At 46.0% G+C, this 57671-nt stretch carries 57 protein-coding genes and 2 pseudogenes; 38 read left to right on the forward strand and 21 right to left on the reverse strand.

Annotation, left to right across the window (positions count from 1 at the left end; all coding sequences use genetic code 11):
* Positions 1-193: 193 nt before the first annotated feature.
* Complete coding sequence (locus HUX64_RS15770; RefSeq protein ID WP_246247073.1) at positions 194-355, forward strand: hypothetical protein; 162 nt, start codon at positions 194-196, stop codon at positions 353-355.
* A gap of 185 nt (positions 356-540) precedes the next feature.
* On the opposite strand, the pseudogene HUX64_RS15775 reads toward HUX64_RS15770, so the two are convergent.
* Positions 541-1576 (reverse strand): annotated as a pseudogene (locus HUX64_RS15775) (IS481 family transposase).
* A 341-nt stretch (positions 1577-1917) separates the two neighbouring features.
* Entirely contained in the window at positions 1918-2220 is a 303-nt protein-coding gene (locus tag HUX64_RS15780; RefSeq protein ID WP_217426573.1) for an MAPEG family protein, read from the reverse strand.
* A gap of 264 nt (positions 2221-2484) precedes the next feature.
* Between HUX64_RS15780 and HUX64_RS15785 the strand changes: the two genes are divergently transcribed.
* Both HUX64_RS15785 and HUX64_RS15790 read left to right on the forward strand, forming a co-directional pair.
* Positions 2485-2829, forward strand: a complete 345-nt coding sequence (locus HUX64_RS15785) for a phage integrase N-terminal SAM-like domain-containing protein (protein WP_174627175.1) — start codon at positions 2485-2487, stop codon at positions 2827-2829.
* Positions 2826-3191, forward strand: a complete 366-nt coding sequence (locus HUX64_RS15790) for a tyrosine-type recombinase/integrase (RefSeq protein WP_174627176.1) — start codon at positions 2826-2828, stop codon at positions 3189-3191. Before HUX64_RS15785 ends, HUX64_RS15790 begins: the two co-directional genes overlap by 4 nt.
* Positions 3192-3351: 160 nt before the next feature.
* Here HUX64_RS15790 and HUX64_RS15800 read toward each other — a convergent pair whose 3' ends face one another.
* Entirely contained in the window at positions 3352-5061 is a 1710-nt protein-coding gene (locus HUX64_RS15800) for a proline--tRNA ligase (protein ID WP_174627177.1), read from the reverse strand.
* A 234-nt stretch (positions 5062-5295) separates the two neighbouring features.
* Between HUX64_RS15800 and dhaL the strand changes: the two genes are divergently transcribed.
* A complete protein-coding gene (gene dhaL / locus HUX64_RS15805; RefSeq protein ID WP_174627178.1) occupies positions 5296-5943 on the forward strand; it encodes a dihydroxyacetone kinase subunit DhaL in 648 nt (215 codons plus the stop codon).
* Here dhaL and dhaK read toward each other — a convergent pair.
* Positions 5926-6915, reverse strand: coding sequence for a dihydroxyacetone kinase subunit DhaK (gene dhaK / locus HUX64_RS15810; RefSeq protein WP_174627179.1), 990 nt, complete (start codon positions 6913-6915; stop codon positions 5926-5928). The genes dhaL and dhaK overlap by 18 nt on opposite strands.
* A 132-nt stretch (positions 6916-7047) precedes the next feature.
* Positions 7048-7902: an HAD-IIA family hydrolase gene (locus tag HUX64_RS15815; RefSeq protein WP_174627180.1), complete on the reverse strand. Its 855-nt coding sequence runs from the start codon at positions 7900-7902 to the stop codon at positions 7048-7050.
* 443 nt (positions 7903-8345) lie between these two features.
* Here HUX64_RS15815 and HUX64_RS15820 point away from each other — a divergent pair, with 443 nt between their 5' ends.
* Together HUX64_RS15820 and HUX64_RS15825 are read left to right on the forward strand one after the other, a co-directional pair.
* The gene (locus HUX64_RS15820) at positions 8346-9737 is read left to right on the forward strand and encodes an undecaprenyl-phosphate glucose phosphotransferase (protein ID WP_174627181.1); all 1392 of its coding nucleotides are present in this window, start codon (positions 8346-8348) and stop codon (positions 9735-9737) included.
* A 291-nt stretch (positions 9738-10028) separates the two neighbouring features.
* The gene (locus tag HUX64_RS15825) at positions 10029-10259 is read left to right on the forward strand and encodes a PA3496 family putative envelope integrity protein (protein ID WP_174627182.1); all 231 of its coding nucleotides are present in this window, start codon (positions 10029-10031) and stop codon (positions 10257-10259) included.
* 226 nt (positions 10260-10485) lie between these two features.
* Here HUX64_RS15825 and HUX64_RS15830 read toward each other — a convergent pair whose 3' ends face one another.
* Entirely contained in the window at positions 10486-11529 is a 1044-nt protein-coding gene (locus HUX64_RS15830) for an asparaginase (RefSeq protein ID WP_174627183.1), read from the reverse strand.
* Between the two features lie 74 nt (positions 11530-11603).
* On the opposite strand from HUX64_RS15830, the gene HUX64_RS15835 reads away from it, so the two are divergent.
* Positions 11604-12119, forward strand: a complete 516-nt coding sequence (locus HUX64_RS15835; RefSeq protein ID WP_174627184.1) for a dihydrofolate reductase — start codon at positions 11604-11606, stop codon at positions 12117-12119.
* Positions 12120-12151: 32 nt separating this feature from the next.
* Here HUX64_RS15835 and HUX64_RS15840 read toward each other — a convergent pair whose 3' ends face one another.
* Positions 12152-12388, reverse strand: a complete 237-nt coding sequence (locus HUX64_RS15840; RefSeq protein WP_174627185.1) for a DUF7230 family protein — start codon at positions 12386-12388, stop codon at positions 12152-12154.
* An 83-nt stretch (positions 12389-12471) separates the two neighbouring features.
* On the opposite strand from HUX64_RS15840, the gene mnmG reads away from it, so the two are divergent.
* The 19 genes from mnmG to mtnC all read left to right on the forward strand — a co-directional run bounded on the left by mnmG (position 12472) and on the right by mtnC (position 29338).
* Positions 12472-14343 carry a tRNA uridine-5-carboxymethylaminomethyl(34) synthesis enzyme MnmG gene (gene mnmG, locus HUX64_RS15845; protein ID WP_174627186.1) on the forward strand — a complete coding sequence of 624 codons (1872 nt, stop codon included), beginning with the start codon at positions 12472-12474 and terminating at the stop codon, positions 14341-14343.
* The gene (gene rsmG, locus HUX64_RS15850) at positions 14343-14990 is read left to right on the forward strand and encodes a 16S rRNA (guanine(527)-N(7))-methyltransferase RsmG (RefSeq protein WP_174627187.1); all 648 of its coding nucleotides are present in this window, start codon (positions 14343-14345) and stop codon (positions 14988-14990) included. Before mnmG ends, rsmG begins: the two co-directional genes overlap by 1 nt.
* Positions 14978-15748 (forward strand): ParA family protein, encoded by a 771-nt coding sequence (locus tag HUX64_RS15855; protein WP_174627188.1) that lies wholly within the window; start codon positions 14978-14980, stop codon positions 15746-15748. The genes rsmG and HUX64_RS15855 overlap by 13 nt, the downstream gene beginning before the upstream one ends.
* A 5-nt stretch (positions 15749-15753) precedes the next feature.
* Complete coding sequence (locus tag HUX64_RS15860; RefSeq protein ID WP_174627189.1) at positions 15754-15978, forward strand: hypothetical protein; 225 nt, start codon at positions 15754-15756, stop codon at positions 15976-15978.
* Between the two features lie 66 nt (positions 15979-16044).
* A complete protein-coding gene (locus tag HUX64_RS15865; protein WP_174627265.1) occupies positions 16045-16893 on the forward strand; it encodes a ParB/RepB/Spo0J family partition protein in 849 nt (282 codons plus the stop codon).
* A gap of 298 nt (positions 16894-17191) precedes the next feature.
* Entirely contained in the window at positions 17192-17515 is a 324-nt protein-coding gene (locus HUX64_RS15870; protein WP_343034414.1) for an ATP synthase subunit I, read from the forward strand.
* A gap of 28 nt (positions 17516-17543) precedes the next feature.
* Positions 17544-18320 carry a F0F1 ATP synthase subunit A gene (atpB, locus tag HUX64_RS15875; RefSeq protein ID WP_174627191.1) on the forward strand — a complete coding sequence of 259 codons (777 nt, stop codon included), beginning with the start codon at positions 17544-17546 and terminating at the stop codon, positions 18318-18320.
* Positions 18321-18362: 42 nt separating this feature from the next.
* Entirely contained in the window at positions 18363-18650 is a 288-nt protein-coding gene (gene atpE / locus HUX64_RS15880; protein ID WP_174627192.1) for a F0F1 ATP synthase subunit C, read from the forward strand.
* Positions 18651-18691: 41 nt separating this feature from the next.
* Entirely contained in the window at positions 18692-19162 is a 471-nt protein-coding gene (locus tag HUX64_RS15885; RefSeq protein ID WP_174627193.1) for a F0F1 ATP synthase subunit B, read from the forward strand.
* A gap of 23 nt (positions 19163-19185) precedes the next feature.
* The gene (locus HUX64_RS15890) at positions 19186-19719 is read left to right on the forward strand and encodes a F0F1 ATP synthase subunit delta (RefSeq protein ID WP_174627194.1); all 534 of its coding nucleotides are present in this window, start codon (positions 19186-19188) and stop codon (positions 19717-19719) included.
* A gap of 16 nt (positions 19720-19735) precedes the next feature.
* On the forward strand, positions 19736-21277 hold the full coding sequence (gene atpA / locus HUX64_RS15895; RefSeq protein WP_174627195.1) for a F0F1 ATP synthase subunit alpha: 1542 nt from the start codon (positions 19736-19738) through the stop codon (positions 21275-21277).
* 10 nt (positions 21278-21287) lie between these two features.
* The gene (gene atpG / locus HUX64_RS15900) at positions 21288-22151 is read left to right on the forward strand and encodes a F0F1 ATP synthase subunit gamma (protein WP_174627196.1); all 864 of its coding nucleotides are present in this window, start codon (positions 21288-21290) and stop codon (positions 22149-22151) included.
* 38 nt (positions 22152-22189) lie between these two features.
* A complete protein-coding gene (atpD, locus tag HUX64_RS15905; RefSeq protein ID WP_174627197.1) occupies positions 22190-23572 on the forward strand; it encodes a F0F1 ATP synthase subunit beta in 1383 nt (460 codons plus the stop codon).
* Between the two features lie 50 nt (positions 23573-23622).
* Positions 23623-24045, forward strand: a complete 423-nt coding sequence (locus HUX64_RS15910) for a F0F1 ATP synthase subunit epsilon (RefSeq protein ID WP_174627198.1) — start codon at positions 23623-23625, stop codon at positions 24043-24045.
* Positions 24046-24126: 81 nt separating this feature from the next.
* On the forward strand, positions 24127-25497 hold the full coding sequence (glmU, locus tag HUX64_RS15915; RefSeq protein WP_174627199.1) for a bifunctional UDP-N-acetylglucosamine diphosphorylase/glucosamine-1-phosphate N-acetyltransferase GlmU: 1371 nt from the start codon (positions 24127-24129) through the stop codon (positions 25495-25497).
* A 1-nt stretch (position 25498) separates the two neighbouring features.
* Positions 25499-27328 carry a glutamine--fructose-6-phosphate transaminase (isomerizing) gene (gene glmS, locus HUX64_RS15920; protein WP_174627200.1) on the forward strand — a complete coding sequence of 610 codons (1830 nt, stop codon included), beginning with the start codon at positions 25499-25501 and terminating at the stop codon, positions 27326-27328.
* A 155-nt stretch (positions 27329-27483) separates the two neighbouring features.
* On the forward strand, positions 27484-28104 hold the full coding sequence (locus HUX64_RS15925; RefSeq protein WP_174627201.1) for a methylthioribulose 1-phosphate dehydratase: 621 nt from the start codon (positions 27484-27486) through the stop codon (positions 28102-28104).
* The gene (locus HUX64_RS15930; protein WP_174627202.1) at positions 28101-28658 is read left to right on the forward strand and encodes a 1,2-dihydroxy-3-keto-5-methylthiopentene dioxygenase; all 558 of its coding nucleotides are present in this window, start codon (positions 28101-28103) and stop codon (positions 28656-28658) included. The genes HUX64_RS15925 and HUX64_RS15930 overlap by 4 nt, the downstream gene beginning before the upstream one ends.
* Complete coding sequence (mtnC, locus tag HUX64_RS15935; RefSeq protein WP_174627266.1) at positions 28658-29338, forward strand: acireductone synthase; 681 nt, start codon at positions 28658-28660, stop codon at positions 29336-29338. The genes HUX64_RS15930 and mtnC overlap by 1 nt, the downstream gene beginning before the upstream one ends.
* A gap of 576 nt (positions 29339-29914) precedes the next feature.
* Here the strand turns inward: mtnC and HUX64_RS15940 are convergent.
* On the reverse strand, positions 29915-30205 hold the full coding sequence (locus HUX64_RS15940) for a ComEA family DNA-binding protein (RefSeq protein ID WP_174627203.1): 291 nt from the start codon (positions 30203-30205) through the stop codon (positions 29915-29917).
* A gap of 240 nt (positions 30206-30445) precedes the next feature.
* On the opposite strand from HUX64_RS15940, the gene HUX64_RS15945 reads away from it, so the two are divergent.
* Both HUX64_RS15945 and polA read left to right on the forward strand, forming a co-directional pair.
* The gene (locus HUX64_RS15945) at positions 30446-32557 is read left to right on the forward strand and encodes a RelA/SpoT family protein (protein WP_174627204.1); all 2112 of its coding nucleotides are present in this window, start codon (positions 30446-30448) and stop codon (positions 32555-32557) included.
* 83 nt (positions 32558-32640) lie between these two features.
* The gene (gene polA / locus HUX64_RS15950) at positions 32641-35352 is read left to right on the forward strand and encodes a DNA polymerase I (RefSeq protein ID WP_174627205.1); all 2712 of its coding nucleotides are present in this window, start codon (positions 32641-32643) and stop codon (positions 35350-35352) included.
* 222 nt (positions 35353-35574) lie between these two features.
* Here polA and yihA read toward each other — a convergent pair whose 3' ends face one another.
* Positions 35575-36183 (reverse strand): ribosome biogenesis GTP-binding protein YihA/YsxC, encoded by a 609-nt coding sequence (gene yihA, locus HUX64_RS15955; RefSeq protein ID WP_174627206.1) that lies wholly within the window; start codon positions 36181-36183, stop codon positions 35575-35577.
* Positions 36184-36293: 110 nt separating this feature from the next.
* Here yihA and HUX64_RS15960 point away from each other — a divergent pair, with 110 nt between their 5' ends.
* Positions 36294-36980 (forward strand): c-type cytochrome, encoded by a 687-nt coding sequence (locus tag HUX64_RS15960; protein ID WP_174627207.1) that lies wholly within the window; start codon positions 36294-36296, stop codon positions 36978-36980.
* 95 nt (positions 36981-37075) lie between these two features.
* On the forward strand, positions 37076-37696 hold the full coding sequence (locus HUX64_RS15965; protein WP_174627208.1) for a thiol:disulfide interchange protein DsbA/DsbL: 621 nt from the start codon (positions 37076-37078) through the stop codon (positions 37694-37696).
* A 72-nt stretch (positions 37697-37768) separates the two neighbouring features.
* Here HUX64_RS15965 and HUX64_RS15970 read toward each other — a convergent pair whose 3' ends face one another.
* On the reverse strand, positions 37769-38332 hold the full coding sequence (locus tag HUX64_RS15970) for a DUF2058 domain-containing protein (protein WP_174627209.1): 564 nt from the start codon (positions 38330-38332) through the stop codon (positions 37769-37771).
* 560 nt (positions 38333-38892) lie between these two features.
* On the opposite strand from HUX64_RS15970, the gene HUX64_RS15975 reads away from it, so the two are divergent.
* From HUX64_RS15975 to HUX64_RS15990, 4 genes are all read left to right on the forward strand, one after another.
* Positions 38893-39306 (forward strand): class I SAM-dependent methyltransferase, encoded by a 414-nt coding sequence (locus tag HUX64_RS15975; RefSeq protein WP_174627210.1) that lies wholly within the window; start codon positions 38893-38895, stop codon positions 39304-39306.
* A gap of 5 nt (positions 39307-39311) precedes the next feature.
* On the forward strand, positions 39312-39743 hold the full coding sequence (locus tag HUX64_RS15980) for a class I SAM-dependent methyltransferase (RefSeq protein ID WP_174627211.1): 432 nt from the start codon (positions 39312-39314) through the stop codon (positions 39741-39743).
* Between the two features lie 74 nt (positions 39744-39817).
* Positions 39818-40135, forward strand: a complete 318-nt coding sequence (locus tag HUX64_RS15985; protein WP_174627212.1) for a BrnT family toxin — start codon at positions 39818-39820, stop codon at positions 40133-40135.
* On the forward strand, positions 40101-40358 hold the full coding sequence (locus tag HUX64_RS15990) for a CopG family antitoxin (RefSeq protein ID WP_174627213.1): 258 nt from the start codon (positions 40101-40103) through the stop codon (positions 40356-40358). The genes HUX64_RS15985 and HUX64_RS15990 overlap by 35 nt, the downstream gene beginning before the upstream one ends.
* A 353-nt stretch (positions 40359-40711) precedes the next feature.
* On the opposite strand, the gene HUX64_RS15995 is transcribed toward HUX64_RS15990, so the two are convergent.
* The gene (locus HUX64_RS15995; RefSeq protein ID WP_174627214.1) at positions 40712-41599 is read right to left on the reverse strand and encodes an IS982 family transposase; all 888 of its coding nucleotides are present in this window, start codon (positions 41597-41599) and stop codon (positions 40712-40714) included.
* A gap of 205 nt (positions 41600-41804) precedes the next feature.
* Here HUX64_RS15995 and HUX64_RS20170 point away from each other — a divergent pair, with 205 nt between their 5' ends.
* On the forward strand, positions 41805-41966 hold the full coding sequence (locus HUX64_RS20170) for a type IIL restriction-modification enzyme MmeI (RefSeq protein ID WP_343034416.1): 162 nt from the start codon (positions 41805-41807) through the stop codon (positions 41964-41966).
* A 59-nt stretch (positions 41967-42025) separates the two neighbouring features.
* Here the strand turns inward: HUX64_RS20170 and HUX64_RS16000 are convergent, their stop codons facing one another.
* Complete coding sequence (locus HUX64_RS16000; protein WP_174627215.1) at positions 42026-42649, reverse strand: restriction endonuclease; 624 nt, start codon at positions 42647-42649, stop codon at positions 42026-42028.
* Positions 42650-42762: 113 nt separating this feature from the next.
* On the opposite strand from HUX64_RS16000, the pseudogene HUX64_RS20525 reads away from it, so the two are divergent.
* A pseudogene (locus HUX64_RS20525) lies at positions 42763-43653 on the forward strand (IS982 family transposase).
* A gap of 75 nt (positions 43654-43728) precedes the next feature.
* Here HUX64_RS20525 and HUX64_RS16010 read toward each other — a convergent pair.
* The 3 genes from HUX64_RS16010 to HUX64_RS16020 are packed head-to-tail and all read right to left on the reverse strand — an operon-like array spanning position 43729 to position 46507.
* A complete protein-coding gene (locus HUX64_RS16010; RefSeq protein ID WP_174627216.1) occupies positions 43729-44403 on the reverse strand; it encodes an ATP-binding cassette domain-containing protein in 675 nt (224 codons plus the stop codon).
* Entirely contained in the window at positions 44403-45572 is a 1170-nt protein-coding gene (devC, locus tag HUX64_RS16015; RefSeq protein ID WP_217426574.1) for an ABC transporter permease DevC, read from the reverse strand. The genes HUX64_RS16010 and devC overlap by 1 nt, the downstream gene beginning before the upstream one ends.
* Positions 45569-46507 carry an efflux RND transporter periplasmic adaptor subunit gene (locus HUX64_RS16020; protein ID WP_174627217.1) on the reverse strand — a complete coding sequence of 313 codons (939 nt, stop codon included), beginning with the start codon at positions 46505-46507 and terminating at the stop codon, positions 45569-45571. The genes devC and HUX64_RS16020 overlap by 4 nt, the downstream gene beginning before the upstream one ends.
* Positions 46508-47249: 742 nt before the next feature.
* Here HUX64_RS16020 and HUX64_RS16025 point away from each other — a divergent pair.
* Both HUX64_RS16025 and HUX64_RS16030 read left to right on the forward strand, forming a co-directional pair.
* On the forward strand, positions 47250-48587 hold the full coding sequence (locus HUX64_RS16025) for a hemolysin family protein (RefSeq protein ID WP_174627218.1): 1338 nt from the start codon (positions 47250-47252) through the stop codon (positions 48585-48587).
* A gap of 480 nt (positions 48588-49067) precedes the next feature.
* On the forward strand, positions 49068-51737 hold the full coding sequence (locus tag HUX64_RS16030; protein WP_174627219.1) for an MMPL family transporter: 2670 nt from the start codon (positions 49068-49070) through the stop codon (positions 51735-51737).
* Positions 51738-51915: 178 nt separating this feature from the next.
* On the opposite strand, the gene HUX64_RS16035 is transcribed toward HUX64_RS16030, so the two are convergent.
* The 6 genes from HUX64_RS16035 to HUX64_RS16060 all read right to left on the reverse strand — a co-directional run bounded on the left by HUX64_RS16035 (position 51916) and on the right by HUX64_RS16060 (position 57524).
* Positions 51916-52326 carry an ExbD/TolR family protein gene (locus HUX64_RS16035; RefSeq protein ID WP_174627220.1) on the reverse strand — a complete coding sequence of 137 codons (411 nt, stop codon included), beginning with the start codon at positions 52324-52326 and terminating at the stop codon, positions 51916-51918.
* A 3-nt stretch (positions 52327-52329) separates the two neighbouring features.
* A complete protein-coding gene (locus HUX64_RS16040; RefSeq protein WP_174627221.1) occupies positions 52330-52989 on the reverse strand; it encodes a MotA/TolQ/ExbB proton channel family protein in 660 nt (219 codons plus the stop codon).
* A 14-nt stretch (positions 52990-53003) separates the two neighbouring features.
* Positions 53004-53837 (reverse strand): energy transducer TonB, encoded by an 834-nt coding sequence (locus HUX64_RS16045; RefSeq protein WP_174627222.1) that lies wholly within the window; start codon positions 53835-53837, stop codon positions 53004-53006.
* 340 nt (positions 53838-54177) lie between these two features.
* Positions 54178-55674 carry a GTPase family protein gene (locus HUX64_RS16050; RefSeq protein WP_174627223.1) on the reverse strand — a complete coding sequence of 499 codons (1497 nt, stop codon included), beginning with the start codon at positions 55672-55674 and terminating at the stop codon, positions 54178-54180.
* Between the two features lie 2 nt (positions 55675-55676).
* Positions 55677-56882, reverse strand: coding sequence for a GTPase family protein (locus HUX64_RS16055; protein WP_174627224.1), 1206 nt, complete (start codon positions 56880-56882; stop codon positions 55677-55679).
* Positions 56883-57332: 450 nt separating this feature from the next.
* A complete protein-coding gene (locus tag HUX64_RS16060; protein ID WP_174627225.1) occupies positions 57333-57524 on the reverse strand; it encodes a CsbD family protein in 192 nt (63 codons plus the stop codon).
* Positions 57525-57671: the final 147 nt, after the last annotated feature.

Genomic DNA, 57671 nt, shown 5'->3' on the forward strand with positions numbered 1-57671 from the left:
AGTTGAAGCTAATGTCCGCGAGCGCAATGTGAAGGCTACCCCCGTCAATTGGCGCTTTACCACCCAAGAGGCACGACGGAAGCTGGCTCGGCTTTATCCTTGTACTTCATCATGACTGACTACTAGTTACACGCATTTGCCCGAGGCGGTCTCATTTACGATTCATAATCATGCGAAATATTTGCTGAATAAAATGTGGGAAGCCGAAGATTTTGAAGAAAAAATGAAACACGAGATGCAGTTGATCCGCTTTATGACCACGGTACATGAAGATGCGCGGTTGAACCTGGAAGGGGCGACGCCTGGAAACTTGCCGGAAAGGACGCTGAACTTAATCAATGGGATCCATTACTGAAGTATCTCTCCACGAACTTACCCTACCTCAAATGAGTGAGTCAAGAGCAAGAGCAAGAGCAAAAGAATCAGGTCTAGCAATCAAGCATTTTTGAATTAGCTCTTATTAACGGCTCTACTAACTTGTAGTAGTTCAGACTTAGCCTGACAGCTGACTGGTTTTTAGAGGTGTCTGTCAGGTTAAATTCAGCCTGGAAATTTTTCCTTCCAGACGGTTTTGCCATCTTGTAATGTCGCCATAGGCATTCGCCCGCAACACATTTTACCCTGATGAGTTCGCTTATTATTGTAATAATCGAGCCAGTCGTCCAAATCTTTTTGCAGGGTGGCCAATTCGTTATACAGGTTCTTGCGTAAGGCCACGGGGTAAAACGCCTGCAGGATCGTTTTATGGAAGCGTTCACAAATACTGTGGGTTTGCGGTGATCGTACTTTAGTTTTACTGTGTTCACTATCATTAATCGCCAAATACAGCTGATAATCGTGGCTTTCTGCGCGTCCGCAATACTCGGTGCCACGATCCGTTAAAATCCGTAGCATCGGCAACTGTTCTTCAGTAAAGAACGGCAAGACTTTATCGTTCAATAGATCGGCGGCCGTCAGCGGCGTCTTGGTCGTATAAAGTTTGGCAAAGGCGACTTTCGAATAAGTGTCGACAAAGGTGTGCTGATACACCCGTCCGACGCCTTTAAACGTGCCGACCTAAAAAGTGTCGTGGGAACCCAGGTAACCTAAGATGCGCCGTATCGATTTCGCCGCTGAATTCATCGTCCTGGCGTTTCTTCTCCAGGGCGGCCGCTTGTGCCTCCGTCAGGATCAAGCCTTGCTCAGCCACCTTGGCCTCTAAGGCCTTCAAACGCTCTTTAAAATTGGCCAAGTCATGGCGTAACCAAATACTGCGCACGCCGCTGGGCGATACGATCACTCCCGCCTTACGCCATTCATTGCTGACCCGAAGCTGTCCATGCGCCGGCTAAGCCAACGCCTGATTGAGCACCGACTGTTCGGTCAGCTCATCGACCCGATTCTTCAAATTCGGTTGCCGGCGGCTTTTATCAAACAGGTTTTCAAGTCCACACGTTTCAACGGCAGCTTTATAGCGGTAAAAGATGTTACGCGACAAGCCCATCGTTTTACACGCCCGAGACCCATTGCCCAGTGCTTCAGCCAGATTCAACAAGCCGACTTTAGGTTTGATGATGCTTGCGTTATTCTCTAACAGGAGGGTTACCTCTTAATGGTCTGATAAAAATTCGACACTTCTATCTAAGCAGTAACCCTCTCTCTTTTCAAGAGCGGTGTCAGGTTAAGTCTAAACTTCTACACTAGCTAAGAGCTCTATTACTCATTTCAATCTCTTTAAGAAATTTATTCGCTTATGACACAAAAACCCAGCGTATGAATATTAGGGGTCATGAATATTAGGCATATATATTAGCGCGGTAGGATGCGGTTCGTTTTTCACCACCTCCTACCGCGCTCACGCACGCTCCAACGATTGTTGTGATGCCCCAACGCATGAATTAAGCCGAGCCGCGAAGCGGCTTCGGCTTGAATGAATTGTTAGGCTGCGGCTCGGGTAACTGTGCTCCAAATTGCCGCAGCCGAGAGAATAAATGTGGGAATTACGGTGAACGCGAATTCATAGCGGCATTTAGCTGGATCCGCGAGGTATAGATACCGGTGCAGCGCGGGCAGAAAACCTACTAACTGCTCAAGAGTATTCATGTGCACGCGAAAGGCGCGCTCAAAGAGTTCATGCCCGGAAGTCGCAGGGGCCTTGACTCTGTGCTGCCTCCGGGCGCGTCCAACCAGAATGCCGAAAAGGAAGAACTGGAGAACCGCCAGTATCGTAACGATATGCACCTAGTTCATTCGGGTTTCCTTGAAACTTTCACCGCAGCCAACTATCAACTTATCAGGCAAATCTGCCTGATAAGTTGATATTACCCGGGTATTCAGGCATTTTTGCTTTGATACTGCAGCTGACATATCCGCCTCGATAACTTGATACCAACTATAAAATCAGGCCGATTTGCCTGCGTAATTAAATTGCAATTCACTATAGCTGGTAGCAATCCAATGTCAAACACAAAACCGCCTGCTTTGTAGGAGGATGTTGATGGCATTATGCGCCTTAAGCATTATTCTATTCACACTGAGCGCACTTATTTCGACTGGATCAAGCAGTTTGTCAAATTCCACCGCACGAGTGAAAAGCCGCAAGTGTTCATTGACAGCGAAGCGAAAATCGAGGCGTTATTAACTTATCTGGCGAAGGTTCGTAAGGTCGCCGCAGCTACGCAAAATCAAGCGATGAAGACGTTGGTGTTTTTGTATAAGCAAGTGCTGGAAAAGCCGCTGGAAAAACGGATTGATGCGATTCGTGCAAGCAAAAACCGGTATATTCCGGTGGTGTTGCCGGTGGACGAGGCGGAACAGATATTGATGCGGCTGGAAGGCGTGGCGCGTTGATAGTTAAAATTCTCTACGGCAGTGGTTTACGAATTACCGAGGCGGTGCGGCTTGGAGTGCAGGATGTGGATTTTGATTATAAGCAGATTACTGTGCGTTCCGGCAAGGGCGACAAAGACAGGGTAACGACGTTTTCTGCAACGTTGATTACGCTGTTTAAAAAACATCTTGACAAGGTAAAGTTGATACACGAAAAAGATTTGGCGGGAGGATTCGGAGCGGTATATCTACCGTATGCGCTGGAGAAAAATACCCGGCCGCCGCTAAGGGATGGGGCTGGCAATAGGTATTTTCTGTGCGCTTGCTGTCGGTTGATCCATAGTGCGGTGTTACCAGGCGGCTGCATATCGATCAGTCGCTGATCACAAAGCGATTAAAGCTGGGGCAAAGCAGGTTGCTATCAGTAAGCGGGTTAGCGCACATACTTATCGCCATAGTTTTGCCACACATTTGCTGCAACGCGGCACTGATAGTTGCCCGACAAGGGAAGTGGATAGGGCTGAGTAGTTATGATTTATCTTTTCAAACCAGCTTCGCCTTCAGGAAGCTGATGACATCCGCAAACGGGATTTCCTCGTTTGCCCCAGCGGTTCTGGATTTGTATTCAACGGTGCCGGAATCCAGGCCGCGATCGCCGATAACCAGGCAGTGCGGAATACCGATCAGTTCCATATCGGAAAACATAAAGCCGGCGCGCACTTTGCGATCATCAAACAATACGTCAATCCCCGCAGCCAGCATTTCCTGATACAGCTTTTCCGAGGCCTCTTTCAGACGCTCGGATTTGTGCATGTTCATCGGGCAGAGCGCGACCTGGAAGGGCGCAAGATTAGTTGGCCATATGATGCCTCTGTCGTCATGGTTTTGCTCGATGGCTGCCGCGACCACACGGGAAATGCCGATGCCGTAGCAACCCATCAGCATGATTTGATTTTTACCGGCTTCATTGATAACGCCGGCTTTCATCGCTGCACTGTATTTGGTGCCCAACTGGAAAATATGACCGACTTCAATGCCACGGGCAATGGTAATTTTACCCAGGCCGTCCGGGCTGATATCGCCTTCAACTACCATGCGGATGTCTTCAATTTGTATTGGCAGAGGTACATCGCGTTCCCAGTTGACGCCCTGATAATGCTTGCCATCATGATTGGCGCCGCAGACAAAATCAGACATTAACGCCGCGCTGCGGTCAGCTATGATTTTAATGGTTAAGCCTATCGGCCCGATGGAGCCAGGCTTACAGCTACAGGCACGGCTTATTTCTTCATCATTGGCAAAGGCTAAGGGGGAGGCAATGCCGTCAATTTTTTCCGCTTTGATTTTATTAAGCTCATGATCGCCTCTTAATAACAAAGCGGCCAAAGTATCTTCTTCGCCTTTGACAATCAAGGTCTTAAGACATTGCGCCGGGGCGATATTCAAAAATTGGCAGACTTCTTCAATACTATGCTGATTTGGGGTATCAATTAACGTTAATTCAGCGGTTGCGGAACGGCGCAGTCCTTCAGGCGTAACGGCTTCGGCTTTTTCAATATTGGCTGCGTAATCGCTCACTGTTGAGAGAGCAATTGCATCTTCACCGGAATCGGCCAGGACATGAAATTCATGCGATACCGCTCCGCCGATTGAGCCGGAGTCGGCGATGACTGGGCGGAATTTCAGTCCCAAGTGATTAAAAATGTTGCTGTAAGCCTGATACATCACGTCATAGGTTTCCTGCAATGAGTCCTGATCCATATGAAAGGAATAGGCATCTTTCATAATAAATTCGCGCGATCGCATGATGCCGAAGCGGGGGCGGATTTCATCGCGGAATTTGGTTTGTATCTGATAATAAGTAACAGGCAATTGCTTATAACTTTTAATTTCATTACGCGCCAGATCGGTAATGATTTCTTCATGCGTCGGGCCCAGGCAGAAATCCCGGTCATGGCGATCTTTCAGGCGCGCCAGTTCCGGCCCGTACTGCTCCCATCGGCCGGTTTCCTGCCACAGTTCGGCAGGCTGCAGAGCCGGCATCAGGACTTCAAGCGCGCCGGCTTTTTCCATTTCTGCTCGGGTGATTTTTTCCACCTTGCGCAATACCCGCAGTCCTAAAGGCAGCCAAGTATACAGACCGGCTGCCAGTTTACGGATGAGCCCGGCGCGCACCATCAGTTGATGGCTGGCTATTTCAGCGTCGGCAGGGGTTTCTTTAACGGTATTGAGCGGAAATTGACTGGTGCGCATGAGGTTTTAAAGAGATGAGAAATAAAAAATTATATTTTACAGAGATACTGAGGATTTAGTCATCCGCTTATCATGATTAATTCTGGCTATCTCAAATCTGAAAAAAAATAAATAGCGCCGGAAATTGCCGATCTATCGGACTATCTGCCTTGGTAAAAATATCTATTTACTGGACATATAGGTAAAGGTCACGTTATCTTTAACATATAATTACTCAATAAATTCAGAACAGCCATGCAATTTACTCCTGCATTATTGCCGAGCCTGATTCAGGCAATAGCCGAAACAATCGAAAAAAATGCCGAAGAGGTAACCGCCCTGGATCAAGCCATCGGCGACGGCGATCATGTGATTAATCTGCAGCGCGGCATTCAAGCTCTCAGGCCGCAGAGCGCGGAATTAGGCCAGCTCGATTGGGCGGCGGCCTGGCAGAAAATCGGCATGACTTTAATGAGCACGATGGGCGGCGCATCGGGTTCGCTTTACGGCACCTTATTCATAACGATGAGCAAGGCCGGCCGTGAACGCGCTCTAAAGCTGCCAGCCTTTGCCGAGGTTTTCAGTCAGGGCGTAACAGCAGTCAAACAAAGGGGGAAGGCGGACGCAGGCGAAAAAACCATGCTCGATGTACTCATTCCGGTAGCCGAAAGCCTGAAGCAGGCCGCGGCAGATTCTGCGGCGCTGCCTGAAGCTCTGAAAAAAATCACTGAGGCTGCTATTGCAGGCATGGAATCCACTCGTGATATGGTAGCCACGAAAGGGCGGGCCTCTTTTCTGGGAGAGCGCAGTCGGGGCCATATCGATGCCGGCGCCAAAACGGCCCAATTAATAATTTGTACTATCGCGGATGTATTGGCGGGGCATTCAGCAACCCCATCGTAGCGCGGCGGTATGGACGGGAGCATCCCAAAGACGCATCAGCTCTTCATCGAGAAGGCTCAGGGTGATCGAGCAGCCGGCCATATCGAGTGAGGTGGTATAGTTGCCGATCAGTGAGCGGCAGATGCTGACGCCGCGCTGCTCCCAAAACCAGGAGGCGAGTTCATAAATCAGATGCAGCTCCATCAGGGGCGTTGCTCCCAATCCATTCACATGCAATAACGCAGGCTGGCCTTCTTGCGGCTTCAGTTCATCATTAATGGAAGTGGCCAATCGGTCTACAATCTCACTGGCGCTGATTAAATCTATAGTTTCACGGCCGTGTTCGCCATGGATGCCCACGCCCATTTCAATTTCATTATCGCCGAGATCGAACATAGGCTTGCCCAAGGCAGGTACCGTGCAACTATTAAGTGCTACGCCCATGGAGGCTGTAGCCTGGTTGACGCGATTGCCCAGGGCTTTGCAGGCTTCCAGACTGGCGCCGTTTTCCGCCGCCGCGCCGACGATTTTCTCTACAATCAGAGTGCCTGCTACACCGCGCCGCCCGGTGCTGTGGGTTTTCGGCAAGGACACATCATCGCTGACCAGTACTGTTGCCTTCGGACATTCCAGCATTTCCGCAGCGATTTCAAAATTCATCACATCACCCGCATAATTCTTGACGATAAATAATACGCCGCCGCCATTTTCAACCGCTTGCGCGGCAGCCAGCATTTGGTCAGGCGTAGGAGAAGTGAATATCTGGCCCGGACAGGCGGCATCCAGCATACCCGAACCCACAAAACCGGTATGTAAGGGCTCATGCCCTGAACCGCCGCCGGAAATCAGTGCGACCTTGCCTGACTGGGCAGGTTTTATGCGTTGGATAAAGTGCGGTTGGGGGTTGAACCGGATAATATCGGCATGAGCTTTGGAAAAGCCGCGCAAGCTTTCGTCAAGCAGAGTATCGATGCTATTGATGAATTTTTTCATGGTAGCGGCTCCCCTGGTTTTTTGAGTTTTTCAATGGTAGCGCGTGCTGTCCACAGGATCAATTCGCTTTTTCATCTGCCGGCAATGGCAATAAGAAATCAGGGCAGGGAAGAAAACAAAATAACTAGGTGTTTAATAAGGTTCCATCGATAAATGTTGACTTCTTAATGCGTGTGTTAGCGCGCGTATATCCGCCATGACCCAGGTCGGCTGAAAATCCGATGTTTCCAGATCTTCTTGCGTGGATATGCCGGTTAACACCATGAGGCTGCGAATGCCGGCGCGAATGGCGCCGAGAATGTCTGTTTCCAGCCGGTCGCCTATGGCTATAGTCTGGGCCGGGGCAACGCCCAATAGCGCGAGAGCCTGCTGGTACATGATTGGCTCCGGCTTGCCGATGATAATGGGCGCTACGCCTGTAGCCGCCTGCAATGCCGCCAGAATTGCACCGTTGCCATGCGTGACGCCATGCTCTGTCGGGAGGGTGACGTCGGCATTGGTGCCGATGAATTTAGCTCCTGCCCGGATATTTAGCGTAGCGGTCGCCAATTTATCCCAGCTCAGGGTTTCATCCTTGCCGCAGACAACAATGTCTGCGCCTTTATGCGAAGTATTACTGCCGCTGTTATTGACTTCATATAGCCCGGTCAAGGTAAACCCGCGATCTCTGAGCGGTTGCCGGGCTCCGTCTTCACCCAGAACGAAAACCCGGGTATCGCCCGGATCCGTGTGCTCAGCCAGATACAGTGCTGTCGCCATGCCGGAGGTTAGAATATCTTTTGGGGCTACTGTTACGCCCATTCGGGCAAGCTTGACCGTATATTGCTGCGGCGTCAGGCTGGCATTGTTGGTCGCCAGGATAAAGCGGATTTCAAGTTCATACAGGGTTTGGAAAAAGTCTGTCAACCCCGGCAGCGCCTGATTGCCCTGCCATAAAACGCCATCCATATCAATGATAAGCGCATGAATATTATTAAAAGGTTCCATATGAATTCTTCTTGAATAATCCTGAGTTTTTGAATGCACGTTCCTGAATACCAGGGCTTCAACTCTCCTGGCTCATTACCTGTAGCTGCATAACATATTTTGCAGTATCGGAAGAATAGCATCCTAGGCACATAAATAGATTAAGCGAGTATTGTATGATGATTAGTCCAGACGGCAACTCTTCTTTGTTGGGATTAAGTTAGCATTGCCCGAATTTAATAATATTAGCCAGTATGGGGTATTAAAATCATATGTTCCATTTTGAGGCATATCCATTTTTAACTGCTTGGAATTGGTGCGCATGGCGGCGGCATGAACAATTTATGGTCTTAAAAATTTAACAATTACTATAACTTATAACATCTTGAATAGCTTATTACTGATTGGCTCATAGTTTGCTCATTAACTGGCAGATAAGTAATTATTTTTAGCATTACGCGATTATGCAGATAAATGAGCTTCCCTTGATACGTTTTATTCGTTATGCCATAAGTCCTGTAGTCGTGGCAGGGCTGTTAGCGTTATTGGCACAGATTCATGGTATTGCTTTTGCTGGACCCTACCTGGTGTTGGCGGCCCTGGTGTTTTTGCTGGTATTGCAAATATTGGGTGATATAGATCTGGAGTCGAATTTTAAGCGATTTTGGATATATATTATCAGTCTGGTTTTTATTCGCTGGCTTATTGTATCAGGAATACTGGTTTTTATCGGCTATATGGCCGGACTGGCGGATACACTCGATCCGGATTTGTTAATGCAGTGGGTTAAACTAACACCCTTTGTGCTGGTGGCTGCGCATCTGTTTTTAAGATTTCTGCTTTGTCGGCTTTATTCGGGCCAGGCTTTGCGCACCGCGGTTATTGTCGGGGTAAACGAACTAAGCATCAAGCTGGCCAGACATTTGGAACAGCAACAGATGGCGGCGGTACACTGTCTTGGTTTTTTCGATGATCGTGGTTTGACGCGCTTGCAAAACGAACAACCCTTGTTAGGGAATCAGCACTTGTTGGGCAGTTTGAAAGACACCGCCCATTTTGTAAAGGACGGGCAAATTAATGTGATTTATATTGCCCTGCCCATGGCCGCACAATCGCGTATTCATGCCTTGCTGGAGGAGTTCGGTGATACCACAGCCTCTATTTATTATCTTCCCGACGTATTCATGTATGATCTGATTCAGGAACGAATGCTTAATATTCACGGGGTGCCGCTGGTCGCTTTATGCGAAAGCCCTTTTACCGGCATTAATGCTCTTATTAAACGGCTTTGCGACATAGTGCTGTCGACAGTCATTCTATTAACTTTAAGCCCGTTTCTGCTTGTGATTGGTACGGGCGTCAAACTGACTTCTCCAGGGCCTGTATTATTTCGGCAAAAACGTTATGGGCTGGATGGCGAAGAGATCGACGTGTATAAATTTCGCAGCATGACTGTCTGCGAAAACGGCGATCAAATAACCCAGGCTAAGCGAAATGATCCGCGTATCACCCCCTTTGGCAGATTATTACGCAAGACTTCTCTGGATGAACTGCCTCAGTTTATAAATGTATTGCAGGGCAGCATGAGCATTGTCGGGCCGCGGCCTCATGCCGTTGCGCATAATGAGCTGTACCGCAAACAGATAAAAGGCTACATGATTCGTCATAAGGTCAAACCGGGCGTTACCGGTTGGGCGCAAGTCAATGGCTGCCGGGGTGAAACTGAAACGCTGGAGAAAATGCAGGCGCGCATTGAATATGATCTGGATTATTTACGCAACTGGTCGTTAATTCTGGACATTTTAATTATTTTACGGACTGTAAATGTGGTCATTAAGGGGCAAAATGCCTATTGAAATTCTTCGGCTTTACTTTATTTAAACCGGAATTTTTTTCATTTCATGGAAAAAAGGGCTTTAATTTTCAGTTTATTTAATATAAATCGCTAATATCTTGAAACTGTTTGTCTTCAAGCTTTACCGGGTTTTATTCCCGCTTCTGAATAAGGCCGGTTAAAGTTTAGTCTTATGTTTGCCGTTGTTATCCAGTGCTATCCCGGGACCCAAACCTCAAGGTAAAGATATTATTTTTTGCTTTATTTGTGTATATGATAGGATTTGCAAAAAATTCTTTATGGTGAGTTTAAAATGGCTAAAACATCTACCAAGTCAGTTGCCAAAACCGGTGCACAAAATAAACCCGAAACAGAGCAGGATAATACTGATATTTTTGATGACAATGAATATGCCGCGCTGCCAGATGGTATGGAAAAACAGGCGGTAAAAAGAGATGCCCGAAGAAAGATAGAAATATATTGGGAAAAAAGGAGATTAAAAGAAGAATTCGACGATTTTGATGAATCTGAATTTGGCTTTTAATTTTTAATGAGTTAGCTAAAAATAAACTAATGAAGTTAAAGGGCACGGACCCTAACTAAGGGGGTCAATGTTTTTCACCAAGTTCTCTCTAATCAGAGCCGTAAGAGTATAAGGTAGGTACTGTAGCCAGTTATATCGAGACTTTAGGTAACCTACGCCTTTTATTACTAAAGGCTGGTTAGTCAAAACAGTCAATTCGCTGTATTGGATTTAATTGCTGTTTATTTTATATGTCAAATCGGGCTAGCTGCTGGCCAACATGCTCACCCGCAATATCCTGATTAATAAAATTCATTATTTCCTGTTCATCGCTGAAGTTCCCGTAAGCCAGCAGCAGTTTTACATACGCAGCTTCAATAGACATATTCCAGATCATCGATGCCCCTTCTTCAATCAAGGTTCTGGTGCTGTAGTAAGTGTTATTGGATTCGATTGCCGGAGCCAGATAAACCCTGATTCCTGCTTCCTTGCAGCATTTGATAAACTCTCGCAGCGAATAGTTTTCGCCCCATTGCACCGATGCGCAGGCTGTACCGGAATGATATAAATCATGTAGAACCGCTTCTGTGCGTTCCAGATTAAAGTGGTCATAATTTAACCCCGGATAAGGCCTGATCATTAAAATTCGATCAGAAAATCTGGCTTTTAACTGCGGAAGTTGAGTTTGTGGTTGTGCGGCAGGTGAATTAAATAAAGTAAACCGCTGATTTTCAAATTGCATGTAACTTTTACCCTGGACGCTAAAAAAATCGCCGCTTAGCTGCAGGGAAGAGGCCAGGCGCGCGCCTTTGTGCAATTGCGTCAACTGTCCCTGATTTTGATAGGGCACAAAAACGCCAGCCTGACCTTTTTGCAGAATAAACTCAACGGCGCAGATAAAATTTTCAAGCCCGTTCGCTTCCGGATCAGCCAAAGGATAATCGCTTGAAACCAACAGAATAGGTGTTTTTATGGCATGGAAATAAAAGCTTAAGGCGGCGGCAGTAAAGCTAAGCGTATCGGTGCCATGCGTAATAATGATGCCGTCATATTGGTCCGGCTTTGCTGTTTCAATGGCTGCAATAATGGCGTTCCAGGCCGCAGGCGCAAGATTTTCACTTAAGATTTGAATGGGCTGGATAATGCGGAAGGTAATTTGTTGATGATTTTCGTAGTGCTGTTGAAACTGCTGGATCAATTTGAACTGAGCTGTGTTGGTGGTGTTAATTATGCCTTCAGTTGCAGTAGAGCCAATGGTTCCACCGGTGAATACAACCAGAATATTTTTCATAGTAGAGCGCCGCCGGGAGATTAAAGTCGGTTAAGAATATCAAACTAAATAATTTATTAACAATACCCGTTAAAATGAAAATATCATTAATCGTCGCAATGTCCAGCAATCAGGTCATTGGCAACAAGGGCCAAATACCGTGGCGCGTGTCAGCTGACCTTAGAAAATTTAAAAAGATCACCATGGGTTTTCCCATTTTAATGGGCAGAAAAACCTATGAGTCCATAGGAAGACCTCTTCCGGGCCGCACAAATATTATTATCAGCAGGAACCTTTCATTTCGAGCGGAAGGGTGCCTGGTTTTTAATACGATAGAATCAGCTCTAAAAAAGGCTTGTCAAAAAGCTGAAAAAGTTTTCATTATCGGCGGCTCAGCCCTGTACGAAGCCCTGCTACCGCTTGCAGATACGCTTTATATAACGCAAGTCCACAAGGAATTTCAAGGCGATACATTTTTTCCCGAATTTGACAGGAAGGACTGGTCTGAAGTGGAGCGGTACGATATCCGGTATGATCCGGAGGCGGGATTCAGCTATAGTTTCTTGAAGTTTGAGAGAGTTGTATTAGCCAACGCAAGTGAATCAGGATAACTCTGGATGAGCAGCGAGAGGAATTATGTTGCTCAGTGCCTGCTTATATTAGGATTGAAATTCCATGCTCTCAAAGACGAAACAGGAGGTTTTTCCAATAGTTCTATCGTATGTATTGGAAAAACCTCCTGTTTCGCATGCTTTTCCTTGCGCCTGTATTTGGTTTTATCGAAAAAGATTTGCGCTTTATTAAACTGGTGCGCGTATTTTGCCACGGGATTTTGAATGGAAATAATTTCCATAACTTTCGGATTTCTACGTTTTTTCATTATTTGCCTCTTATAATGGCCCAGGGTTTGTATAACTTTATACAAGGCATTACTATAGCATTTTTTTAGAGTAGATAGCGCTGGTGAAATTCAAAAAAGATTTTGACGTCATTATTGTCGGCGGCGGACATGCGGGCACAGAAGCCGCGCTGGCGTCAGCCCGTTGCGGAGCGAAAACGCTGTTGCTGACGCAGAATATCGAAACCCTGGGTCAAATGAGCTGCAATCCCGCCATTGGCGGCATAGGCAAGGGGCATCTGGTTAAAGAAATTGATGCGTTAGGCGGCATCATGGCTCAGGCAATTGACCTTGCCGGCATTCAATTCCGCATGCTGAATGCCAGCAAGGGCCCGGCGGTCAGGGCGACCCGCGCCCAGGCTGACCGCAGGCTTTATAAACAGGCGATAAGAAGCGCGCTTGAAAATCAGCCGAATCTGGCTTTATTCCAGCAGACTGTGGCGGATTTAATTGTTGAAGGAAACAGGGTAACCGGCGTTAAAACTCAAATGGGCCTGGATTTCACGGCCAGAGCAGTGGTGCTGACTACCGGCACTTTTTTAGGCGGTAAGATTCATATCGGCCTGGAAAATTATAGCGGCGGTCGCGCCGGCGATCCGGCCTCCATTGGCTTGTCTCAGCGGTTAAGGGAATTGCCGTTCCGCATTGACCGTCTAAAAACCGGAACGCCGCCGCGTATTGATGGCCGAACCATTGATTTCAATAAGCTGGAAAAGCAGCATGGCGACGAGCCTGTACCGGTTTTTTCGTTTATAGGCAAACGCGAGCAGCATCCCAGACAAATACCTTGCCATATTACCCGCACCAACAGCAAGACTCACGAAATTATCCGTGCCGGCCTGGACAGATCGCCTCTGTATTCAGGCCTTATTGAAGGCATCGGGCCGCGTTACTGTCCTTCCATTGAAGATAAAGTTGTGCGTTTTGCGGATCGTGATAGCCACCAGATTTTTGTCGAACCTGAAGGTTTGGATACCCATGAAATCTATCCCAATGGTATTTCCACGAGCTTGCCTTTTGATGTGCAGTATGAGTTTGTACGTTCAATGTCTGGTTTTGAAAACGCCGAAATTATGCGCCCAGGTTATGCTATCGAATATGATTTTTTTGATCCCCGGGATTTAAAAGCAGCGCTGGAAACCAAGCATGTGCAGGGGCTGTTTTTTGCGGGGCAAATTAACGGCACAACCGGCTACGAAGAAGCCGCGGCCCAAGGCCTGATAGCAGGGCTTAATGCAGCGCGTTTGGTGCAGGGGCTGGAAAGCTGGTGCCCTGGACGTGATGAAGCTTATATTGGGGTCATGATAGATGACCTGATTACGCGGGGTACGCAAGAGCCGTATCGGATGTTTACCAGTCGCGCCGAATATAGATTGTTGTTGCGTGAAGATAATGCCGATTTGCGGTTAACGGAAAAAGGCCGCGAATTAGGTTTGGTTAATGATGGGCGCTGGCAGGCTTTTGAGACTAAACGTGCGGCCATATCCCTGTTGCAGGACGGTCTGAAGAAGAAATGGCTCAGGACCGAAACGGAAGAAGCCGCACGTGTTGAACACTACTGGGGCAAGCCTTTATTGAAGGAAGCCAGTTTAATGGAGTTGCTCCGCCGCCCTGAAGTCGATGTACAGACGCTGCTGTCGTTTTTAGCGGGAGGTGATAATATTCCAGGGCAGGTCGCTGAACAGGTTGAAATACAGGCCAAATATGCGGGCTATATCGTAAGACAGCAATCTGAAATCGATAAGGCATTGCGTTATGATCACTTGCGGCTGCCTGATGCCCTTGATTATAAAGGTGTGCCGGGTCTTTCCAATGAAGTAAGCGAAAAGCTTAAATGTCAGCGGCCTGAAACTTTGGGGCAGGCATCCCGGATTCCCGGCATGACTCCTGCCGCTTTGTCCTTGCTGCTCGTATACTTGAAAAAGAAAAGCGCCTGATGGAAACGTGTCGCAGGATCCTGATTTCAGGCCTGCAATCATTAAATCTGAATATTTCCAAGGATAAAGTAGAGCTGTTGCTTGCCTTTATTAAGCTGATTGAAAAATGGAATAAAGCCTATAATCTGACGGCAGTGAGGAATAGGGAGGAAATGGTGCGGCTGCATTTACTGGATAGCCTGGCTATTATTCCTTACCTTGAAGGCAAACGGGTGATAGATATTGGCACCGGCGCAGGTTTGCCTGGTATTCCGTTAGCAATATGTTTGCCTGAAACCAGGTTTGCCCTATTGGATAGTAATGCCAAGAAAACTCGCTTTGTGCAACAGGCCGTACTCGAACTCAAACTTAAAAATGTGGAAGTTTGCCCTAATCGCGTGGAAACATATCATCCTGAAAAAAGCTTTAATACAGTCATTGCGCGCGCTTTTGCAGCTTTGCCCAATATCGTGAAATCAGCTGCGCATGTGCTGTCCAGAGATGGCGTCTTGCTGGCCATGAAAGGACGCCGTCCCGATTCGGAACTGGAGCAGCTTGCCCTAAAAACCACAGTTATACCGATCAGAGTGCCTGGAATTGAAGCTGAAAGGTGTTTGATCCGAATCCAATTGCCAGCAAAAGCTGAGGTAAGTCAGTGGGAAAAGTGATTGCCATAACCAATCAAAAAGGCGGCGTAGGTAAAACTACCACCAGCGTAAATCTTGCGGCTTCACTGGCTGCCGCCAGGCGGCAAGTGCTGCTGATAGATCTTGATCCCCAGGGTAATGCCGCGATGGGGTGTGGCGTGGATAAGGAAGCTGTTGACTATTCCAGTTATCATTTGCTGCTGGAACAGGTTCCAGCAGCAAAAACCGTTATTAATGTGCCGGCTATCGGTTTTTCAGTAGTGCCGGGCAATTCAGATCTCACGGCGGCCGAAGTTAAGTTAATGCAGACCGAGCACAGGGAGCGGCGACTTGCAGATGCATTACTTTCCATAAAAGGCCAGTACGACTATATTCTGATCGATTGCCCGCCGTCTTTAAATATGCTGACTCTTAATGCAATGGTGGCAGCACATAGTATACTGGTGCCTATGCAATGCGAGTATTATGCTCTTGAAGGTTTATCGGCGCTGATGAGTACGCTTAAAAGTATTCAGAATACCGTTAACCCCGATTTATATCTGGAAGGTATTTTACGGACTATGTATGACAATAGAAGTCGCTTAACGACGGATGTCTCGGACCAGCTGGTTGAATATTTTGGCGATAAAGTCTTCAGAACCTGTATTCCCAGAAATATTCGTTTGGCTGAAGCGCCAAGTCATGGATTGCCGGTGCTGATCTATGATAAATCGTCGCGTGGAGCTGTGGCATATATTGCCTTGGCCGGTGAAATGATCAGAAAAGAGAAAAGCAAATAAAAATAATGGCATTCATAAAACGCGGATTAGGCAGAGGACTTGAAACTCTATTAGCTGATGTGGCTGGCTTAACTGGTCGACAGCAAGAATCTGCAGAACTTAAAAAGGTGGATGATCAACCGGCACAGGCATTAAATAAAATGGAAAATCATAATCTGTTGCAAGAAGCTGAAGCTTTAAGAAGCCTGATTGATGAGCTTGAAGCAATTATTCAAGCCCGCCTTCAGTAAATTATTGCAGGTTTTGGCTTATATCGTATTGGTCCGGCTATGGCCATAAAAGAAAAAAATGAAAGCATGACGTTAAAAAAACGCGGACTCGGCCGAGGTCTCGGTGCCTTATTAGGTGAGGTTTCAGCCCAGGAAGAAAAGCACCACCATTTGCAAACCCTGCCCATAGAATATATGCAGAGGGGCAAATATCAACCCAGAAAAGATATTAATCCGGAGAAATTGCAGGAGCTGGCTGATTCTATAAGGGCACAGGGCATAATCCAACCTGTAGTGGTGCGAAAAATTGGTCCTGAAAAATATGAGATAGTTGCCGGCGAACGCCGCTGGCGGGCAGCGTCTTTCGCAGGACTGCATGAAGTGCCGGTCATTATCAAGAGCATAGATGATCGCGCGGCAATGGCAATTGCGCTGATTGAAAATATTCAAAGGGAAGACCTGAATCCTCTGGAAGAAGCAGAAGCCTTAAGACGGCTGCTTGATGAATTTGAAATGACCCATCAGCAAATTGCAGATGCTGTCGGTAAGTCAAGAGTTACGGTTACCAATTTATTAAGATTGATGGATTTGCATCCCGAAGTAAAAAAATTATTGCTGAACGGGCAAATTGAAATGGGTCATGCCAGAGCGCTGCTATCGTTAAATGGGCCTAAACAATTGGCGGCAGCCAATAAAATAGTCAAGGATGGTTTAACTGTAAGGGCGACTGAACGCATGGTTAAAGAAAGCCAAACCGATCCGAAAACACCAAAAATAAAAGAAATTGATAAAGACACCTGGCGCTTGCAGGAAGATTTGACAGCAAAACTGGGTGCAAAAGTATTAATTGATCATAAACAAAACGGTAGCGGAAAACTGGTGATTGCATATTCCAGTCTCGAAGAGCTGGATGGAATTCTCGGGCAAATTAAATAGCTTGATCAGTTAAACAACGCTACAGAAATAGCCATAAACGTGTCGGCTGATCAAGTCGCCTTGCCGGTTTTGGACCTGGGCCTGAAGGTCAGGGAGCGTGGGCAACCGGCAAGGCATTGTTGCTTTGTTGGCCCGGAGCGTAGACTTCCTCCCGATTAGGGGTCTCATCCCCAGCGGCATGTTTCCTTATTGCTTGCAATCCTCCTTGATTTAACCACGGCTGCGCTATATAATTTGCAAGTTATGTTTTCCAGTATTTAGTATGACAGATAGAAAATTATCTACTGTCAGTAAAATCTTGAATTACCAAATTCTGATAACAATAATAATGACAATCGGCTTCGCAGTTGCAGGCGGGTGGCCTAAAGCCTTATCGTCAGCTTTAGGAGGCCTCGCAGCTTTTATACCTAATCTTTATTTTGCCTTCCGAATAACCAACACAAACGGGCTGAAGGCAAGAAAGATCCTAAGAACTTTTTACCTTGGCGAGTCAGGTAAGTTATTGTTAACAGCTGCGCTGTTTCTTATAATTTTTCAAATCCCGGCTATACAAATATTACCGCTGTTGGCGGGATATATAGCAGCGTTATCGGTTTTTTGGTTTGCATTAATAATGGGCTGAATTTTTATTTTTTACTGAGAGGGGAACAATGGCTACTGAAGCTCATGCTGCACAGGGTGCAACCGGTTATATTATTCACCACTTGACACCCTTAAGTACAGGGCATGGGTTCTGGACACTGCACCTTGATACTTTGTTTTTCTCGGCTGTTTTAGGCGCTTTGTTTATCTGGTTTTTTAAGATAGCGGCAGACAAGGCAACATCTGACGTACCAGGAATAGTGCAAAATTTCGTCGAAATGATGATTGAATTTGTCGATACCCAGGTCAAAGACAGTTTCCATGGTAAAAGCAAATTAATCGCGCCTCTGGCATTAACCATATTCTGCTGGGTGTTCCTTTTTAATTTCATGGATTTATTTCCGGTTGATATCTTGCCTTTAGTCGGTTCATTAATGGGTCTTGAGTATCTGCGCGTGGTTCCCAGCACTGATTTAAATGCAACCTTTGCAATGTCCATAGCGGTTTTTTGTTTAATCATTTTTTACAGTGTCAAAATAAAAGGTCCTTGGGGGTTTGCCAAGGAGTTGCTATTTCAGCCTTTTGGTCCTTGGCTGATACCCTTTAATCTGGTATTAAAATTAGTGGAAGAAATAGCGAGACCTATTTCACTGGCGCTGCGTTTATTCGGCAACCTGTATGCCGGAGAACTGATTTTTATTTTGATTGCCTTGCTGCCTAGTTATATACAGCCGGTGCTGAGTTTTCCCTGGGCAATCTTTCATATTTTAATTATCACCCTTCAAGCCTTCATTTTCATGGTCTTAACTGTCGTTTACCTGAGTATGGCTCACGAAGATCACTAATTACTTTTTTCTCTTATAATTTAACAATACGTTGGAGGTATTATGGAAATTGCATCATTAGTTGCTGATGTGCAAGGTATGACAGCTATCGCGGTTGGGTTGATACTGGGTATGGGAGCGCTTGGAACTGCTATAGGCTTCGGGCTTTTAGGGGGAAAGTTCTTGGAAGGCGCTGCGCGGCAGCCTGAAATGGTGCCCATGCTGCAAGTGAAAATGTTTATTGTCGCCGGTCTTTTGGACGCGGTAACAATGATCGGGGTTGGTTTGGCGCTGTTCTTTACTTTCGCTAACCCATTCTTATCCGCTATACAAGCGGCTGCGGCTGGTTAAATTAAAGTTGCCTGTATTTACAGCAACAAGGGGAACGCATCGTGAGTATCAATGCTACGCTGATTGGACAAATGATTACCTTTGCGCTTCTGGTATGGTTTACCATGAAGTACATATGGCCGCCGTTATTTGACTCTTTAGAAGCACGTAGAAAGAAAATTGCTGACGGTCTAGCTGCGGCTGAAAGAGGTCAGGAAGAAGTAAACCTGGCTGAGAAAAGAGCTAAAGGCGTTTTAAATGAAGCAAAAGACCAATCTGCAGAGATTGTAACCTCGGCACAAAAACGTGCGAATGAAATTATTGAAGAATCAAAAGACATTGCTAAAAAAGAAGGCGATCGTTTGATTGTCGCAGCAAAGGCGCAAATTGACCAGGAAGTTCTGCAAACTAAAGAAAGTTTGCGTCAAGAAGTGGCTGCTTTAGCATTAAGTGCGGCAGAGCAGATTCTGAATGCTGAAATCGATCAAGCCAGGCATCAGGACATCATAAGCAAAGTCTCCAATCAATTATAATCAGTGACAGGAAAAGCAGCATAATGAGCGAGTTGGCAACATTGGCAAGACCTTATGCGGCGGCGGTGTTTAAAAGAGCTAAAGAGAGTGGGTCTACTGTAAAGTGGTCCGAAAGTTTGGCGTTTATGTCGGCTGTCCTGAATGATAAAGGTATGTCTGCGGTAATTGATAACCCAAAAGTAAGCAACGACAGGTTATCAACGCTAATGCTTGACATATGCCAGGGAAGGCTTGATAAAGAGGGTGAAAATTTTCTGAAATTACTGGTTCAGAACAACCGCTTAACCCTAATACCTTATATAGACAAGATTTTCGAGGAATATAAAGCAGCAGATGAAGGTTATGTCGAAGTGGAAGTATTTACGGCTTTTGCCTTCTCTGAAGAGGAAAATCTTAAGTTGATTTCAGCACTTGAAAAAAAACTGGGCAAAAAAGTCCATATGAAAATAAGCGTGGACAAGTCATTAATTGGCGGCGTTCTGGTACGAGCAGGCGATAGGGTAATTGACGGGTCTATCAGAGGCCAGCTTCAACATATGCAAAAGATTCTACAGTGAGAGTGAGAAAAAGCACATGCAATTAAACCCGGCTGAAATAAGTGATCTCATTAGAAAGAAGATCGAAAACTTCGACCTCAGCGCTGAAGCGCATACAGAAGGCACCGTGGTCAGCGTAACTGACGGTATAGTCAGAGTCCATGGTCTTTCGGAAGCCATGCAGGGTGAAATGCTGGAATTCCCCGGCAATACCTTTGGGATGGCACTCAATCTTGAAAGAGACTCGGTTGGGGCTGTGGTATTGGGCTCCTATCAGCACATTTCTGAAGGCGATACTGTAAAGTGTACCGGAAAAATTCTCGAAGTGCCTGTGGGTGAAGCTTTACTGGGCCGCGTCGTTGATGCGCTGGGTAATCCTATTGACGGCAAAGGTGCTGTAGCTACTACGGAAAAATCGCCTATTGAAAAAATTGCCCCCGGCGTTATTGCCAGGCAATCGGTAGATCAGCCGGTTCAAATCGGACTCAAGTCTATTGATGCGATGATTCCGATCGGCAGGGGGCAACGCGAATTGATTATTGGCGACAGACAAACCGGTAAAACAGCTATTGCGGTTGATGCCATCATTAATCAAAAAGGTACAGGCATTAAATGTATCTATGTAGCGATTGGCCAAAAACGTTCATCCATTGCCAATGTGGTTCGGAAACTGGAAGAACATGGTGCCATGGATCATACTATTATTGTGACGGCATCCGCGTCTGAATCAGCCGCATTGCAATTTATTGCCCCTTACACAGGCTGTTCGATGGGTGAGTTTTTTAGAGATCGTGGTGAAGATGCACTGATTATTTATGATGATTTGACTAAACAGGCATGGGCTTATCGCCAGGTTTCATTATTGTTGCGCCGTCCGCCTGGCCGTGAAGCCTATCCAGGAGACGTGTTCTATCTGCATTCGCGCTTACTGGAAAGGGCATCGCGTATTAATGCCGCTGAGGTAGAAAAACTGACTGGTGGTAAAGTTAAAGGAAAAACAGGCTCGTTAACGGCATTACCTATTATTGAAACACAAGGTGGAGACGTCTCGGCATTCGTGCCGACAAATGTAATTTCCATTACTGACGGTCAAATTTTTCTGGAAAGCAGTTTATTTAACTCGGGTATTCGCCCGGCTGTGAACGCCGGTTTATCCGTTTCGCGCGTTGGGGGCGCGGCACAGACCAAGATTATCAAGAAGTTGGGCGGAGGAATACGCCTGGATTTGGCGCAATATCGTGAGCTGGCCGCGTTTGCACAGTTCGCCTCCGATCTGGATGAAAATACCCGCAAGCAGATTGAACGCGGTCAACGTGTCACTGAGCTGATGAAGCAGAATCAATATTCGCCGATGTCGGTTGCGCAAATGGCGGTTTCTCTGTTTGCTGCCAATGAAGGCTTTCTTGATGGCATAGAAGTTAACAAAGTACTGGCTTTTGAAGCAGCTTTACAGTTGTACATGAAATCAGAACATGCTGAATTAATGAATAACATTAATGCGACGGGCGATTTTAGTGATGAAATAAAGCAGGGTATGCTAACCGCTATCCAGACTTTTATTAAAACTCATAGCTGGTAAGGGACTATACATGGCTGTTGGTAAAGAAATCCGCACAAAAATCGGGAGTATCAAGAATACTCAAAAGATCACTCGGGCAATGGAAATGGTTGCTGCAAGTAAAATGCGCAAGACCAAAGACAGAATGCAGGCCACCCGTCCCTACTCTAAAAAAATCGGCCGGATTATCAGGCATTTGGCCCACGCAAATCCCGAGTATAAGCATCCTTTTCTTATTGTCCGGGAAGTTAAACGGGTGGGAATTATTATTGTAAGCTCTGATAGAGGTTTATGCGGCGGACTGAATTCAAATTTATTCAGAAAAACGCTGAGCCAATTAATGGACTGGGAAAAGGCAAATGTTGAGGTAGATGTTTGCACTATCGGTACCAAAGCCTCGGTTTTTTTTAGTAATCTGAGAGCGCATTTGATCGGCCAGGTTTCCAAACTCGGCGATACCCCGCATTTGCAGGACATTGTCGGCATTATCAAGATTATGCTCGATGCATATGGCGAAGGCAAGATTGATGAATTGTATCTGGTCAGCAACGAATTTGTGAATACCATGACTCAACGGCCTAACATTGAAAAGCTGATTCCTGTAGTGGCCGGCGAACTTGAAGAAAGGCTAAGCGGCCATTGGGACTATCTCTATGAACCTGATGCCAGGGAAGTTCTGGATCATCTATTGACTCGCTATATCGAATCCATAGTCTATCAGGGCGTTGTTGAAAACAATGCCAGCGAACAGGCAGCCCGAATGGTCGCCATGAAGAGTGCTTCAGATAATGCCGGAAATCTGATTGCCGAGTTGCAGCTGATTTACAATAAAGCCAGGCAGGCCGCTATCACCCAGGAAATTTCCGAAATTGTCGGTGGTGCTTCTGCTGTTTAAGCCCAAGCAAAACAAATTAATATTTTAGAGGTAAGTCAATGAGTTCGGGTAAAATCGTTCAGATTATTGGCGCGGTCGTAGACGTGGAATTTTCCCGCGAAAATCTGCCCAACGTATATGATGCATTAAATGTAGAAGGTAAAGGCCTGGTGCTGGAAGTACAACAGCAATTAGGAGACGGCGTAGCCAGAACTATTGCTATGGGTAGTACCGATGGCTTGAGCCGCGGCTTGAGTGTCAGTAATACCAAGGCACCTATTGCGGTACCGGTCGGCCAGGAGACACTGGGCCGTATCATGAATGTGCTGGGCCAGCCTATCGACGAAAAAGGTCCTATCGGTGAAAAAGTAACCTGGGGCATACACCGGGAAGCGCCCAGTTACGCCGAGCAGGCTGCTGCAAACGAATTGCTGGAAACAGGCATTAAGGTGATTGATCTGGTCTGTCCTTTCACCAAAGGCGGTAAGGTCGGCTTATTCGGCGGTGCTGGTGTTGGTAAAACCGTTAACATGATGGAGTTGATTCGCAATATTGCAATCGAGCACAGCGGTTATTCCGTATTTGCCGGGGTGGGTGAGCGCACCCGTGAAGGTAATGACTTTTATCACGAAATGACGGACTCCAATGTTATCGACAAAGTATCGCTGGTTTATGGGCAGATGAATGAACCGCCTGGAAACAGGCTGCGCGTTGCGTTGACCGGTTTGACCATGGCGGAATATTTCAGGGATGAAGGCCGTGACGTTTTATTTTTCGTCGATAATATTTATCGCTATACGCTCGCTGGTACCGAAGTTTCGGCGTTATTGGGCCGTATGCCTTCTGCAGTGGGATATCAGCCTACACTCGCAGAAGAAATGGGCGTATTGCAGGAACGTATTACCTCAACTAAAACAGGGTCAATTACGTCTATCCAGGCGGTGTATGTACCTGCCGATGACTTGACTGACCCATCGCCCGCCACAACATTTGCTCACCTCGATGCCACTGTCGTACTATCGCGCCAGATTGCCGAATTAGGCATCTATCCTGCCATCGATCCGCTGGATTCGACGAGCCGGCAGCTCGATCCCCTAGTGATTGGGCAGGAACATTATGACGTGGCGCGCAAGGTGCAAGGCATCTTGCAACGCTATAAGGAATTGCGCGATATTATTGCAATTCTGGGCATGGATGAATTATCTGAAGAAGATAAACTTACCGTAGCAAGAGCGCGTAAAATGCAGCGCTTCCTGTCCCAGCCTTTCTTTGTTGCTGAGGTATTTACCGGTTCTCCCGGCAAATATGTTTCACTGAAAGATACTATCGCCGGCTTCAAGGGCATCATCGATGGCGAGTATGATGCTATTCCCGAACAGGCTTTTTATATGGTCGGCACTATCGATGAGGTGCTTGAAAAAGCAAAAACAATAAAAGGCTAATACGTGTATTTCCTGCCTTAAGGCGGAGAACAGATTGAACAGGAAATCCAATGACTATGACCATACATGTAGACATCGTAAGTGCGGAACGCGAGATATTTTCGGGGCTCGCGGAAATGGTATTCGCTCCGGCTGAACTGGGCGAAGTGGGCATATCGCCTCGGCATGCTCCCTTAATAACCAGGCTTAGACCCGGCGAAGTCAGGGTAAAAGTAAAGGATAACGAAAATTATCCTTTCTATGTATCCGGAGGTATGCTGGAAGTACAGCCTCATCTGGTGACTATTCTGGCTGACACAGCGATCAGAGCCAAAGACATTGATGAAGCAGCGGCGCTGGAGGCCAAAACCAGAGCTGAAGAAGCTCTGGCGGATAAGTCAGGTAAAATTGATTATGCAACAGCTCAGGCGCAATTAGCTCAGGCTGTCATGCAATTAAGAACCCTTGAAAGACTTAGAAAACGCGGCGGATAAAACTGATGGGCTCAGGCCTTTTTAAAAAGCCCGGTAACGGATCGCTGCGTTATCGGGCTTTTTTGGTTAACGGAAATTGAAATGAAAATAACAACTATTATTCTTGCTGCGGGGAAAGGAACGCGTATGCGTTCAGAGAAGCCGAAAATTTTGCATAAAATTGCCAATAGATCACTGTTGCGGCATGTTTATGACATGAGCTGCAGATTGGAAAACAATAGTATCCATATTGTTTACGGCCATGGTGCGGAACTTGTAAGACTCGCATTAAGGGATCTAGAGGCCGGCTGGATTGAACAAAAACAGCAGTTAGGCACAGGACATGCCGTACTGCAGGCTAATGACCAGATAGCGGATACAGATACCGTATTAATACTTTATGGCGATGTGCCTTTATTGAAACTTTCAACAGTAAAACAATTAATATCGCATGTAAACGAAGAGTCTCTTGCCCTGCTTACCGTGAATCTTCAAAACCCCAAAGGTTATGGCAGAATAATCAGAAATGCGCTGGGTCATGTTATAAAAATTGTCGAAGAAAAAGACGCTTCCAATAGTGAAAGATTAATTAATGAAGTTAACACCGGTATTATGGCTGTTAAAGGCGACAAATTAAAAAAATGGCTGGGGCGGTTAAGTAATAGCAATGTCCAAGGTGAATATTATCTGACTGATATTATTGAAATGGCTGTTGCCGAGCAAGTCGCTATTGTAACGAGCCAGCCGGATACTGAAGATGAGGTGTTGGGAGTTAATGATCGGCTGCAATTAAGCTACCTGGAACGGGTATATCAGATGGAGCAGGCTAATTTATTGATGGAACAGGGGGTTACTCTCAAAGATCCGTTGCGTTTTGATCTCCGAGGCACAATAGAATCGTTAGGGCATGATATAGAAATTGATATTAATGTAATTCTGGAAGGGAAAAACAGTATCGGTAATAATGTTAAAATAGGTGCCAATACGCATATTAAAAATTCCATTATTGGCAATAATGTAGAAATTCTGGCCAACTGCATTATTGAGGATGCCGTCATAGGACAAGGCAGTAGAATTGGCCCTTATGCCAGATTGAGACCGGAAAGCATTTTAGCCGAAGATGTCCATATCGGGAATTTTGTAGAAATCAAGAAATCATCGATAGCTGAAGGCAGCAAAATAAATCATTTGAGCTATATTGGAGATACTACCGTAGGCAGTCATGTCAACATTGGCGCAGGTACCATCACCTGCAATTATGACGGAGTCAACAAATTTAGAACTATAATTGAAGATGGGGCCTTTATCGGCTCAGATACGCAGTTAGTGGCTCCGGTAACCATTGGAAAAAATGCCACGATAGGTGCCGGATCAACAATAACCAGAGACAGCCCTGAAAATCAGTTAACCTTAAGCAGAGTAAATCAGGTTTCAGTTACAGGATGGCAGCGGCCCGTTAAACAGGAAAAGTAATATGTGTGGAATTGTAGGTGGGGTAGCCCAGCGAAATGTAGTGCCAATTTTACTGGAAGGATTAAGGCGACTTGAATATCGCGGTTATGATTCGGCGGGATTGGCGGTAATCAATAATCAAACTCTGTACCGGAAACGGGAATTGGGTAAGGTTAAAGGCCTTGAGGCCTTGCTGAATGCCGATCCAATTGCCGGCAATATCGGCATTGCCCATACCCGGTGGGCGACGCACGGCAAACCCAGTACTGCAAATGCCCACCCGCATATATGCCGAAATAAAGTAGCTGTAGTGCATAATGGGATCATTGAAAACCATGATAAATTAAGAGGCGTGCAGTTACAGAATGGCTATGAATTCACATCGCAAACCGATACCGAAGTTATTGGGCATGAAATTTTTGAAGCCATGCAATCTGCGCATGGACTATTAAACGCCGTTAAAAAGACCATAAAAAAACTTGAGGGCGCCTATGCCCTGGGAATAATAAGTACTGAAAATCCCGATACCCTGATAGCCTGTAGAAAAGGCAGTCCGTTAGTTATCGGTGTCGGGATTGAGGAATATTTTATCGCCTCGGATGTGGCCGCATTGCTGCCGATTACGCAGCGATTCATCTTTATGGAAGACGGCGATATAGCCGCATTAACCATAAACGAAGTGGTTATTTATGATGCGAATGATCAGCTTGTTACGCGCCCGATAAAAGAAAGCCAGTTAAAAGCCGATGCGGTCGATAAAGGTGATTATCGCCATTATATGCTGAAGGAAATTTATGAACAGCCTTTTGCTATTTCCCAAGCCCTGGAAGGCAGATTTATCAATAACCGCTTGCAGGAAAATTCATTTGGACATAATGCGCCTGAAGTTTTTAATAACATAAAAGCAATTCAAATTTTAGCATGCGGTACCAGTTATCATGCCGGTATGGTCGCACGGTACTGGTTTGAAAAACTGGCCAGGGTGCCTTGCAATATTGAAGTGGCCAGTGAATTTCGCTACCGAAAGCCGGTATTGGCAGCTGGTGCCCTGGTCATTACGATTTCCCAATCTGGTGAAACAGCAGATACACTGGCAGCCTTGCAAGAGGCTAAAAAATTGGGAGCCAAATATTCTCTGACCATCTGTAATGTGCCGGAAAGCTCATTAGTCAGAGAATCTGATCTGGTTTTGATGACGCGTGCGGGGCCTGAAATAGGCGTAGCATCAACAAAAGCATTTACTACCCAGCTTGTGACGTTAATGTTGTTAGTTATTGCTGTTGGAAGAAGATTTCATTTGACAGAAGAATTAGAGAACAAAATCACTTCTCAATTGTTCAGTTTGCCTGGAAAAATTGAAAAAGCATTGGAATTGAACGATGAAATCAAGGCACTATCTGAGCAGTTTGCAGAAAGACAGCATGCGCTATTCCTCGGCAGAGGAACGCATTACCCGATAGCCATGGAAGGTGCGCTCAAATTGAAGGAAATTTCCTATATTCATGCAGAAGCGTATCCGGCCGGCGAGTTAAAGCATGGGCCGCTAGCTCTAATAGATGCGGATATGCCCGTTATTACTGTGGCACCGAATAATAGCTTGCTTGAAAAACTTAAATCTAACATTCAGGAAGTCAGTGCACGCGGCGGACAACTGATTGTTTTTATGGATGAAACTTTAGTATCGGCCAGTGACGAGAATGTACAGATTGTAAAGGTGCCGCAAGTTGAAAACGAAATTGCGCCCATCGTCTACGTCGTACCCTTGCAGCTATTGGCCTATCATGTCGCCGTTTTAAAAGGTACCGATGTCGATCAGCCCAGAAATCTGGCAAAGTCTGTTACTGTAGAATAGAAAATATTTTTAATACACGACCCCTTGGTTTTTCGCGCTACACCTAAGCCTGGATATTTTGGAACCATGAATAGGTTATTGCTAACTTATTTTTGATCCGCATTTTGCAAGAAGCTGTTAACCAAGAATTTTCGTCATTCTTTATAATTAAAGACATGGTTTATAGCGAAGAATTTTTTATTCTGGCAAATCAGTTAATCAATGCCGGCCGCTTTATTGACAGCAAAGGCTGGGTGCCGGCAACCAGCGGTAATTTTTCTGCGCGGCTGTCTGATGGAACCATTGCCATCACGGTTTCAGGCGTACATAAAGGACATTTAAAACCGGAAGACATCATGCTGATTGATGCTGACGCCAATTCTCTGGACAACAAAAAACCGTCGGCTGAAGCCGTGCTGCACACCTCGCTTTATAAACGTTTTCCGCAAATTCAATCGATATTGCACCCCCATCCGATCAATGCCACGCTGGTCTCAAGAATTTTCAGAACTGAAATCATATTGGAGAATTATGAGCTGTTAAAAGCATTAAATGATATTAATAGCCATGAAAGCCGGGTAGTAATACCGATTTTTGCCAATGACCAAAACATTCCGCGTTTAGCTGAACAAGTAGACCAGTATATGGTCAACAAAAATATGAGTCCTGCCTATTTGATTGCCGGGCATGGGCTTTATAGCTGGGGAAATTCTGTAAACGAAACCTTGCGTCATCTTGAGGCGCTGGATTTTTTATTTGAGTGTGAACTACGACTGCGCGGGGTTAAAAACCAATGAGTGTATTAACTGTTTATTCTGATAACCAGCCCCAGCAAGGTCAACGCTACACTGATTTTGCCGCTATACAGGACCAGCTTAAAATTATAAATGTACAATTTGAGCGATGGACTGCCAAGTGCGAATTATCGGCCGATGCAGATCAGGAGACAGCAATAGCAGCCTACCATGACTCCATAGAAAGCTTGAAACAGCGCTATGGTTTTCGGTCTGTTGACGTGGTCAGTCTGAATCCGAATCATCCTGAAAAAGCGGCGTTTCGGCAAAAGTTTCTGGCTGAGCACATTCATGAGGATTTTGAAGTTCGCTTTTTTGTTGAAGGTTCCGGATTATTTTACTTACATGTCGATGGCAAAGTGTATGCGGTGCTGTGCCAAAAAGGCGATTTAATCAGCGTACCCGCCAATACTACTCACTGGTTTGATATGGGCGAAAATCCGCGGTTTGTGTGTATACGCCTGTTCACCAAGCCGGATGGCTGGGTAGCTGATTTTACCGGCAGTGACATTTCCACCTGTTTTCCTACATTTGATCAATATATTACCCAAATGTGATGGTTAAAGCAATTGTTACCGATATTGAAGGCACTACCACATCGTTGTGCTTCGTTAAAGAAACGCTGTTCCCTTATGCTCGAGCGCATCTGGGCGAATTTGTCCGTAGCCATGCAACGGATCCGCCTGTTAAAACACTGCTGGAGGATAGTTGTAAGGAAGTGGGCGTCAAATTGGATACCGAACAGTTAATTCAACAGCTAATACACTGGCTGGATGAAGATAAAAAAGTGACGCCGTTAAAGTCTCTGCAGGGACTAATATGGGAAAAGGGATATAAACAGGGCGATTTTACAGGCCATCTTTATCAGGATGCAGCAGAAAATCTTAAAGTCTGGAAGGCTAAAGGAGTAAATTTGTACATTTATTCCTCGGGCTCTATATATGCGCAAAAACTTTTATTCGGACATACTGAATATGGCGATCTAACTTCTTTATTTTCAGATTATTTTGATACCCACATCGGCGGCAAGAAAGACAAGGAATCCTATAATAAAATAGCTCAAAAGCTGGTTTGTTCGCCTGACAAGCTATTGTTTTTATCTGACCTCAAGGAAGAACTCGACGCAGCCAGGGAGGCTGGATTTAATACAATCTGGTTGACTAGAGGTAGTACGCCTGATCCACAGGCTGAACACCGGCAGATAAATACTTTTGATCAAATCAGCCTTAAAACTTAAGACAGTGAAATCTTAGTAAACGGCAAGCTAATTGACCAGTAACCAGAGAATTATCCGGAAGATTTTTAAATAAAAACGTTGTTGCCAAGTCGTTGCCAGCCTATTAGCATCGCGAACTATCAGCCATGCTCCAGCCCGCCTTTGAAGAATGGAAAGTGAATTACGGTAACGCCTGAAAAAAGCGCTGCCGCGATGCGGCGACATAAGCACTTCAGGTTTATTCCAGCAATACGCCCACTCTTCCGTCACCTGAAGCTAGCTTTTGAATTGCAGGGTCGATGTGATTGTGAAATTGCTTAAGTGCTGCTTGCTGCAAAGTCCGCTTTCGTTAAAAGCAGGTGACCTGGCATTAGAAAAACGGCATTATTTGCAATCAGGATAGGGAGTATAAACCCTTATGGCAATTGCTTAAGAATCAGCCACGAAAAAAATTCCTAAAGTCAGCCTGTGTGGAGCTTACTTTGCCATGGGTGGATAGAATTGGTCGAGTTCATGGAAAGTAAACGCCACAAGATTAAAAATACCCTAAACCCGGATACAAGACCATTTCCAAGTTCTCGGAATGATTTAATTTAGCTAGTTTGCTTTTTTGCTTTCCTTTGCTTCGGCATCAGCGGAATCAGTTAACAAAATGTCTTTGCGGTTTTTCTCCACGGTTTTTTCGCCTATGCCGGAAACTTTTGCCAGATCTTCTACAGTTTTGAATTGGCCTTCTTTTTCCCGGTATTTGACAATGGCTTCGGCTTTTTTCTGGCCTATTCCTGACAGCGATGCAGATATGGTTTTCGCATCAGCCGTATTGATATTTACCGGGGTAGCCTCAACATTGAAGATGCAGAGAGATAATAAAATAAGTAATGTCTTCATAATTTTCCCTTAAGTAAAATAGCGAAAAAATTTACGAATAGTCTCGTTATCGATAACCAGAATAATTTTGATCTATTCACTAAAAGTCTAGTGATTTGTCTGTGAAATACAAATTTTGAGAAGGCAAAAATCACTGCCTGCTACTGAAACCTTCACTTTTTTACAGTATCCTGTTCATATAAATTTATACCAGCAAACAAAAGCTGTTTGCGCCAGGTTTTTTTAATAACCTACAATCGCATGATCCAAAAAATCACTACTGCCAATAAGCAACTCTTCAGCAGTTTTACCGCGCCTGATATCGAGCAGATAGACCGAGCGTTGGCAATTGTCGGGCTAATTCCGGATGATCCTCACTATCACCGTCCAAAGGGCGTTGATGCCGCGGCGATTTTAATGGATTTTAATGTTGACCTGAAAACCATACTCGCGGCAATTTTAAGTGATCCGCGTTTGGCTGATTTAAATCCCCAACCCGATATTACCCAACAGTTTGGCAAAAAGGTTGCCGCGCTGGTTAAGGATGTAAATTGGCTGAATAAACTGGCAGTCTATTCTCCGGAAGTGACAAGACAGCCTAATCAGGCCGAAATATTGTGCCGCATGCTGCTGTCCATGACCCAGGATGTACGCGCTGTGTTAATAAAACTGGCTTACAGGCTTCGGCGGCTGCGCAATCTGGCCAAAGAGTCATATGAAGTCCGTCACTTTATTTCCATGGAAACTCTGGATATTTATGCCCCGATTGCCAACCGGCTGGGCATTCATCAGTTAAAGTGGGAACTGGAAGACATGGCTTTCCGGTATCTGGAACCGCAAGCCTACCTGCAGATTGCCAAATCCCTGGCGAATACCCGTATTCAAAGGGAAAATTGTATTAATGGCTTTATTGACCTTCTCCGAAAAACTCTCGGCGAAGAAGGTATCAAGGCGGAAGTTTACGGCCGTCCCAAGCATCTTTATAGCATCTGGAAAAAGATGCAGCGCAAGCAGCTTGATATAGATGAACTTTACGATTTGCTGGCGGTACGGGTAATTGTCGATAGTCTGACCAACTGTTATGCTGTTTTAGGCATGGTTCATGGACTTTGGCAATATATTCCCAAAGAATTTGATGACTATATTGCCAACCCCAAGGAAAACGGTTATCAGTCCTTGCATACCGTCATTTTAGATGCTCAGGGAAATCGTATTGAAGTACAGATACGCACCCGTGATATGCACAGCTTTGCCGAGCTCGGGGTTGCTGCGCATTGGTCCTATAAAGAAGGGGGCAAGCATAATGCGGCTATAGAAAAGAGCATTGCCTCACTCCGCAAGCTACTGGAAGTAAAGGATAACGACGAAGCGCTGGTTGAAGAGTTCAAGAAGGAATTATTTTACGATCGAGTGTATGTATTAACTCCGGCCGGTAAATTGATTGATCTGGTTCGAGGTTCAACGCCGCTTGATTTTGCTTATGCTGTCCATACCGAGATAGGCCATCGCTGCCGCGGGGCAAAAATCAATGGCCGCATTGCTCCTTTGACTTACAGGCTGAAATCCGGTGACCGGGTAGAAATCTTAACGGCAAAGACAGGGGGACCTAATCATAACTGGATCAATCCCAATCTGGGCTATTTAAAATCTTCGCGCGCCATCAGCAAAGTAAAAAGCTGGTTTAAAAGCCAGAATCAGGCTCAGAATATAGCCACGGGCAAAGCCATTCTGGATAAGGAAATCCAGCGTCTGGGACTCAAAATGATTAATCTCGATGAATTGGCCAGGCACTTTAAACAGCCGAGCATTGATGCATTACTTGAAGCCATTGGCCGTAGCGATATTAATAACCGCCAGCTTTCGGCCTATTTCAAGATACCTGAACTAGAGGCTCCGTTCCCCAAAGTCAAGCCGAAGAAACCCTTGACCAAATCCGTGGTGTATGTGGACGGCATCAATAATGTCCTTACTTCCTTTGCTCGCTGCTGCAATCCGGTTCAGGAGGATGACATTATCGGCTATATTTCGCATAAAAAAGGTATTACTGTGCACAGGAAGTCTTGTAAAAATATATTGACTCTTGGCCCGGACAAGCAGGCTCAGCTTATTGCAGTCAAATGGGGTGAAAAAAGGACTAGTTATGCTGTGCCTGTCGTTATTCAGGCCTTTAGCGCACAAAATTTATTAACTGATATTACCCAGATTTTGGCTCAGGCCAAAATTCATATTTTAAATGCCGCACTTGAAACGCATCCCGATTTTTCGGCGATTCTCAATTTGACTATTCAAATCGAAAATACCCATCAGTTAAGTCAGGTTCTTAATAAAATAAATCAATTACCGAATATCATTGATGTTAAGCGTAAAATATAAGTCAGATGCAGTAAACTAAAGGCGAAAGCAGCTTAGGCTTTTCGCTGGCGCATCCAACTATTCGTCGTTCATCGTTAAAATCTATGTCCCAACAAACAAAACCACGCCTGATTCTGGTTGACGGCTCTTCCTTTTTATATCGCGCCTACCATGCGCTCCCGCAGCTGAGCAATTCCCAGGGTGAACCCACGCATGCTGTTTATGGCGTGTCCGGCATGCTGCGCAAACTCATTGCGAACTATCAAAGCGATTATATTGCCGTAGTATTCGATGCTCCCGGCAAAACCTTTCGTAATGATCTTTATGAGCACTATAAGGCACACAGGCCGCCCATGCCCGATGACCTGCGCGTACAGATTGAGCCCCTGCACAAGCTGATCCGGGCCATGGGTTTGCCCTTGATTATGGAGCCCGGCGTAGAAGCCGACGATGTCTTGGGCGCACTGGCTCAATATGCACAGCAGCAAGGCTTCAGCGTCATTATTTCCACCTGTGACAAGGATATGGCTCAACTTGTGACCGAGGACATTATCCTGGAAAATACCATGTCGAATACCCGTCTTGATATCCAGGGCGTGATTGACAAATTTGGTGTGAAACCGGAACAGATCATCGATTATCTGGCATTGACAGGCGACACTTCGGACAATATTCCCGGCGTGCCTAAAGTCGGTCCCAAAACAGCGGCAAAATGGCTGGCGCAATATGGTACAGTAGAAAATCTGATTGCCTGCGCTGATGAAATCAAAGGCCATTATGGGGAAAGTTTGCGCGCAAATTTGGTTCAATTGCCATTGTCCAAACAATTAACTACCATTAAATGTGATCTTCATTTGCCTTACGTCATGGAACATTTGAAACGTCAACCCATAGACAAGGCCGCTTTGAAAGATTTATTAACCGGGCTGGGATTTTTATCCTGGCTGAAAACGCTGGACAATTCTGCTGAGATCGAAGTCGTCGTTGAAAAAAAACCTGCTGTTTGCGCCCCCGACTACGAAATCATACTTACTGAACAGAGATTTAATTACTGGTTTGAGCAGTTGGAAAAGGCTTCCCTGTTCGCCTTTGATACAGAAACCACCAGCCTTGATTACAGCAAGGCTGATATAGTCGGCGTCTCGTTTGCGGTTACCGCTGGCAAAGCCGCCTATGTGCCCTTAGCACATGATTATCCGGGCGTTCCAAACCAGCTTGACCGGACCGAAATACTGGAGAAACTCCGCCCCTTGCTGGAAAGGCCGGATAAAGCCAAGCTCGGGCAAAATCTCAAATATGATATGCATGTGTTAGCCAATCATGGCATAGCATTACGCTGCATCGCTCATGATACGATGCTGGAATCGTATGTTTTAAACAGTACCGCAACGAAGCATAATATGGACGACCTCGCCAAGGAATATCTGGGCGTTAAAACCATTCATTATGAAGAAGTGGCAGGCAGGGGTGCAAAACAAATTCCGTTTCAGGAAGTATCGCTGGAACAGGCCGGCCCCTATGCGGCTGAGGATGCCGACATTACCTTGCAGCTGCATCGGGTTCTGATGGCCAAACTGGAACAACATCCGAGTCTGCATAAGCTGTATACCGACATTGAAATCCCCTTGATCAGCGTACTGGCCCGCATTGAAAGAAATGGCGTATTAATTGACACAGCCATGCTCGCCCGGCAAAGCCTGGAACTGGCAGGTCATATTATTGCCATTGAACAGCTTACTCACGATCTTGCCGGACAGACTTTTAATCTAGGCTCTCCGAAGCAAATTCAGGAAATTCTCTATGACCGGCAAAAACTGCCTGTGTTAAGGAAAACGCCTACCGGCCAGCCTTCAACCGACGAATCCGTGCTTCAGGAATTAGCCCTTACTTATCCCTTGCCTAAGCTGATCCTCGAATACCGGAGTTTGAGCAAGTTGAAATCGACCTACATCGACAAGCTGCCCCAACAGCTTGATGCGAAAACCGGCCGGATTCATACCTCTTATCACCAGGCGATAGCTGCAACAGGCAGGCTTTCTTCATCCGATCCGAATCTGCAAAATATTCCTATTCGCAGTGAAGAAGGCCGTAAAATCCGCCAGGCATTTATTGCCTCCACAGGTTATAAAATCGTGGCCGCGGATTATTCTCAAATTGAACTGCGCATTATGGCGCATTTATCGGCTGACGACGGCTTAATGAAAGCGTTTACCGAAGGGCATGATGTGCACCGGGCAACAGCGGCTGAGGTATTTAGCATCGCTCCCGATCAGGTAACCACTGATCTGCGCCGTTCGGCCAAAGCGATTAATTTCGGCCTTATTTACGGAATGTCATCATTTGGTCTGGCCCAACAATTGGGCTTATCCCGCACCCAGGCTCAAGCTTATATTGACTTATATTTTAGTCGCTACCCGGGCGTTAAGAATTACATGGATAGCATCAGGAAGCTTGCCCGCGAGCAGGGTTTTGTGGAAACCTTATTTGGCCGCCGCTTATATTTGCCGGAAATAAACTCCCGCAATGCCGCCAGCCGTCAATATGCCGAACGCACTGCCATTAATGCGCCCATGCAGGGTACGGCCGCCGATATCATCAAGCGTGCAATGCTGGCCACTGACCAGTGGCTGCAACAGGAGAAACCGGATGCCAGGATGATTATGCAGGTTCACGATGAACTGGTATTTGAAGTTGCGGAAGATCAACTGGACTACTGCACGACTTATATCAGAAAAATCATGTGCGCCGCCGCAGAACTTGATGTGCCCCTTCTTGTGGATATTGGCATAGGCAATAATTGGGACGAAGCTCATTAAAATATCCGCTAGGCCTGGAACTTTCCAGGCTTGCTAAACTCTTATTTTCGTACGCTTTATACAGCGTTCAATCAGCCGAAGCTTCCCCCTGCTCACCGGCTGGTTTTCCCTTAAGCCCCAGGGCGTTTTTTAATGCCTTGGGGCTTTCTTTTTTTACAGCCGCTGACTAAATGATTTTTTCCGCTATTTATTACTTGCCACAAAACGTAATGAAAATTCAATTTAATCCTGATCAACAGGGTTAAATAAATGATCCAGCGCCAGATGCACTTCATCAATACCGGTTTTTTTTAAGGCCGAAAATAACTGTATTGTTAACGGAAATGCCCTGTTGTCAAGCTCGCGTTGCACCTGGAGTAAGGTATTTTTGGCCGCCCCGTAGGCCAATTTGTCGGCCTTGGTTAACAGGACATGCAATGGTAAGCCTGTATGCTCACACCACTCCAGCATTTGCCGGTCAAATTCAGTAAGGGGATGACGGATATCCATTACCAGAATTATGCCGCATAATGACTTTCGCCGGGTCAGATAATTTTCCATCAGCTCATGCCATTTTTTCTTGACCGATGCCGGCACTTTGGCATAGCCGTAACCAGGTAAATCGACAAACCGCTGCTGTTCATTAATTTCAAAAAAATTCAGCATTTGCGTTCTGCCGGGTGTTTTGCTTATCCTGGCTAGGGCGTTTTGCCTGGTCAGGGCATTAATCGCGCTTGATTTTCCTGCGTTTGAACGGCCGGCAAAAGCTACTTCCCGGCCTTGATCCGGAGGCGCATCAGCAAGTAGAGGCGCGCTGTTGACAAATTTTGCCTGATGATAAAGTGGGTTCATCGCGGTCTCGCTTAAGGGCATTAATTAGAGTAGAATTTGGCTTGTTTAATCAGCCCGTAAATTTTCAAAGACTACCACAAATAATAACTTTATTCCGAAAGGGGAACCTGATGAAAAAAAGATTGCTGGCATTTTCACTAGCCCTGGCATTTGCCGGCACTTCAAGTATTGTACAGGCAGAAGGCAATATTAACGCTGGAAAAGAAAAAGCAGCTGCCTGTACAGCTTGTCACGGAGAAAACGGTAACAGCATGGTCGGCACCTTCCCGAAACTCGCCCAGCAACATGCATCCTATCTGCAAAAACAATTACAGGCTTTTAAAGACGGCAGCCGCAATAATCCCATAATGTCGCCTATGGCGATGGCGTTATCCGCTGAAGATATGGTTGATATTTCCGCCTATTATGCAGCGCAAAAAGTTTCAGCAAATACCCTGCCGGTCCTGGATGCAGATGAAGATAAAAAGCCGGCTGCAGCGGAAGCCGGGAAAACGACGAAAGCTGAAGATCCCATGCAGAAACTGCTTGCCCAGGGCAGCGATCTTTACCGCAATGGCGATCTCGGCAGGGAAGTTTCTGCCTGCATCGCCTGTCATGGCCCGTCAGGGGAAGGTAATAAACCCGCTGCCTTTCCAGCGTTAAAGTCACAGCACGCCGATTATTTGATAAAAGCGCTCATGGATTTTAAATCCGGCGCCCGCAGCAATAATCCTGACAACATGATGCACATGATTGCCAAAAAAATGACTGACGAAGAAATTAAAGCCGTCGCTTATCGCATTTCAATGATGAAATAAGCTGAAAAGCCGGAACATGGCATCTGGGTACGAGCTTTACTACGCCTTAGTTATATTTTTATCTGAACAGCTCTGACAGGGGGAACTTTTAAACCATGCTTAAGAAAATCACTCAAACCGGCTTGTTAATTCTTTTATTTTCCTGTTCTGCACTGTCAAAAGCCGAGCAAAGCGGTTATGAAACCCTATCACCGGCGCAACCTACCCGTAATCCGGATAAAATCGAGGTTATTGAATTCTTCTGGTACGGTTGTCCTCATTGTTACAGCTTTGAGCCGGTATTGGAAAAATGGGTTAAAGGTCTGCCTGCAAACGTTGAATTTATCCGCCAGCCTGCCGTTTTCAGTGAGCTTTGGGGCAAGCATGCCAAGGCCTATTTTACGGCCGAAGCGCTGGGTGTTGTTGATAAAATCCATGCAGATTTTTTTGATGCCGTGCAAAACAAAAAACAGAAACTTGAAACTGAAGACGAGTTAGCCAAATTCTTTGTTGCCCATGGCGTTAATGAAGCTGAATTCCATAACTCCTACAACTCGTTTCTGGTCGATGCCAAAATGCGTCAGGCAGCAACTATGGCCGCGCGTTATGGCGTGACCGGCGTTCCTGCGGTCATAATTAACGGCAAATATAAGACTACCGGCCCTTTGGCCGGATCCCATGAAAAAATGATTGAAGTCATGAACAGCCTGATTGCACAGGAAAGCGCTGCAAAATAATATTTTCAGCGCGCCCAAGGCCTTAGCAAGCCGACAGCAGGATAGAATACAGGCAGTCGGGACAGGCTCAAATTACCAGATCAAATCATCGGGAACTTGATACTCTGCATAGGGATCGTCCCTGTTGTCACTAGCAGCAATAGCAGGTTCATTAAGGACAATAACACTCGCTTCATCGCGGGATTTTATTTTATGCGCCACTTCAGCCGAAACCACTTCATAGTGTTGGCCGAATTTTACAATAGCCAGCCGGCCGCGAACGATTTGTTCGCGCATGGCCTCTGAAACATACAGTCTTTTTATCTTGTTATTATCATTAAAATTATAGGCCAGGCTGTCATCGCTCAGCTCATCCCGGGGCTGGCGGTTTAATTCAATCAACTGCTTAACCTGGGCAGCCAGCTGTTTTTGGTCTTCCTGCTGCTTGCGTAATTGATTCATGTGCCGGTCTTTCTGAAGTTTTTCAGCTTGCGCTTTTTGCCTCAGCGCTTTTGTTTCATCAACGGCTTCACTATTATTTTTGCGTTGTTGCCGGGTTTGTTTGCGTTTATCGGCTCTGGCGCTTTTAGCTTGGGCTGCGCTCGCCAGACCCGCTTTTAATAATTGATCCTGTAATGATAACTTTTGTTTGCTCATAATTAAAATTTAACCGCCAAAATGTACCCCACCTTATTGAGATTGTCCGTATCCTGCACGAATGCATGGATGTTGAAACCCGTCTTTCTGAATTCTAATGCAAAAAAACAAGACGATGAACGACCGAAAACACCTAACCGGACTAGCGGGTGCATTTAAACGGAAACCTACGGTTTCAGAAAACAGAAAATTATAGTGTAATAAAAAACAATAAGCCAAGATTCCCATGATCAGCAATAGCTTGTCTGACTATGGCCCGAGTAGTGTAGGAGTATCTTATTGATTTGGCTTAAAATTAAACCATAACCGTAATTTTCTGCACAGATGCTCCCGCTAGTCCGTCTCGGGCGTTTGGAAAAGACCGGGGGGCAATGTTATCAATTTTGCAGCGGCTCATTATGTGCATGTAAGAGACGGCGGCCGGTGTCCAGCTAATGAGGTTGCCGTTGGTATGGGTGGCTTCTATGCAACTTACACGGCCGGTTATATCTACTATGCCCCTGTAAGTTAAATCAAGCTAATAACAATAAACCTATCTTTAATTTTATGGGAAGTCATAAATGAAATTATTGAAAACTTGTCCGAATGGATGCGCCTCAGATTTACGCCCTTCAAGTCTTATTGTAGCCGAAGGCGAATTAAACGAATGCTTATCATGTGGGCAGTTAATCAGCTCTTGCAGCAAAGCCTATTATGAGGCATCGAATCAAGAATGGAACAGCGAGGAAGGTACTTGGCCGTCAGAGAAAGATTATGCCCGTTTGCTAAAGCGTCGAACAAAAGATATTCAACAGATCGCGCAATTATTATCAAAAAAGTATCCAGATATTCACATTCTGGATGTCGGTTCGTCTAACGGCTCATTTGTCTCTATTGCCCAAGATTTGGGTCTTCAAGCCGAAGGCGTAGATCCCTCAGAAAAGGCCGTCAATGATGGAATAAAAAGAGGCCTAAAACTGCATGCGGTTTTTTAAGTGATGTGGGCATTGCTGATAATTCGTTTGATACCATAACACTACATGAGGTTATTGAGCATATTTCAGATCCGATTCCCTTACTAAAAGAGTGTGCCCGCATTTTGCGTCCGAACGGCGTTCTGCTGATCGGCACGGGCAATACCGATAGCTGGACGCGGCAAATACAAAAAAGCAAATGGGATTTTTTCGATATGAAAAGGCACGCTGGGCATATCAGTTTTTTCTCGCCTAAATCACTAAATGTATTGGCCTCGCAAGCCGGATTCAGCGTGGTAAAAGTTATCACGCATTCCGTCAAGTTCTATGAAAAAGGCGAGATCCCGCCCGTTCTCTATCGGCTAGTGAAGGTATTTACAGAACTATTGAATTTGCCGGCCAGACTGCTCAATAAAGGCCATCAAATGGAAGTTTATTTAAGAGTCACTAAGTCTTAACTCATGGCGTAAAACCGAACTGATGGGAGTAGAATAAGCTTGACATTTGCATGTACAAAACGAGATACTGATTTATGCAAATACAGGATGTAGCGGGTTTTGAATGGGACGACGGGAACGAAGCCAAATGCCAGAAACACGACGTTGCTCTTTCTGATCTTGAATCCGCTTTTTACAGGACACTGCATATTTTTCCTGATCCGGCCCATTCACAAAGCGAAAAACGCTATATCGCGCTTGGCAAGACAAACGGGGGAAGGAATATATTTGTTTGCTTTACTTTGCGACAGCGCGAAGGCAAAACCTACATCCGTCCTATCAGCGCACGCTACATGCACCGAAAGGAGATTGAACACTATGAAAAAGAAATTGCCAATTCTGACAACCGATAAAGAAGCCGAAGACTTTATCGATAATGCCGATTTGACAGACTATGACCTGTCAGGTTTAACTCCTGTACGTTTTGAATTTCAGCCGAAGGAGCGCAGCATCACTATGCGTCTATCCGAGCCCTTGCTGGAAGCTATCAAAGAAGAGGCGCGGCATTCGGGGATACCGTATCAGCGGTTTATCCGTCAGGCGCTTGAAAAAGCAGTCCATCCAAAAAACTCATAAAAAACAGAACGGCAGATTTTCGGTCATATCGTCTTTTTTGAAAAGGCGATTTAGGTCAGGTGCGTTCCCAAACCTAGTAAACCTTATCTGATTTTATTTTGCCGATTGCCCGGCAAGAAGCATGGAATCACCCGTCAGGTAGGGTTAAAAGTCCTATAGCCTACCTTAAAGACGTAACAACAAAAGCTAACATGGGCACATTTGAGCCGGTAAGTGGCCCCAAGGTCTTCATCAAAAACCTAAAGCAGAGTTTACGGCAATAGTCATAAGCCATACGTCATTTATCCCTGTAGGGTTTATTAGGGTATATGTCGTAGTATGTTGTATTATACATATTACGCGATGCTCAACTTTTAAACCTCAACCAATGACTCAAAAAGCAAAGTCGGGTTGCCCATGAGTTTTCCCAAGAAGCAGTCCATAGTATGGGCAAGCAGTTTACGGATAAAGCGGTTAGCCAAATGCCAAGTGTCGCGTGCCCTCACTTTTTCGATATGAAAACGTTCGGTCAATTGCCCGATGACGGTTTCCACTAAGCGTCTGCTCGACATCAATTGGTCGACAAACGCCTTTGGCCTTAAGTCTTGCATGTTTTTCCGTAAAGGGGTCTGCAAATCAAGGCCTTGTTGTGCCAATGTTTGCTTTAGACAAGGACGGCTATAGCCTTTGTCCCCAATTAGTAACCCTTGCAGACCGCCGCCCATGTCCGGCAGCACATCCCGTTCGTCCACATTCGCAGGGGTAAAGGCATAGCCACAGATGATGCCTTCGAAACTGATCAGCACATGCCCTTCAAAGCCATAATATTTCTCATCCTTCGCCGCGCAATAACTGAATCCTGCTTCGCCCTTGAAACAACGACTGCCGGATGCTCGAGCATACTTGCAGACCGGCATCGGGAAGCCGTCAACCAAGTGGACCGAATCGTCCATCGCCCCGATTGGCCTAGCGATGTGATCCTGTATGCGCCTTTTCAGAGCCCATAAATTGGCGCTTTGCTTGGCAAAGTTGGCACGCGAACCCAAGTGAGGAAACCAGTCATGCCAGTGATGACGAAAATAACGCCAGATGCCCTTGTCATGGTCTTTACCCATGAATTCACCCACGATCTCCATTGGGATGACTTCGGCGTCGCTCAGCTTGGGCATAAAACCTCGACTTCTTAGCAGTTGGGTGACGATTGTTCGGCAGATATCTTCTACACAGCAATAGACATAAATGATAAAGTCTTCTACTGACATGGCCTTTTACCCTTATAAAGTTGCTTTTGGTAGAACCACTCTACGGGAGTTGCGGCCTTGTCTTCAATTCATTTAAAGTCGAGCATCGCGTACATATTACAATTACATATATTTAAAGGTGATTCATTATGGCCATTACAAAGGGAACCGTAAGTATTCCTTCGTAAATGAGTAACAGGTAGCACAAGAAAAGAAAAATCTAGCCATTAAACCTTATGCTGCTGGCAATATGCCGCAAGGCTTGGCTAAAAAAGCCTACGCTGCCTTAGACAAAGCCGTCGATAACGCCTATGGCTACAAAGGCAAATCAACTGACGCGGCACGAGTCGCGTTTTTATTTAAGCTATATCAAGCGATGGTGATGTAAGCGAGCAATAAAGATGGATACTGGGCTAATACCGTATTAAAGAAAACTCTAAGTTTTATCTAATATGTTGGGCGTGTACCCCGGCATGAAGGAAAACGTGTGCAGCCTAAAAATGCTTGTCCAGCCTTATTTCCTTTACGTGAAACCCGCTTAACCATTGCGCTACCGCAAACCGGGCAACAAAGGTCATTTTGAGTTTCTTTAAATATAGGGTTAGGGCTGTAAGCAGGTGAGGAAGATTTTTTTATTAAATGTGAAAGGGCATTACCGTCAATTAACTCAATATTCCTCCCTTTAGCAAAATTCTGTGCGTCGTCAGTGAACACGCCTGACGTGACGACATAGCTGCCAGCAGCCCCTTTCGCTGCCATAACCCCATATAACTCGCGGACAATTTGTACACCGACTTTAAATGACTTCCAATATTTGCATTGAACCAAGTAAGTATCGCCGTCTTTCCTTAATATTAAATCTACACCACCATCCTTACCATTTACGCCTGATTCCGTTATGGCGAAACCACGTTGACGAAATGCTTCATTCACTAACATTTCAAACTCTCTCCAATCCATATCAAGAAGCAAACCCTGGTTACTCCTTTGCCGTGTATCGGCCAGCAAAGATTCGCGTTTCCGGCGGTTAAAAAAAGAAAGCAAAGCGCCCAAGACAAAAATAAAAGGCAAAAGATATTGACCAATAGAAGTAAAATGTGAATTAAGAGCTAAATAGAGGCCAGCTCACCGGTTGGGCTACAATATTGGGAAAGACACGACTCCCCCCATTTTCTCAGTAAACGATGAACTGGCAAGAACAATTAATAACAATTTACCTGTATGTAGGCAAGCACTATCAGGATAACCTTTGGGTTTATAGTCAGCGAATGTCGAATTACGCAGACCTGAGTTTTACCGATGAAGAAGTCATCGCGATCTATCTATTCGGTGTCATTGATAAAAATAGAGAGCTAAAAAAGCTCTAGGGTTATGCCGATCGCCATTGGCGGCCTTGGTTTCCAAGGCTACCCAGTTACACCGCCTTTGTTCAGCGACTGAATAAAGTAGCTGATGTTTTCGCGCCATTGCTGGAAATCATTCAGCAAGAGCAAGAAGAAAAAAATCAAGGGCAAGTCTGGTTGATAGATTCTTTTCCTGTGGCGCTAGCCAAGCAAGGTCACCGGTTTAAAGCACGCGTTGCAAGAGAGTTAGCGGATGCGGGCTATTGTCCAACCAAGAAACTGTACTATTACGGTGTTCGGGTTCATATCGTCGGGCGTCGTCAAGCGGGCGTGTTGCCGAATCCTGAATATATGGGTGTAACGGGAGCAAGTTGCCATGATGGAACCGTATTTGATCAGATTAGGCCTGAATTAAATCGCAATGAGCTCTATGGCGATAAAGCCTATCACCGATCAGATGCAAAAGACGTGAGAGAAACTCAAAACCTGACGGTATTAACGCCAGTGAAAAAACAAAAAGGCCAAGTGTATTTAGAGCCCAGGATCAATGGTTATCGACTGCCATTTCTCGTGTCCGGCAGCCGATTGAAACTTTATTCGGCTGCATTTAACAACAAACAGGCATTGAATGCGCGGGTAAAGTTCGATCATACAGCGGTCTGATGGTGCATGTCTTCGGCAAGTTGGCCGCCGCCATGTTTTTTTTGGAATTATTTACGCGTTAGCTCTTAATTAATTTAACCTTTGCCTTAACCGCCCTGGTTCAGCTTATTACAATTTAATTCGCTTTTAATTCTATCTAAAAGCTTAACTTTTAATAATGCCGTCTTCTAGTTCTACTACCCGATCAGCAATATCGAGAATACGATAATCATGCGTCACCAGCAGTATTGTCGTGCCCGAGTCGCTGGCCAATGTTTTGAGAATGCCCACAGCCTCCTGGCCGCTCTGTTTATCCAGCGATGCGGTAGGTTCATCGGCAAGGATGATTTTGGGATTGCCAACCAAAGCGCGGGCAATTGATACTCGCTGACGTTGACCCCCGGAAAGTTGATCCGGTTTATGGTGGAGCCGATCTGCCAACCCCACCGCAGACAGCATTTCTGCCGAACGCTTGAGCCGTTCCTGTTCGTTCAAGCCATTATGCATTTCAAGAGTCATGCAGACATTCTGCAAGGCAGTCAGGGATTTGAGCAGATTGTGTTGCTGAAAAATATAGCCAATTTGCTGACGTATCTGCACTTTGGTTTTCTCAATACTGTTGACGAGTTGCTTGCCTAATACGAGAGCGCTGCCTTCGGCGGCCTGACGCAAGCCGCCAATAATAGTCAGAAGCGTGGTCTTTCCTGAACCGGATGGCCCGGTCATCAGGACAATTTCTCCGCTATAGATAGTGAGATTTACCCGTTTTAATACCTGCAGTTGCAACTCGCCGCTGCCGTAGCTGAAATTCAAATCCTTGACATTAATCATGGCTGTCATCAGAACATATCCGCAGGATTAGCCGCTCCAAGTTTACGCATGGCGAGTATTCCGGCTGTAGCACACATGGTTAGAATAAATACAAAAATGGTAAAAATCTTATCCAATGTCATGGGCATGGGCATATATATTTGCCCCTCAGCCAGGCGGTAAAGACCCACTGATACTATATAGCCCGGTATAAATCCTAAAATGGCCAGGAAAAATGCTGATGCGAAAACGACTCTGATGAAATAACCGGTTCTATAACCCATCGCTTTCAGGGTGGCAAACTCGTTAAGATGATTGGTAATGTCGGTAAACAGAATCTGGTAAACAATGACCATGCCCACCACCAGTCCCATGACGGTGCCGAAACCGAATATAAAACCGATGGGCGTTCTGGTTTGCCAGTAAAATTTTTCAGATTCGACTAACTCGTCAAAAGTGAAAAAATTGATATCCTTGTTAAGTTTGGCGATAAGTTCTGACTTTACTTTCTCCTTATCGGCGCCTGGCACGAGTTTTATAATTCCAAGATTGATTTTTTCAGAAATTCGCTCAGGAAAAATCCTTAAAAAATTCAAGTCGCTGGTAATGACATTGGCGTCAGCTGAAAAAGATATTCCCAAACGAAAAAGCCCTACCACTTTTACTTTATGGTCATTGATTTCGTTAATGTTCCTCCCTTCGGAAATTAGTTTGCGCATAGGTCCGAATTCAGGCCGGGAAGACTCATCAAAGAGTATTGTATCCTTTAGGTGAAGCTGCTCCTGCTTATCCCGGACTTCATCGATATTCATAAGATTAGTATCCGTATCATAGCCATAGACCATCAATGTCCTTTTAGTTTGCGTTACCGCATCCTTGAATTGAGCCAAACCTATATACATGGGATACGCGGAAACCACTTGGGGATGACCAAGCGCGCGCATTAATTCGCTGCGGTCAAATAGCACAGAGCGCCACATTGCTTCGGTTTGTTTATGCATTATGAATAAATCGCCGTTCATTTTCGTTGGTGAAGAAGATGCCCCTGCATATAGCGCATCTTTAAAACCCATTTGCATAAAAACCAGCACCGTGGCAAACAATACTCCGCATATGGCGGCAATGAGCTTGGTGCGGTCATGGATCAGTTGCCGCCACGCCAAACGCGCCGGAAACACGAAAATGACAAGCAGACTCATGGCAGAATCCGCACCTGAACCTGACGATAAATCTGATGCTGCAAATCAGAAACCGCCTGCTTTTCCAGAGTCAGGCGCACCTCAATAATCCGGTTATCCTTGTCAGCCAAAGGATCGGTATCATTTAAGTCATTTTTTCTGACCTGAAAGCCAAGCTCCCGGACTTCAGCGGCATAGGGCGCGGGAAAACCTATTATGCGGATTTCTGCTGTCTGCCCGATATGTACGCGCGGGAAATCCGCCTCATAAATTTCTGCTACGACATCAAGCTGGCTTAAATCGGCCATTTCCAGCAAGCCTTTATCTGTAATCCGCTCTCCAGGCCAGGTATGTATTTTGAGAATAGTGCCCGCTATGGGAGCTTTTATGACGGTTTTAGCCAGGTTTTCCTCCGCTACCCGCCTATCGGCTCTGGCGCTGGCAATTTCCGCCCGAAGCTGGGCTATCGTTGCTTGCGATTGCTGGAAAATCAAATGCTTCTGGTCGGCTAATGAAATACTGGCCGCTGCTGTTTTAATAAGTGTTTTATAACGAAGGTATTCTTTTTCATTATAGGCAAGGATAATTTTTTCAACAGCCAGTTTCGATTCAAGCACCTGCATATTGGCTTTTACAACTTCGATATCGGCTTTTCTTTTATTATGATCAGCTAATAATGCCAACACATCCTGATTTTTGACTTGATCCCCTTCCCGAAACAATAATTTCTCCAGGTTAGCTCCTTCAGCGCCGGCATTATGAGAGACACGAATAACGCGCGTGCGCGGCTCTATGCGGCCTAAAGCACCTACACCCATAGCTGGATTGACGGCTGCTTTTAAACTGTTCTGATCAAGTTCACTGTTGTGCTCTATTTTAGCAACACCAGCCAGGCTAACACTATTTAAACTGATAAAAACAATTAATTGAAAGTAGGTAAAGTGGCGAAAGCCCATATTCGTAATCCTGTTTATGATAAATTCTGGGTAAAATTCTGATTTTCAGTACTCGCTTTGTAATTGTGCTAGGGAGCATTTGCTTATCTATTATAGTCATTTCGATCAGGCCCGGTTGTGATGGGCCGGGTAACAGGCGGGGATTTTTCAGCCCTTCACCCTGATCCGGCTGAAATTTACTCTTTGCCAGGCGGTTCAAGACAAGGATAAAAATAACGTCTGCACGCGTAAAAAAGATGCCGTTCAGGTTTTATAGTGTTTACCGAAGGTCATGCTGATTATCTGGCTGTAATTCAGGCAGGAAGTTGCTGATAAAACTCGTTCGCGTGATGATGATTGCTCAATGACTGAATGCGATGCTCGTTATGGATGTTTAGTAAAGCGGGTTTTTCGAGTTATGGTTATGGATTTAGTGATATAGGGTAAAGGGAAAATATTTATTTTTTTCTGCTCTGTATTCCATCTGCCAAGAACGGTATTAATTCCAGTTGCGCTATTTAAAAGTCAGTGGTAGATTGAATCGGCAGGTTTTAAGTATCAGCATCCAGCGGTTTTAATTGAATTGTTTCTGGAGCCAAACATTAATGATCAGTTAAAAGTACGGGCCAGTCTTTTCTGCTTTTTATCGTTAATCGCTAATTTAACAATAATTAGCGCACTTTCATACACCATAGCTTCTCATACTACGTCAAATCGTCAACTTGGCGTGAGTTTTTATTAATTCCGGATTACTTTAAATTAGATGAATAATCTTTTTCTGATTATCGTTGCTTTATTGCTGGTCGCACTGAATGGTTTTTTTGTAGCCGCGGAGTTCGGGCTAGTCAAATTGCGTCAAACGCGCATTCGCGCCATTGCTAAAGCCAAAGGGTGGCGCGGCCGTATTCTGGCGAAAGTACATGCAAAAATTGATGCTTATTTATCAGCTTGCCAATTAGGCATAACCCTGGCATCCCTCGGTTTGGGCTGGGTTGGAGAGCCTGCTTTTGCCGATGTTTTGGAGCCTGTGTTTGAAAGGGCCGGGGTCGCCTCGCCGGCGCTAATTCATGGCATTGCATTTACTGTCGCATTTTCCATCATTTCTTTTTTGCACATCGTAATCGGTGAGCTCGCGCCCAAATCAATGGCGATACGCAATCCGGAAGTAATCGGTTTATGGAGCGCCGCGCCTCTTTATGGTTTTTATTGGCTGATGTTTCCTGCGATCTGGATTCTTAATAGCAGTGCCAATCTGGTATTGCGTTTGCTGGGACTGGGTAATGTCCATGCTCATGATGCGCACTATTCGGCTGACGAACTCAAACTTATCTTGCGTTCCAGCAGTTCAGTCGAACGATTTACCCAGGACGAATGGAATGTCATGGCGAAAACGCTCGATTTCAGTGATTTGGAAGCATCAGACCTGATGCGTCCGATCCGCGAAGTCGTGGCCTTGCATCGGTCCAGGTCAGTGCAGGGAAACCTGCAAATTATTTATAAGTCCCGGTTTAGCCGTTATCCTTATTTCGATAGCAACGGTGTTGATGTGCTGGGAGTGATTCATTTGAAAGATTTGTTTTTCGCCCAGCAAGGGGGCAAGGCGATTGATGATTTGACTTCCTATCTGCGGCCGATCCAATATGTTTCGCCCGGTAAGGGCGCATTGGAGGTATTGCGTCATTTCCTCACAGGAGCGCCGCATTTTGCAATCATTGGGCAAAAAGGCCAAAAGCCGCAAGGCTTTATTACATTGGATAATCTGTTAAGTGCGATAGTAGGTGAAATACGCGATGAGTTCCGTCAAAACGACAAAGACTGGACCTGGCTGGATGATGGCACGCTTATCGGCAAGGGCAGTTTGCCGATATTTACACTGGAACGGATTTTAGGGATTGATATAGAGAACGAAGAACTCGATTTGGAGGATGCAGCCTCGATAGGGGGGCTCATAATGGCTAAACTCCGCGATATTCCCGTAGAAAACCAGCGCATCGAATTTAAGCAACTGGCTATCGTGGTCAAGAAAATGAAGGGGGCAACCATCGTTTTTGTCCAGGTCTTTCCTAAGGAAAACGATATGGCGATAAATTCCAACTCCTGAATAACTTTACCTAAATTTTTTATTTGCGAAGTTGAGCTTAACCTTAGGTTTTAAATAGGCCAAACTTTTGTCGATGTGAAGTACTTGATTTATAATAGTTTATTCATTGCCGAGCATTATTTTTGCCAAACGCAGGGCAACAAAAACCCAATTGCTGAATTGTAAGATGACTGCATTTGTTTATAGCAAGGATGAGAAAAGCTCGACAATAAATGGAATTTATTCTTGAAGTTTAGAATATAATATTAGCCCGGAATGCTCCTCGCTATTCAAAATGACTAATTATGGAACTGAGACTTGGGCATATTAGTAAGCAGCTTCCTTTATGGGGTTAATAAAGACGCCTAATTTCAGCATTAACAAAAAGATTGCCGACTTATTGCTGGCGCCGTAAAACAGCAACTTTACAATTTGCATCCTGAACCTAAAGCGACTAGATAGCTTGAGAATTCCAGAATATTTCAGTTATCATAAAAAATTATGCCGTTAAAACTCCATTTACGAAATTTTCTATCCCATTGGGGAAATTGGGTTCTTTATAATCCTGTTCTGGTATTGTTGACAGTCGGGATACTGGCTATTTTCGCCTGGCGCTATACGGTTGATAATTTAAGTATTAATACGGACACTGCCGAATTAATTGCACCCGATGCGCCTTTTCAGAAAAACCGGCGCAATTTTGAGAAAGCCTTTTCTCAGGATATGCATACACTGTTATTAGTGATTGAATCCGCCACCCCGGAGCTGACCAAATCGGCCGCTAAAAGACTGACCCGTTTGTTAAGCGCTGACCCGGCTAATTTTGTATCGGTTTACATTCCCAACGATAATGAGTTCTTCCGTCAGAATGGATTGCTTTATCTGGATATTGACGATCTGCAGACTTTAACAAGCAATCTGTCACAAGCCCAGCCTTTTATTGGCAGAATTGCCCAGGAACCGGATTTAAACGGCTTTTTTTCAATTCTTCAGGACGCTTTTACTTCCTCAGACAAAACCCGGGTGGTGCCCATCGATCTATCATCGCTGCTTGACAAGCTGACGGCGGCATTACATAAGAGCGTGAACGGGGGAAATGGCTTGCTGTCATGGGAAACCTTGATTGCTGAAAAAAGACTAAAGGCTCAACAAGCCAACAAGGAATTTATTATTGTCCAGCCCAGGCTGGATTTCACGAAAATTCGCCCGGCCGAAAACGCAATACACGCCATACATAAAGCCATTACAGAAATTCAGGAACCTTCGGTGCCTGCAGTTAAAGTTTGGGTAACCGGTGAAGTCGGACTGGAGCATGATGAATTGGCCGGCATGAGTGAAGGCACTTTTACCGCAAGCATTTTTTCTGTCGTGCTGGTCTGTTTTATCCTGTTAGTGGCTTACCGATCTGTTTCTTTTATGCTGGCCACCTTGATTACCCTGGCTGTGGCCATGATTTTTTGCGGCGTATTTGCAGCGCTATCGGTAAAACATCTGAATTTAATATCTGTTGCTTTTGCCGTATCAAACATCGGTTTGGGCGTGGAATACGGCATTCATTTTTGTTTACGCTATCAGGATAACCTGCGTGAAAATGGCGATCGGGGAAGAGCGATACACCGCACTTTACTTGCTATAAGCCCTCCTTTACTGTTGTGCGCAGGCACGACCGCCATTGGCCTTTATGCGTTCATTCCGACCGATTACAAGGGCGTTTCGGAACTTGGCTTATTGGCTGGAACGAGCCTTTTTATTTCTCTCTTTATCACGCTCACCGTATTGCCCGCGCTTTTGCAGCTCATTCCTGTCTCAGTATCGCCCCAACCGCTTCGGCCTAATGCCGGCTTTTTAACACTATCAGAAAAATTGGCCACTTTTACCCTGCATTATGCCAAACCCATTTCTTTATTAACCTGTCTTATCGCCATCGGGTCGATAATTCTGGTATTTAAAATTAAAATGGATTTTAATCCGATCAATCTTCGTGATCCCAATACTGAATCCGTTATCGCTTTTAAAAATTTAATGAAAGACAAGGATACGTCTCCTATGACCTTGACTGTCATGGCTAAGGAAGAGGAGAACATCAAGCCGCTTCAACAAAAGCTTTCGAAATTGAGTTCGGTTGATAAAACGATCAGCCTCTTTGATCTGGCGCCTGGCAGTCAGGAAGATAAATTGGCAATGATTGAAGAGATGTCGCTGGTTCTCGGATCCCAGGCACAAGGTTTTCCTTCTTTAAAGCCAGAAACCGATCCTTCTGCAAGTATTGGGCGGATGGTAAAAACCATAGACGGCATCTTGCCTGAAAAAACGGATGTTCATGAAATATCCGCTTTAAAAAGCTTTAAAAAGGAGCTGCAGGATATTTTGATCGAGATTGAGAACCGGCTGCAACCCAGCCGGAGGCTGTTTATTGAAAAAGTTCAGACAACCCTGCTCGGTACCTTACCGAATGTCATGAATGAACTGTTAACAGGTTTTAATGCCAGAGAAATTACCCTCGATAACCTGCCTGCCAATGTCAAGGACAGATGGCTAAGCAAAGATGGCTGGTACCGTATCCAGATTGTTCCCAAAAAAGACCTGAACGATTTAAATAACCTGGAAGAGTTTATTACCGATGTGCAGTCAGTTGCGCCTGAAGCAACTGATCTGCCGGTCATGTATTGGGAATCGATGAAAGCAGTGATTGGCGCTTTTAAAGAAGCCATTGCGATTGCGCTGATTACTATTACACTGCTTTTGTATGCTATCCGCCGCAATTTGACTGATACATTATTGGTGATGACGCCCCTGCTGCTGGCCGGTTTATTCACCATGGCCAGCACCGTTATTAGCGGTACTCCCATTAATTTTGCCAATATTATTGCTTTGCCGCTTTTATTGGGCCTGGGCGTTGATAATGGCATTCATATGGTTGAAAAGCTGCGGCATTCACTTTCCGAAGAGAAAAATATCTATCAGTCCAGCACCGCCAGAGCCATATTTTATGGCGCACTGACGACCAGTTCCAGCTTTGCCGGCTTGGCTTTTTCGCCGCACCAGGGCATAGCAAGTATGGGCTTGGTGATTACTATCGGCGTATTCTGGATTATAGTGTGCACCTTTATCATTCTTCCAGCCCTGAGCAAATTAGTGCTCAGGCATGAAATAAAATACCCGGACAGATAAGACGTGAAATCGGCACGGTTATGTTCGAGCAGTTAATCGGGCAACACTTCAATAAACTTATTCTTGCAGCATGACCAACCATAAAAGAGCGTCTGCACCAGTCATCGGGCCTATTCCCGCTGCAACTGCAAGCCTGCCGTCAAGCCATTCTACATGGAAAGCATAGCTCTCTACCTATCTACTGCTCGACTGTTACAAAGGCTAACTTTGCTATGCCCGCGTGTTGTACGATAGCCATGATTTCCGCCACTTTTCCATAAGCAACAGCTTGATCGGCATATAAATGCAGGGCGGCCTCGGGATTTCGCGCCAGTTCAGCTTTCAGCGCGGATTCCAAAGCAGGGAGATCGGCAAAGGCAAGTTTGTTCAAAGTCATGCCCCCGTGGGCATCGATGCCCAGTTGCAACGGCTGCTCTTTCACATCAGCTGTGGTTTCGGCAGTTTTCGGCAGGGTCACATGCACGGATTGCGTAAGCAAGGGCGCGGTCACCAGTAAAATAATTACCAGCACCAGCATGACATCGACAAGCGGCGTGACATTGATTTCACTCATCGCCTCTTCATCGTCTGATTGGGGTTTAAAAGCCATTCGCTATTCCTTGCCCTTTGCAGTCAAGGCCGTGTGTATAAAGGCAGTAACGAAATTTTCCAGACCGGTGCGGACATGTTTCACCTTGCGCAGGAAAAAATTATAAGCCAGCACCGCCGGCACAGCGACGGCAATGCCTATGGCAGTGGCGACCAGAGCATCGCCGATCGGGCCGGCCACCACATCCAAACTGGTCGAGCCACTTCGAGTAATTTCATGCATGGCATGCATGATGCCTAAAACTGTTCCGAACAAGCCCACGAATGGCGCCGTACTGCCAATGCTGGCCAGCATGATCAGACCGCTTTCCATGGCGCGCTGCTCTTTCTGCATTTGTATGCGTAGGGACTGTTCCAGCAATTCATCCGGAACTCCACGATATTTAAGAGGTTTGCTGACAGCCTGCCGGCTTTCGTCCAGCCAGGCAAAACCCTGGCGGGCAATACGCGCTTGCGCGCCTCGATAAATATTTGCGGGCAATTCTTTCGCCTTTCCCAGGTCGGAGGCGTTCCAGAATGCCCTGTCAAAGCGCCGGTTATAGTAACCGTTCTTGGTAAGCTGCCAGATCTTGAAAAAAATCAGCGTCCATGTCAGCACTGAAAAAGCCAGTAAAGTATACAAAGTACCGTTGATAATAACGGCAGGGGCAATATGGTAGGGCATTTCATCTCCTTGTCTTAATTGTTCAATGTAAAATTAATGGGTACGATTACCGAACTGGCTACTTCGGTTTCGCCCCGTCTGGCTGGTATAAAACGCCATTTTTTGACGGCTGCGATGGCTGACTCGTCAAGCGCTTCATGACCGCTGCTGCGGTGCAGCGTTACTTCATCGCTATGCCCATCGGCGGATACTGTCACCTTCAATAAAACTTTACCTTCCCAACCCCGATTGCGCGCTATCGCCGGATAGTTTGGTTTGGGGTTAAAACCATAATTGGCGCGGAAATTAGCTTCGGTAAAAGGCGCTGAATTTGCGTGGGCATTGCTGAGCGATGCGGCAGTATTGGAAGTAGAAGGGGTGCGTGTTGGCGCTGAACTTGCAGGTGCAGGGGCGGTTTCTGCAAGTGACGGCTTGGGAAGCTGATGTTCAGTAACAGGCTTTGGTTTGGGAAGCTCTGCGCGTTTTTTAATAACCGGCCTGTTTTTCCTTACCGGTGGTTTTAGCGCCGTTTTTTTGGGCTGAATCGGCTGCACCGGTTTAGATGGAGCGGGAGGGGCAGCTGTTGCTGCCTGGTGTTCATTGGGCACGGATACCAGAGACGCTTCCATCAGCAGGGGCTTTGCCAGCGTAAGCGCTTCGACGGGTTTCATCAGCGCATAAGCTGCCCACAGATGTAATGACAGCACTGCAATGAATAATAAGCCCCCGCTTAGCAGAGACCGCTCATCGTCTGTGAAGGCATCAAACAGCCATCGTGTTTTTTTAATGATGGGCGTTTCGGCAGCGCCAGCTAAAGGAGCCAAATCGCCCCTGGCAAGCATGCCTTCATGGTTATTTAATAAATACATAAGAAATTATCACCTTCAAACACCGAAGATTGCTGGATATTGCGTGCGGAATAGAGTTACAACCGCGCCCGTTCCGCCGGCATTATATCAAAATATTATGAGCCAAAGCCTATTGCCCGATGCTTTTCTGGGCTCAGTAAATCTTCATGACCAGCATAAAACGCCCTGTCAGTCCCGGCCTGATGAGGCTGTCCTATTCAAATTAAGCTGCCTGAAAGAGAAAAAACCGAGCTCATAAAAGTTTAAAATAATTGATTGATGATCAAGATTGGTCTCTGATCGCTGCCAAATTGCCGGATGCCCCATTAACTGCGTTTCGTCCAGTTGCTTTCACCCGGCATCATGAAGTTATTTTCTTTAAGCCGCTTACCAGAAGCCGGCCGGTATTAGCTAACTGGGTGCGGATCAGCGCCCACTTTTCCCGGTCTTTTCCCTCCGGCAAGCAGCGCAAATACTGGGCCCTGAGACTTTCAGGCAATTTTCCGGCAATTGCCGTCCATACAACGTCTGTATTATATTCGCCGCGTGTCTGCAGACTGACCGGCAAGCTGTCTTCCAGAGGAATATGCAAGGTTTCGGCAACGTCCTCCAGGGCTTCCCGAATATTGCGCGCCTTTTCGTTTTGAGGCGTTTGCACATCATAGGGCGGATGCCATTCCCGCACGGGACGCAATTGGTCGATATGCGTGACTACGGCTAAAACGGGCGGTAGTCTGCGTTCAAGCCGTTCATCGAACCAGGCTCGCAATGCGTTTAAAAACTGCGCATCCGCTTCACGGCCGGCCTGCGTTGCTGAACACACTAGCAGAATCAGATCAAATCCTCCCAAAGCCTGTTGAGGATCTTTCGTAAACCAGTGACTTTCGTCGCCATACCCCGGACTGTCGAAAATTAATACTTCGCCCATATCCGCATGTTTCAGGCTGTATATAGTCAGGGCGTCAGTCAGCGGCAATACATCCGTAGCGGCGCGCAATTCGCCGAACAGGGCATTGACCAGGCTGGATTTGCCCGCCTTTACCTGGCCTGCAATCAGAATACGCAAAGGTTTCTTGACAGGGGGAGCCCTATCAATCTCAGGCTCAGGTTCAGATAATCGCGGCGGCACCAATTGCCCGCTATACAGGGCAATAGCATAATAACCGATTTTTTTTACCAGCGTTTGCAGCAGCCAGCGTTCCAGAAACCCGATAGGGTAAGTCGAAGCCTTGCCCAGAAAAAAACTGCTTAACTCGCGAGGCAAGGCGGTTGTCGGGCTGAGCAGCAGGGTACTGACTCGATAAGCCATATGCCCGATTTTCAGTTTTTCCTTCCATTTCCACAGCTGCAAGCCGTCCTCTATGGTCAACAAATGGCTCAATGGCACCCTTTCATCGAGGCTTTGGCGCATATCGCGGCATACCTGTTCTGCTATAAACAGAATATTGCGCAAGGGGACATCCAGTTCGGCCTGCCCGGCTTTAGGATAATAATGACGAGCTACCTCGCCGATCACCTGCCTTGCCAGATGCAGCAAACGCCCGCTGTCGGTGAGGGGATAGTCGGCGGGATTGATCTCTTCAGCCATCTTGTCCAGCTTGATCCAGACGGCTTCAGCAGCAGGAGGCCAGCGCTCGTCCGGCGCCGGCAGGGGTAAATCAAAAGGAGGAACGCGGAGGCTCTTCAAATACCGGCTTAAAATCCAGAGAGCGCCATAAAATGAGGCCAGCACGAGCAAGCCAACGGGGAGATACTGATTTTGCCATAACCAGAAACCCCCCAGCAGCACCAGCGCCAGCCATGGCAGCAGCAGAAGAGTCCCTAAAATCATCCACGGCCAGTTTGCCGGCACCCGCATATTCAAGTCTCTCGGCTGATAGAGTCGCGTAACAGCAGCCTGCCGCGCGCGAACTCAGCTTTAAATACTTCACGCAAGTCTTCCGGGTTCAACTCTTTTCTCTGCTTGGTCTGCGCGAAATAAAAGCACAGGGTTTTGCCCAGCGCATAAGTGATGGCGGCGGTATAAATGCCCGCTACTCCGAGCGCTACCGATTGCCCATACACCGGAATCAGTTTCAGCAATTCGCGCCCGCCCATGCCAGCCAGTACGCCAAGCCCCACCGCGCTGATAATTTCGCTGAGGCTCTGCCTGGTTAAAGGCAGACCGTAGGCTTTGGCAATGTTGTGAAACAGCCTGGCCTGAATAGCCATTACGGTGGCCAGGCTCGTCGCTGGCAACGGGATGGCGGCGGCCATTCCGGCTGAAATGGAATAGCTTACAATAGACGGATGGAGCGTCTGCCAGATACCATCGGCCTGGCTGTTCTGTTCCAGCATTGCCTTCAGACCACCCGGCAATGCCTCTTCGATAGCTGACCATAAGGCATCAACACCATAATCGGCAGGCGCATAGCCATCTTCCGGCAGAGTGAAATCAACAGGTACAAAATGCGCCTTCATGCGTGGAAAGTACTCTCGCTGTTTCAGCAGGGAACAGCGCAGGTCTGCCGGCACCGCCGCGGCCATTTTGCCTGCGGCAAAAGGATAGGGAATGACATGTTCCATGGTTCGGCCGGGATAGCCTTCATGCAGGGAAGTCTGCGCCACAATGATGGGCCATTTGGGATGGGTTTTATGGATCTGTTTGACGGCGGCAACGATGGCGTCCTGCTGGTGATCCATTGCTCTCATTACCACAATAAGCAGATGCGCCTGCCGTTCGCACCACTTCATGTCATCGGTGGGGTCATAACCGGTCTCGGATAAGCCGCGCGTATCCAGAAAACGAATGAATGAGGTTTCCGGATCGGGAAAATCAAACAGCATGGCGGTACGCGTGCACGGCTTGAAACCATTGCCGATTTGGGCAGCCGAAGAGCCTGTCAACACCCGGATAATGGAGCTTTTGCCGCTTTGCGTTTTGCCCAGCAGCCAGATAACCGGCGGCGGCAGCCGGCTACGAATTTCCTCCAGTTTTTCCTTGAGGTCGTCCCCTGCCATTTCAGGATGGGTAATTTGCTCGCTCCAGTTTTTCCAGCTAGTAAAAAGATTAAAAAAATCAGACATAGTAAACAGCGGTAACTTTATTGTTATACGATTGAAATGATAATAATTTCAATAGCAAGGAAGGTATGTAAGTTTTGAGATAGGGGCTATTCAACAGAATGAGTTCTTTTTTTAACAGCATTATTCAAGCAATAAAAAAACCTTCCCTTAAGGATGAAGCCCATAAAGCGACGAGGTGTGCGGCTGCCCCCTGGTCGCCCTCCAAAGCAATGACGCTGCCCTTTTTTCTAACACAACCTAACCTTTAATCTAGGGTCTGACACCGGCAAGGCGGTTTAATTAATACTCCAAGCTGCGCATTTTGCCGGCAGCTGATTAAAATGCTTCGGCTCGTACGAGCGGACTGCCATGAACAGCACTAATAAACCGTCTCTGGCTTTCGAAGCGCTGCCGCGGCTTTTCCTGGGCCTGTTTTTTCTATTGGTAAGCCTTTTAAATCAATGAGCCTTTTTAGTCAAATGCATCATTAATTTCTCTTTCAGCTTCTTCCATGGAATAACCGTAACGTTCTTGCAATTTTCCTACCAGCTTATCGCGATTGCCCTCAATTACTGTCAAATCGTCATCGGTTAAATCGCCCCATCTGGATTTAATTTCACCTTTTAGCTGAAGCCATTTACCTTTAAATTCATCTGCATTCATACTATTTACCTCTTGATTTTTACAAGACTTTTACTATTTTTTACTTAATAAAATAGCGCCCGTTCAGGCGGAAGGCAGTTGCGGGCGATAATTACGATCACTTCAGGCTATAACTGATCTGATGGTTGTCCACCCACTTTTCCTGCT

Source organism: Candidatus Methylobacter favarea (assembly GCF_902806695.1).
Lineage (GTDB): Bacteria > Pseudomonadota > Gammaproteobacteria > Methylococcales > Methylomonadaceae > Methylobacter_B > Methylobacter_B favarea.

Bases quoted from the DNA above. Each gene is read 5' to 3' on its own strand.
- HUX64_RS15830 (WP_174627183.1), bottom strand. From the start codon at position 11,529: ATGAAAAATATTCTGGTTGTATTCACCGGTGGAACCATTGGCTCTACT.
- glmU (WP_174627199.1), top strand. From the start codon at position 24,127: ATGAAAATAACAACTATTATTCTTGCTGCGGGGAAAGGAACGCGTATG.
- HUX64_RS16055 (WP_174627224.1), bottom strand. From the start codon at position 56,882: ATGTCTGATTTTTTTAATCTTTTTACTAGCTGGAAAAACTGGAGCGAG.
- HUX64_RS15825 (WP_174627182.1), top strand. From the start codon at position 10,029: ATGGCTAAAACATCTACCAAGTCAGTTGCCAAAACCGGTGCACAAAAT.
- HUX64_RS15800 (WP_174627177.1), bottom strand. From the start codon at position 5,061: ATGCGCACCAGTCAATTTCCGCTCAATACCGTTAAAGAAACCCCTGCC.
- HUX64_RS15770 (WP_246247073.1), top strand. From the start codon at position 194: ATGTGGGAAGCCGAAGATTTTGAAGAAAAAATGAAACACGAGATGCAG.
- HUX64_RS15925 (WP_174627201.1), top strand. From the start codon at position 27,484: ATGGTTTATAGCGAAGAATTTTTTATTCTGGCAAATCAGTTAATCAAT.
- HUX64_RS15975 (WP_174627210.1), top strand. From the start codon at position 38,893: ATGAAATTATTGAAAACTTGTCCGAATGGATGCGCCTCAGATTTACGC.
- yihA (WP_174627206.1), bottom strand. From the start codon at position 36,183: ATGAACCCACTTTATCATCAGGCAAAATTTGTCAACAGCGCGCCTCTA.
- HUX64_RS16010 (WP_174627216.1), bottom strand. From the start codon at position 44,403: ATGACAGCCATGATTAATGTCAAGGATTTGAATTTCAGCTACGGCAGC.
- HUX64_RS15985 (WP_174627212.1), top strand. From the start codon at position 39,818: ATGCAAATACAGGATGTAGCGGGTTTTGAATGGGACGACGGGAACGAA.
- atpD (WP_174627197.1), top strand. From the start codon at position 22,190: ATGAGTTCGGGTAAAATCGTTCAGATTATTGGCGCGGTCGTAGACGTG.
- HUX64_RS15940 (WP_174627203.1), bottom strand. From the start codon at position 30,205: ATGAAGACATTACTTATTTTATTATCTCTCTGCATCTTCAATGTTGAG.
- atpA (WP_174627195.1), top strand. From the start codon at position 19,736: ATGCAATTAAACCCGGCTGAAATAAGTGATCTCATTAGAAAGAAGATC.
- HUX64_RS16040 (WP_174627221.1), bottom strand. From the start codon at position 52,989: ATGCCCTACCATATTGCCCCTGCCGTTATTATCAACGGTACTTTGTAT.
- HUX64_RS16030 (WP_174627219.1), top strand. From the start codon at position 49,068: ATGCCGTTAAAACTCCATTTACGAAATTTTCTATCCCATTGGGGAAAT.
- HUX64_RS15990 (WP_174627213.1), top strand. From the start codon at position 40,101: ATGAAAAAGAAATTGCCAATTCTGACAACCGATAAAGAAGCCGAAGAC.
- HUX64_RS15890 (WP_174627194.1), top strand. From the start codon at position 19,186: ATGAGCGAGTTGGCAACATTGGCAAGACCTTATGCGGCGGCGGTGTTT.
- HUX64_RS15910 (WP_174627198.1), top strand. From the start codon at position 23,623: ATGACTATGACCATACATGTAGACATCGTAAGTGCGGAACGCGAGATA.
- rsmG (WP_174627187.1), top strand. From the start codon at position 14,343: ATGGAAACGTGTCGCAGGATCCTGATTTCAGGCCTGCAATCATTAAAT.
- HUX64_RS16035 (WP_174627220.1), bottom strand. From the start codon at position 52,326: ATGGCTTTTAAACCCCAATCAGACGATGAAGAGGCGATGAGTGAAATC.
- HUX64_RS16020 (WP_174627217.1), bottom strand. From the start codon at position 46,507: ATGGGCTTTCGCCACTTTACCTACTTTCAATTAATTGTTTTTATCAGT.
- HUX64_RS15865 (WP_174627265.1), top strand. From the start codon at position 16,045: ATGACGTTAAAAAAACGCGGACTCGGCCGAGGTCTCGGTGCCTTATTA.
- atpB (WP_174627191.1), top strand. From the start codon at position 17,544: ATGGCTACTGAAGCTCATGCTGCACAGGGTGCAACCGGTTATATTATT.
- HUX64_RS15840 (WP_174627185.1), bottom strand. From the start codon at position 12,388: ATGAAAAAACGTAGAAATCCGAAAGTTATGGAAATTATTTCCATTCAA.
- glmS (WP_174627200.1), top strand. From the start codon at position 25,499: ATGTGTGGAATTGTAGGTGGGGTAGCCCAGCGAAATGTAGTGCCAATT.
- HUX64_RS16045 (WP_174627222.1), bottom strand. From the start codon at position 53,837: ATGTATTTATTAAATAACCATGAAGGCATGCTTGCCAGGGGCGATTTG.
- HUX64_RS15930 (WP_174627202.1), top strand. From the start codon at position 28,101: ATGAGTGTATTAACTGTTTATTCTGATAACCAGCCCCAGCAAGGTCAA.
- HUX64_RS15960 (WP_174627207.1), top strand. From the start codon at position 36,294: ATGAAAAAAAGATTGCTGGCATTTTCACTAGCCCTGGCATTTGCCGGC.
- devC (WP_217426574.1), bottom strand. From the start codon at position 45,572: ATGAGTCTGCTTGTCATTTTCGTGTTTCCGGCGCGTTTGGCGTGGCGG.
- HUX64_RS15820 (WP_174627181.1), top strand. From the start codon at position 8,346: ATGCAGATAAATGAGCTTCCCTTGATACGTTTTATTCGTTATGCCATA.
- HUX64_RS16060 (WP_174627225.1), bottom strand. From the start codon at position 57,524: ATGAATGCAGATGAATTTAAAGGTAAATGGCTTCAGCTAAAAGGTGAA.
- HUX64_RS15835 (WP_174627184.1), top strand. From the start codon at position 11,604: ATGAAAATATCATTAATCGTCGCAATGTCCAGCAATCAGGTCATTGGC.
- polA (WP_174627205.1), top strand. From the start codon at position 32,641: ATGTCCCAACAAACAAAACCACGCCTGATTCTGGTTGACGGCTCTTCC.
- atpG (WP_174627196.1), top strand. From the start codon at position 21,288: ATGGCTGTTGGTAAAGAAATCCGCACAAAAATCGGGAGTATCAAGAAT.
- dhaK (WP_174627179.1), bottom strand. From the start codon at position 6,915: ATGAAAAAATTCATCAATAGCATCGATACTCTGCTTGACGAAAGCTTG.
- HUX64_RS15785 (WP_174627175.1), top strand. From the start codon at position 2,485: ATGCGCCTTAAGCATTATTCTATTCACACTGAGCGCACTTATTTCGAC.
- HUX64_RS16050 (WP_174627223.1), bottom strand. From the start codon at position 55,674: ATGCGGGTGCCGGCAAACTGGCCGTGGATGATTTTAGGGACTCTTCTG.
- dhaL (WP_174627178.1), top strand. From the start codon at position 5,296: ATGCAATTTACTCCTGCATTATTGCCGAGCCTGATTCAGGCAATAGCC.
- HUX64_RS16025 (WP_174627218.1), top strand. From the start codon at position 47,250: ATGAATAATCTTTTTCTGATTATCGTTGCTTTATTGCTGGTCGCACTG.
- atpE (WP_174627192.1), top strand. From the start codon at position 18,363: ATGGAAATTGCATCATTAGTTGCTGATGTGCAAGGTATGACAGCTATC.
- mtnC (WP_174627266.1), top strand. From the start codon at position 28,658: ATGGTTAAAGCAATTGTTACCGATATTGAAGGCACTACCACATCGTTG.
- HUX64_RS15995 (WP_174627214.1), bottom strand. From the start codon at position 41,599: ATGTCAGTAGAAGACTTTATCATTTATGTCTATTGCTGTGTAGAAGAT.
- HUX64_RS15815 (WP_174627180.1), bottom strand. From the start codon at position 7,902: ATGGAACCTTTTAATAATATTCATGCGCTTATCATTGATATGGATGGC.
- HUX64_RS15860 (WP_174627189.1), top strand. From the start codon at position 15,754: ATGGCATTCATAAAACGCGGATTAGGCAGAGGACTTGAAACTCTATTA.
- HUX64_RS15970 (WP_174627209.1), bottom strand. From the start codon at position 38,332: ATGAGCAAACAAAAGTTATCATTACAGGATCAATTATTAAAAGCGGGT.
- HUX64_RS15945 (WP_174627204.1), top strand. From the start codon at position 30,446: ATGATCCAAAAAATCACTACTGCCAATAAGCAACTCTTCAGCAGTTTT.
- HUX64_RS15965 (WP_174627208.1), top strand. From the start codon at position 37,076: ATGCTTAAGAAAATCACTCAAACCGGCTTGTTAATTCTTTTATTTTCC.